Genomic DNA, 51,024 nt, shown 5'->3' with positions numbered 1-51,024 from the left:
CGCCCGCCGGCTCCACACGGAGTCGGCGGGCGCCCGTCTTTTAGCTGCCTTATAGCTTTAGGCGCCACGCCCCGGTGACGATTTCGCCCTCCAACCTTTACCCCGTCAGCGGCCGAAGCGGCGTGAACGGTTCGAGTAGTCGCGCACCGCGCGCAGAAAGTCTGTCTTGCGGAAAGCCGGCCAGTAGGCCTCACAGAAATAGAACTCTGAATAAGCGCTCTGCCACATAAGAAAGCCTGACAGACGCTGTTCGCCCGACGACCGGATGATCAGATCCGGGTCCGGCTGGCCCTTCGTGTACAGGTGCTCTGACAGCTTCTCTTCGGAAACATCGTCGATTGCACAGCTGAGGTCTCGCCCGGATTCGAGTTCCGCCTGAAGATAGGAACGGATCGCATCAATGATCTCAGCCCGCCCTCCGTAGCCGACGGCAATGTTAACCGCGACTCTCGAAGCGGTTTCAGACGCTCCAGCCGACCGTTCCTGAGCCGCCTGCAGTCTGCTGCGCAGAGCACCGGGAAGAAGTTCGAGGTTGCCCACAAGGTTGACGGAGTACCACTCGGTGTCTGCGATTTCGTCGACAAGGTCGCCGATGATTTCGGTCAGCGCCGCAACTTCTTCTTCGGCACGGGCCAGGTTCTCCTTCGACAGGACGTAGAGGGTGACCATTTCGACGCCGATTTCATCGCACCAGCCCAAGAAGTCGATGATCTTCTGAGCTCCGGCCCGGTGGCCCTGCTCGGTGGTTGCGCCGAATTCGCGCGCCCAGCGGCGGTTGCCGTCGGTAATGACGCCGATGTGTCGGGGAATCGCGGTGTCCGGCTGCAGGGATTTGACCATGAGCCGGTTGTACAGCCAGTGCAGCAGGCCCGTGGATGAACCAGCACGCGGTGTTTTCGGTGCTTTCATCTTTCGGCCTTTCTCCCGTGCGGACGTTTCACTCGTGCAGGCATTCAGCCCATCACATCCCGCATCCACCGTGTGTTTGTGGGTGCGTACCTAATCTAATGGATAGCAGGGACCGCCCTGTGGAATGCCCACGCTTCTGTCAGACCCACAACATAGACTTCACATATGGAGCACCAAACCACCGCCTCGGCCCTTGTTCCGGACGATCGTCCACGTGAAGAAACCGCTGCCCCCGGCCGCAGGGTCTCTGTGTCGCGCAGCCGCATGTCACGCCGCAGGCGAGCCTTTCTTCGCACTGAGCTGGGCCGCATGGCCGGGCAGAAGAAAACGTCGTGGCGCGGGTGGATTCACGTCGGAGCGTTCCCTCTTGCCGTCATCGGCGGCTTGGCTGCCGTCATCCTCGGTCCGACCGTCGGGGTGCGCCTGGGTGCTGCTGTTTTTTCCCTGACCGGCATGCTGCTGTTCGGTACGTCGGCCGTGTATCACCGTGGGCCGTGGCGCATGCGCATTCGTCTGTTGCTGCGCAGGTTCGACCACGCCAATATCTTCCTCATCATCGCCGGCACCTACACTCCCCTGGCACTGCTCTTGCTGCCGCCTGGCGAGGCGCTCATCCTCCTGACCGTCATGTGGGTTGGGGCGGCTGCCGGTGTCGCGTTCCGGCTCATCTGGACGTCAGCCCCGCGAGCGCTGTTCGTCCCGGTCTACATCGGCATCGGAGTGGCCGGGGTCGGCTATGTGCCGCACATGTGGATGGCAAACCTCGCGGCGGGAATCCTGATTGTGATCGGCGGGGCGTTCTACATTGCCGGAGCTGTCATCTACGGGCTCAAGCGCCCCAATCCGGTGCCGGGAGCCTTCGGCTTCCACGAGATCTTCCACGCCTGCACGGTGGTCGGCTACGGCTGTCATTTGGCGGCTGTGCTCACCGCCTCCGCTATGGCCATATAAAAGCGGGGCGACTGCCCTGTCAGGCAGTCACCCCGATCTTTTAGCATTCCTCTTAAAGGCGCCGATCAGCTTTCAGCTGTCTGTGCGGGTGTCTTCGGGTCCGGTTTGTCCGCTGTCGCCGTCCTGCCTCTCTTCCGGTCCCTGCCAGTCGGGGCGGGCTGACTGCTGTCCTTCGAGGTCGCCGTCTTTGCGCAGCGGAATGGTGTATTCGACCCGTGCGCCGTCGCGTGCGCGAATGCGGCGGATGCGGCGTACGGCGTCGCGGATGAGGAAGATCGTTGCAACCACAACAAGCGCTGTGGCGACGAACCCGATTGTGCCGGGGGTGACCAGCACGGGGTCCGGCATTTTCGGCGGCTGTTGCTGTGCCACGGCGAAGACGATGGTGTCGAGCATCATTCTCCTTGGAGTTTCTGGGCGGGTTCGACGATCTCGATTCCGGCTGTGCGCATGGCGGCTTTCAGGTCTCCCGGCGCTACGACGGTGCCGTCTTCGAGTGTGATTCCCTCAAACAGGTCATGTTCGGAGAACTCGCCGAAATCGCCGTCCCTGCCGGTGTTGTCGACGGCGAGTTCGAACTCTTCTGTGGGCCAGTACTGTTCAGCCATCATCTGCACTTCCGAGAAGAACCCGCTGCTGGGGTCGATCTGGGTTGCGTGAGCGCGCAGCGCTTCTGCCGCGGTTTCCAAGAAGGCCCCCGCGGGGATTGATGCGGTCAGCTTGTAGTCGCGTTTGTTCGCCGAGGTGCGGATGCGCTCCTGGCGTTCAGCACTCAGGGGCGATTCAGCACCCAGTTTCGCCATGATGCCGTGAATGTGCATCCACTTAGCCGGCGTGAGGTCCATGTTGTAGTAGACCTTCGGTACCTGCCAGGCCTCGCCCAGTTCGGGGTTGCAGTCAGCATCAGCTGCCATCTGGACTGCGAGCATCGTGGCTTCGTGAGCGCGGATGTGGTCCGGGTGGGGGTACCCGCCGAGTTCGTCATAGGTCGTCACCACGTGCGGGCGCAGTTGGCGGATGAGGTGGACCAGGGGCCGTGCCGCGACTTCTGTCGGAGCGGTCCAGAACGTTCCGTGATCAATATCGTCGAAGCCGCCTTCGGGCAGGCCCGAATCAACGAAGCCGATCCACTTGTGCTGAGCACCAAGACGCTGTGCGGCACGCGCCATTTCGTCCCGGCGCAGACCCGCGATGTCGCGAATGGCCGCGGGGCTTCCCTCGAGAGCAGGGTTGAGAATCGAGCCCGCTTCCCCACCGGTCATCGTGGCGATCGTGACCTGCGCTCCGAGTGTCGTGTAGAGCGCCGTCGTCGCACCTCCCTTAGACGATTCGTCGTCAGGGTGAGCATGCACTGCAAGCATGCGCAGCTGCGAATACGGCGCGGTTGGCTTCACGTGGACCTCCATGAGGGCGCGGGGTCGCTCCCGGCGGAAATGACTACTCTAGACTAGTACGTCGAAGGTAGACGCTTGACAGAAAGGTCGGCTGTGAGCGAAAGATACGGGGGTCGTGCACCCGGCTATCAGGGCACGAAGCTGAATAAGCGCCCTCTGCTCATCGTCGCCGGCATCGTCACCGTACTCATTGCAATCGGGGCTGCTTTCTTCGCGTTCCGCCCGGCCGGCGCACCGACCACAGCGTCCAATGTTTCGTTTGAGGCCATCGACTCCAACCGCGCGGTCGTGACATTCAACATCCGCCCGGATCGCGAACGGGACTCCGTGTGCTCAGTTGTTGCCAAGAACGATTTCGAAGCCGTGGTGGGCTACCGCGAAGTGACGATCCCAGCGTCACCCGACACCGCCTCGTCAGATCTGTTCCATCAGGAAGTCGAGGTCAACACGACCCAGCGGGCCGTACAGGGACACTTAGAATCCTGCTGGTTCGTCAGCTAAGATAGCCGAATCACCATCCCGGGTCCCCTGCGGACCCGGGATTTCACGTAGACAAGCGCTGCACGGTGCAGCGCCTGAGGAGGAAACAGCATGGCTGAGGAAAACGTCGGCGACAAGACGTGGCTGACCAAAGAGGCCCACGAGCGCCTGACGAAGGAACTCGAGCACCTCCAGGGCCCGGGCCGCGCAGAAATCGCCGAGCGCATTGACGCGGCACGCGAAGAGGGCGACCTCAAAGAAAACGGCGGCTACCACGCTGCCCGCGACGAACAGGGCCAGATGGAAGCTCGTATCCGCCAGCTCGAAGAGCTGCTGCGCAACGCAGAAGTCGGCGAAGCCGATGCGGACGACAAAATCGCAGGCCCCGGCAAGCTCATCGTGGTCGAAATGAACGGCCGCAAGATGGAGTTCCTGCTGGGTTCGCGCGAAATCATCTCGGAAGAGGACAAGGTTGAGGTCTTCTCCGAACAGTCGCCGCTTGGCAAAGCGGTCAACGGTGCGAAAGTCGGCGACGACGTCGAATACGAAGCACCCAACGGCCGGAAGATCACCGTCACCGTGAAGTCGGCCAAAGCTTACTGATCACCTGAAACAGCGGAAAGCAGACTTCCCAAAACACTGACGGCGGGAACAGACACACTGTCTGCTCCCGCCGTCTTTGTGTTCAGGCTGAACCCAGTCAGAACCTCACAGACTCAGTCAGAATCAGCGGGCTCAGAATCACTGAGCTCAGTCAGCCGGTTTGCCCTCTTCGAAATCGGAGATGATGACGGTGCGCCGACGATCTTGAGACGACCCCGCCTGGGTCGATGAGTCATCATCCGGCAACTCGGGGCCCTCCCCGGGAGCAATCACGCCTTCACGCCGGGCGTCGGCAAGCATCTGCTGGGAGGACAGTTCGGCAAGATAGCCGATGGCGGCGGATACAGAAGCGACTACCGGCACGGCGAACAGGGCGCCGACAATGCCGAACTGGTAGGAGCCGACGGCCACTGCGAGAACAACGGCCAGCGGGTGAACAGAAACCGCCTTGCCCATGAGGAACGGCTGGAGCACGTTGCTTTCGACCTGCTGTACAAAAAGAACGATGGCAAGCATGACGATCGCATGGACAAATCCCTTGGCCACCAGTGCCAGCAGAACCGCGATGATGCCCGTTGCAACCGCACCGACAATCGGGATGAAGGATGCCAGGAAGATCAGCACCGTCAGCGGAATGACGAGCGGCACACCCAGAATGAGCGCGCCGATGCCGATGCCCAGAGCATCCACCGCTGCGACGATCACCTGAATTCGGGCGTACTGGCCCAGTGCCACCCACCCGCGAGTGGCAGCTCCGAGCGCAGGTTCGCGCGCCGGCACCGGCAGCAGACGGGTGATCCAGCGGGCGATGGTGGATCCTTCGAGAAGGAAGAAGAAGGTGGCGAACAGCGAAATCAGCATGCCTGCGAAGAAGCTGCCGACACTCGTCGCAGCACCCACAACACCCGTTGCGATTTTGCCCTTCTGCTCGCTGAGGAAGGTGTTGACCTGCTGTGTTCCGTCAGCAACAGCCTGTGCGATCACGCTTGAATCCAGGCCCAGCGGGTTTGACTGAAGCCACGTGGCAATGGCGTCAACACCCTTCATGGTGGTTGACGTCAGATCGATGATGCCGGTGACAAGCTGCTGGCCGACGAGCGCAAGCAGGCCAACCACCACAAGGATGAAGCTCAGCAGCACCGTCGCGGCAGCAGCTGCACGCGGCCACTTGTGACGCACCAAGAAATTCACCAGCGGAGTCAGCAGTGCCGAAATGAGCAGGGCGACAAGCAGCGGAATGAGAACGTACGTGACCTTCCCCAGGAGCCACAGAAGAACCGCAACCGCTGCCAAAACAACAAGCGAGCGCCAGCTCCACGCTGCGGCCAAGCGCAGTCCGCGCGATACAAAGGGAACATAGCTTCGCGACTGCAGACGGTACGCGTCAGCCATAGCGGGATCCGTCAGCGGCTTGACCGCTGTTCCCGGCTGTTCTTTGGAGCTCTTCTTCGTCATGAGACCAGGCTATATCCTGCACGCCGTTTCAGCGCTCCCGGCTGGCCGAACGCGAGGTGTGTCCTGTGCGTACGCCGCCGTCTTCGGGACGGTTAGAGTGGAATTGTGAAGAACAGCTGGAAAGCGATACTCGCAGCCGGAACGACAGCCGGTGCTGCAGTGGGAGCCGGATCGGGAATTCTGCGCGCACAGTCGAAGCGTGTTCGCCGCGCGTTCCGCGCCGATGCGCAGCGGCGAAAATATCCCCATGCCGCCGTCGTGAGCGAAGACGGCTCACGCGGCCCGCTGAGCGCTGAGGACAGCGGCCTGCCCGCCGTTGCCGTCATCGGGGATTCGTGGCTGTCCGGCATCGGCCTTGAAAAAGCCGCCGATCACCCGGCTGTGCGCATTGCCCGGGGCTTTGCCGCTCTGGCACAGTCACCCGTGCGCCTGCGCAGCCTTGCTGTTCCCGCCGTCGGAGCTTCCGCTGTTGCCTCCCAGGTTTCGGAGCTGCTGGCCGATGCGACCATGGAGCGCACACCCGGCGGATCGCAGCTTCGCCTGGCCGTTATCTCAATGGGCACAGCCGATGTGGTCCATCCGGTCAAAGGCACAATCGGCCTGCCGATCCTCACCAACGCCATCAACCGACTGCAGGTTGAAGGCCACTACAGGGTCCTTGTTCTCACCACTCCGAACCTCGGCGGGCTGCCGGGTCTGCGCAATCCCGTGCGCACAGTCCTGCGCCGCTCATCGCGTGTTCTTGCCGGATCGCAGACTGTCGCCGCCCTGTCGACCAATGCGGTCCCCATCAGCCTCACCAACCTGCTTTCCGGCACCTCGCGAGTGAGCCTGCTGGCACCCGAAGGCCGCTACCCATCCCGCTTCGGAAGCGCTCAGATCGCCTCGGGTGTCATCACAACAGCCGCCCGCGTCATGGAGTTCCCCACCGCGATCGCCCATCCTTCCCAGCCCTCGTCAACTCCCCCTGCACCCACACAGGCCTTGGAAAGGCAGGCCGCCCGGGCACCTCGGAACCGTGCGGCAGAAGAAGCCGCGGGGGAAGAACAGGAGAGCACAGTATGACCGCAGTGATCCTCGCATCCGGGTCTCCCTCCCGCCTGTCGATCCTGCGGGCAGCCGGCGTCGAACCGACAGTCATCGTGTCCGGCGTTGACGAAGACGCGGCCCTTGCCCGGGCAGAACAGGAGCGCGGCCGCGAACTCACCACCGCTGAGCAGACCGCCGTCCTGGCCACCGCTAAGGGCCGTGCGGTCATCAGCGAACTGACCGCTGACAGTCTGCCGGGCCGCACCGGTGAACCGGTTGTGCTCATTGCATCGGATTCCATGCTGGAACTTGACGGGCGGGCCGTCGGCAAACCGCACACACCGGAAAGGGCGCGCGCACTGTGGCGGGGCATGGGCGGACGCACCGCTCATCTGCACAGCGGCATCTTCATGGCGCGTTTGAGCCGCGTAAGCGACGGCGGTGCACCTTCTGTTGAGGACTCCGCGGAGGCCGTGGGCTCCACGCTGATCACCACCGCTGAACTCACAGATGCTGAGATCGATGCCTATGTGGGAACCGAGGAGCCTCTCGAGGTGGCAGGAGGGCTCACGATCGACGGCTACGGGGCCGCTTTTGTCACCAGGATCGAGGGTGATCACACCAACGTCCTGGGCATGTCGGTTCCACTGCTGCGCGATATGTGCCGACAGCTGGGCATCGAATGGCACTCCCTTTGGAACAGGGCGTCCGGTGCCAGCGTGTGAGCGCTGACGCTGTCGGTGCCGTGTGAGCGGTCACGTGGATGGCCCCCAGCACGCACCGGGCTGACAGGTAGGCCAACCCACAGAAGACACGCGCGCACAATGCTTGCGACAAAAGCTTTTCCCCTGCTTTTGTCTTCAACACACAAACTATTAGTGCCTATCACTAGATTTGCTGTGTCTATCCCCGATCCCCACAGGAGAGCGAATGTCGTCGACCTTTTCCGCAACGGTGAACACAAAGCCGTTCACGCGGGTGCTCATCGCCAATCGCGGTGAAATCGCCCTCCGGGTTGTCCGGGCATGCCACGATCTCGGCCTGACCGCGATCGCCGCATACACGACACCCGACTCCGACGCCGACTTCGTCCGCTACGCCGACGACGCCTGGCTCATGCCCGGCAACGGCGCGGCTGAAACCTACCTCGACATCGACTCCATCCTCACAATCGCGGAACGCTCCGGCGCCGAAGCCGTTCACCCCGGCTACGGGTACCTGGCAGAAAGCCCCGAATTCGCGCAGGCGGTCATCGATGCGGGGCTCGTGTGGGTCGGACCTCCCCCGGCGGCCATCGCCGGTCTTGCAGACAAAGCCAACGCCCGCGCCGTGGCCCGCGAAGTCGGCGCTCCCACCACGCGCGGCTCCAACGGCCCTGTCGAGAACGTCGGCGACGCTCTGGCCGTGGCCGACGAAATCGGCTACCCCGTCGTCATCAAAGCAGTCCACGGCGGCGGCGGACGCGGCTTCCGCACGGCAGCAAGCCGCGCCGAACTGCCGCATGCCTACGAATCCGCCGGCCGCGAAGCCAAAGCCGCTTTCGGCCGCGACGACGTGCTGGTTGAACAGCAGATCCTCCGCCCCCGCCACATCGAGGTTCAGGCAATTGCCGATGCCGCCGGACGGATCCTCATCGGCTCGACCCGCGACTGCACACTGCAGCGCCGCAACCAGAAGATCATCGAAGAGGCGCCGGCACCGTTCCTCAGCGACGAACAGGTCGCCACGCTGACAGAGGCGACTGAAAACATTCTGCGCGCCGTCGGCTACGTGGGTGCGGCCACGTGTGAGTTCCTCATGGGCGACAACGGCACGCTGTCGTTCATGGAAACCAATGCCCGCATCCAGGTGGAGCACACCATCACGGAGGAAGTTGCCGGCATCGACCTGGTCGCATGGCAGCTGAAGATCGCCCAGGGTGAATCGCTGCCCGAATCCTTCCCCGCTCCCCGCGGTCACGCCATCCAGTTCCGCATCAACGCCGAAGACCCCGCCCAGAACTTCTTCCCGGCAACCGGCAAGATCACGGCTCTGCGCGAACCCGCAGGCCCGGGTGTGCGCATGGACTCCGGTGTGGAGGTCGGTCGTTTCGTCACCTCTGACTTCGACCCCATGCTCGCTAAGCTCATCGTGACCGGCGAAGACCGCCAGCAGGCTCTCGCGCGTGCACGCCGCGCCCTGGACGAATACGTCCTGGAAGGCGTGGCCACACTTCTGCCGCTGCACCGCGCACTGGTGAACGAACCGGCTTTTGCCGACGACTTCTCGGTGTCAACCGAATGGCTGCAGACGGAATACGTCCCGAACTTCGACATTCCCGCCTCAACACCGGGTGAGACCGGTCCCGAAACCAGTTCGGTCGATGTTGTCGTCGAGGTTGACGGACACCGCCTGACGGTCAAGGTTCCCAAGGAGCTTGCCGCTGCCGGCAACGGCAGCGCGGTCCCCGCTGAGCGTCCCGCCCGTCGTCTGCGCCGCAAGGGATCGCGCCGTTCGAACGAATCGGCTGAACTGGCAGCTCCCATGCAGGGCACCATCGTGTCCGTCGAGGTGGCAGCCGGCGATTCGGTATCTGAAGGTCAGACGCTGGCCGTCATTGAGGCCATGAAGATGGAACAGCCGCTCAAGGCCACCCGCGAGGGTGTCGTGAGCGACGTGTTGGTCGAGGCAGGCGCCTCCGTAAAATCAGGAACGACGCTCATCACCTTCGCCTCCTAAGGCCTGCCTGCCGAGCGTACGGGCCAGCTTTCGGCGCACCCGTTAGACGGAATCCACGCCTTAGCCACACAAAAACACCCAATAGCCGGGATCCGTGCCTTAGCAACCACTGCTAAAGCGTGGATCCGTTGCTAAAGCGTGGGCGGGTGCTGAAGGCCGAGGTGCCGGGTGAGTGCTGAATGCCGAGGTGCCGGGTGAGTGCTGAAGGCCGAGGTGCCGGGCGGGTGCTGAAGACGAGGAGCCGGGCGGGTGCTGAAGACGAGGAGCCGGGGCCGCACGACCAACAGACAGCAGAAGAGCCGCACTGCTCAGTGCGGCTCCTTTGCTGTGCGGCTCTTCTCCTGTCTGCGGCTAGGTTTTCCGCGGTTCAGAAGTCGAGACCTGCCGACTGGTGCAGACGGCGGGCGGCCTCAGTAATAGAACCAGACAGCGACGGATAAACGGCAAAGGATGCTGAGAGCTGATCGACGGTCAGGCGGTTTTCGACTGCAACCGTAATCGGCATGATGAGCTCAGATGCTTTCGGACCGACGACAACACCGCCGAGCACGGAACCTGATCCGCGGCGAGCGTAGATCTTGACGAAGCCGTCCTTGATGCCCTGCATTTTTGCGCGCGCGTTGGTGGGCAGCGGCTGCAGCAGCTCTTCGACGTCATGACCGGCTTCAGCCATGTCCGCCTGCGAAAAGCCTACGGTTGCGATTTCCGGTGCCGTGAAGACGTTGGATGCGACATTGCGCAGCTTCAACGGCATAACCGCGTCGCCGAAGGCGTGCCACATGGCGATGCGGCCCTGCATGGCGGCAACTGAAGCCAGCGGCAGCACGGGTGTGCAGTCACCGGCGGCGTAGATGCCGGGAACGGTGGTGCGCGAAACACGGTCGACGACAATGTGGCCGGATTCTTCCACTGCGATTCCGACGTCCTCCAGACCGAGGTCGTCGGTGTTCGGGATCGAGCCGACCGCCATAAGGCAGTGGGAGCACTTGACCTTGCGGCCGTCAGCCAGTTCGACAGTCACGCTGTCGCCGTCGCGGGTGACAGAGGCTGCGCGCGAACGGCTGAGAACGTTCATGCCGCGACCGCGCAGAGCATTCTCAAGCACTTCGGCGGCGTCTTCGTCCTTGCCGGGCAGCACCTGGTCTCGCGACGACACCAGGGTCACTTCGCAGCCGAGTGCCTGGTAGGCCGAGGCGAACTCGGCACCCGTCACACCCGAACCGACAACCACGAGGTGTTCGGGCAGTTCGTCAAGGTCGTACAGCTGCTTCCATGTGAGGATTCGCTCGCCGTCCGGCTTGGCGGTATCGAGTTCGCGCGGATGCGCACCGACGGCGACGAGAATGGTGTCGGCCTTGAGCTGGTATTCCGTGCCGTCAGGCTCGGTGACATCGACAAGATCCGGGCCGGCCAGACGGCCGCGGCCCTTGATGACTTTGACGCCGGCTTCGTGCAGACCCTGCTTGATGTCGGACGCCTGGGCATCAGCAAGCCGCTTGATGCGCGCGTTGATCTGAGCCAGATCAGCGTCGAGGCCGTAGTCGTCGGAATCTCCGGAGGTGACGAGCCCCAGGTGGGAGGCCGATTCCATTTCGACCATGAGCTCGGCCGTTGCGATCAGGGACTTCGAAGGCACAACGTCGGTCAACACTGCCGAACCGCCGGTGCGATTGGCTTCGACGAGCATGACTTCACCGCCCATCTGAGCGGCGACGAGAGCGGCTTCGTATCCGCCGGGACCACCGCCGATGATGACTACACGGTTCTGCGAGGGATCAAGCACATTCTTCACACGGGCATTATCGCAAACTCCCGCGGCGACCGAACTGGCCGGTCCGGGTGCGCCCATCCAACAGCACCGGCCATCACCCTGCGGCCAACCAGAGTTGTCATGGAGTTCACACAACAAACCCCTTGTGTACGCGTGCCCGGTGTGTGACCCTTAATACAGGCTGTAAACACAGGCCATTCGAAGCATCGCCGCTCCCTCCATCCACACCCCTGGATCAGGCATGCTTTGGTGCCCTCACCAGCCGCCTGCCTAACGGCAACCGTACGAAAGGACATCATGGACTGGCGCCACCGCGCAGCGTGCCTCAATGAGGACCCCGAGCTCTTCTTCCCCATCGGAAACACGGGGCCGGCCCTGCTTCAAATCGAAGAGGCCAAAAGTGTCTGCCGTCGTTGCGAGGTTGCTGAAACCTGCCTGCAGTGGGCTCTTGACTCCGGTCAGGACGCCGGTGTGTGGGGCGGTATGAGCGAAGACGAACGCCGCGCCCTCAAACGTCGGGCTGCACGCGCACGCCGAGCACGCTGACATCAAGCAAAGCGCAAGCGGGGACTGAGTGACTCAGTCCCCGCTTCTGCGTGTGTACGGGAATTCCCCGGCTGCCCCGGGCTTCAGCTATTCGCCTTCGCGCAGCGGAACATCAATAACAGCTTCCGTGCCGCCACCGGGGCGCGGCCGCCATTCGATGTTGCCCTCGAGGTTGGTGGTGATGAGCGTGCGCACAATCTGGGTGCCCAGGCCGGAACCCGGACCGCGCTCACCGGAAATGCCCACCCCGGTGTCTGCGACGATCACTTCGAGGCGATCGTCATAGCGGCGAGGGGTCACGGTCACCGACCCCTCAACTTCTTCGTCTTCGTCGAAGCCTCCGAAGCCGTGTTCCACAGCGTTGGTGACCAGTTCCGTCAGCGCAAGAGCCAGAGCGGTCGAATCAGCCGAGCTGATCGGCCCGAAGCTGCCGCGCCTGCTCACCTCCACCCGAATGTTCGGTGAAGCCAGCTCCGGTGTCAGGCGCAGGCCCTTGTCGACGATCTCATCGAAGTTGACTTCCGTTTCGATGCCCTGCGACAGCACGTCGTGGACAATCGAAATCATCTCGACCCGGCGCATTGCCTCCGAAAGCGACTCCTTGGCGTGCGGTGATTCCGTTCGCCTCTGCTGCAGGCGCAGAAGCGCCGACACCGTCTGCAGGTTGTTCTTCACCCGGTGATGCACTTCGCGGATCATGGCGTCACGGCTGAGCAGATCGCGCTCACGCCGGCGGATCTCCGAAACGTCGCGCAGCAGAACAAGCGCCCCCGTGCGCACACCACCGCGCGAAAGCGGTACCGAGCGCAGCGAAACGGCAACCCGGCCCGCCTCGACCTCGGTGCGCCATGCGGCCCGCCCCGTGAGCACCAGCGGCAGAGCTTCATCGACCGGCCGCTGCTGTTTGATCAGCCCGGACACGATCTCAGCCAGGTAGAGGCCCTCAATGTCGCCTTCGTGACCCAGTCTGTGCAGAACCGAAATCCCGTTCGGCGACACGTACCGCACCCGGCCCTCGCGAGCCAGCACAACCAAGCCGTCCCCCACCCGAGGTTCACCTCGGCGGGCAGCAGACGGCGCCTCGGTGCCGGGGAAAGAGCCTTCGGAGATCATCGCCAGAAGAGTCGACCCGCACAGCCGGTAGTTCCGCTCCAGCCTGCTGACACCGCCGCGGCGGACACCCTGCGTGTGGCGGGTCAGCAGCGCAATCGTGCGACCATCGCGCTTAACCGGCACCGCTTCGACCTCGGCCAGGTCACATTCGTCCTCGTGAGTGGCGACAATCCGCCCCTCCGCGTAGGCGCGCGCCAGAAGATCGTGCACCAAGGGCTCAGCACGCTCCCCCACCTGGTCGCGGTGGAACACCGTCGCCCCCGTGGTGGGCCGGCAGTGGGCGATGATGCGGAAGCTCTCCTCACCATCGACTTCCTCTGGAACCCACAGCACGAGGTCGGCAAAGGACAGGTCGGCAATGAGCTGCCAGTCCCCTACCAGCAGGTGGATCCACTCGGCGTCTTCTTCCCCGCGGATCGACGGCGCCGACTGCAGCTGGTCCGTGAACGTCATCGAACCTCAGACTGGAACTCGGTGGAGCGGACAACCGAACGCAGCATGCGCAGCAGAACCGAAATCGGGGCCTGACCGGGATCATCGATCCGGCTGATCTCGTCAATGAGCTCCACCACCTGCTCCATGGTCGTGCGGTTGGTGTACTCCCACTGCTCCATGCGCTCAGCCGCACGGTCTTCCAGCGTCGGCGCTGTTGTGTGCGAAACATCGAAAACAGACACGACGATTCCGTGCATGGCCTGGTAGAACTCGTCGCGCGTTGCCGCACGCGCCAGAGCCTTCCAGCGGCTGCTGCGGTCGAGCCTGCCGATCATCTTCAGCAGCGACGCCGCCTGGAAGCGAGCCGACATTCCGTAGTAGACGGCGGCCACGTCGAGTGCTGGACGGTCCACGCGGCTGGCGATCTGCACAATGTCCAGCAGCGAGAACTCATCGAGCAGCCCGGCTGCGCGAGCGGCGACGTCTTCCGGGACGCCCTCGTCGATGTACGCCTGCTTGTTCGCTTCGTAGTCCGACAGGTCCTTGCCCTGCAGAACTGAGGGCATGAGATCGCGCAGCTGAGCGACAGTGGCCTGGTAGTACTCGAGTGCGCTGAGCACGTCGAATTCACCCGGCGCCTGCTGGATAAGCCAGCGCGATGCGCGGTCAAGCAGGCGTACTGCGTTGTACTGCAGGCGCTTCTGCACATCGACTGACACCCGGTTGTCGAGCGTGCGGATGTCATCCAGGTGCGCCTCAAGGCTGAACAGCTCGTTGACGACCGTGTAGACGCGGGCAGCGTGGGCGACACTCGTGCCGGTCTCTTCCAGCAGACGGTAGAGATAGCTGATGCCGCCGAAGTCCACAATCCGGTTGACGAGGTTCGAAACCGCGATTTCGCGGGCCAGCGGGTGGGAGGCCAGGACCTCGGAGAACTGCTCGGCAAGTGATGCCGGGAAGTAGCTCTCGAGGTACCGGCGCATAAACGCTTCATCCGGCACCGCCGAGTTGTAGATCTGGCTGCCGGCGTCCATCTTGACGTAGGCCAGGAGCACCGCAGTTTCCGGCGTTGTGATGCCGCCGCCGGCTTCGTGGCGCTCCGTCAGCTCTGCGTCGGTGGGCAGCGCTTCGACTTCGCGGTCGAGCCCCGCGTGCTCTTCGAGGTACCCCATGAGGCGCACGTGGGTCTGCGTCATAGCGCGGGCATTCCACGCGGCGTCGCCCAGGGCTGCATTCTGCGCGTAGTTGTGCTCAAGCACCGACTGTGCGACGTCATCCTGCAGTGAGCGCAGCAGGCCGCTGCGGTCTTCGCGGGCCAGGGCGCCTGCGGCGATGGCCTGTTCGAGCAGCAGTTTGATGTTGACTTCGTGGTCAGATGCGTCAACGCCGCCGGAATTGTCGATTGCGTCGGTGTTGATGCGCACCCCGCTGCGGGCGGCTTCCACGCGTCCGCGCTGGGTGCAGGCGAGGTTGCCGCCCTCCACTACGACGCGGGCGCGCACGTCTTCGCCGTTGATGCGGATCGCGTCGTTGGCCTTGTCGCCGACGTCGAGGTCAGATTCTTCCGTGGCCTTGAGGTAGGTGCCGATCCCGCCGAAGTACAGAAGGTCGACGGGGGCGCGCAGGACTGCGCGGATCAGGTCATCGGGCGAGGTGGAGCCCGGTTCGATTCCGAGGGCCTCGGCTGCCTCTTCACTCACCGTGATGGCTTTGGCGCTGCGGGAGAACACGCCGCCGCCTGAGGAGATGAGCTCCTTCGAGTAGTCCTGCCAGGACGAGCCGGGAAGGTCGTACAGGCGCTTGCGCTCCTGGAACGATGCGGCCGCATCCGGGTTGGGGTCGATGAAGATGTCGCGGTGGTCAAACGCTGCGACCAGGCGGGTGTGGGGTGTGCGCAGCATGCCGTTGCCGAACACATCTCCGCTCATGTCGCCCACGCCGACGACGGTGAAGTCGTCTTCGTCCGTGTTGACCCCAAGCTCACGGAAGTGGCGCTCCGTGGACTTCCAGGCACCTCGGGAGGTGATGCCCATTTCCTTGTGGTCGTAGCCGTTCGACCCACCGGAGGCGAAGGCGTCACCCAGCCAGAAGCCGCGGGCGGTCGAGATTGCGTTGGCCACGTCGGAGAAGCGCGCCGTGCCCTTGTCTGCGGCGACCACGAGGTAGGCGTCTTCGCTGTCGTATATGACGGTGCGCTCAGGGCTGACAGCCGTGCCGTCGGCATCGAGGTTGTCGGTGATGTCCAGCAGCGCGCCGATGAACTCTTCATAGGCAGCCTGGCCCAACTGGGCGCGAGTTTCGGGGTCGCCGACCGGTAGGCCCTTCGGGTAGAAGCCGCCCTTCGCGCCCGCCGGCACGATGAGGGCGTTCTTGACCATCTGGGTCTTCGCCAAGCCGAGGGCTTCCGTGCGGAAGTCATCGCGGCGATCCGACCAGCGCAGGCCGCCGCGGGCGACCGCACCGAAGCGCAGGTGCACGCCCTCAACGCGCGGGGAATAGACCCAGGTTTCGATCTGCGGGCGCGGCAGCGGCAGGAAGCTCAGCTCGTCCGGCAGCAGTTTGAACGCGAGCGCCGTCGGCAGGGTGCCGTCGGTCGGATGGTAGAAGTTGGTGCGCACAACAGCCTTGATGAAGGCCAGCATGGAGCGCACGATGCGGTCCTCATCGAGGGTTGACAGGCCGCGCAGGCCTTCTTCGACACGCTCTTCGAGTTCGCTGACCGCGGCTTCGCGGTCACCGGCGAAGTCCGGGTCGAACTTAGCGGCGAACAGATCGACCAGGCCGCGGGCAAGGTCTGTGTTGGCCGCGAGCACACGCGCAATGTAGCTGTCGGAGTAGGCCACCGAGGCCTGGCGCAGGTAGCGGACGATTGCGCGCAGAATCTCGACTTCACGCCAGTTCAGGCCCGCCAGCAGCAGGCGGTCGAGGTTACCGTACTCGCGTTCTTCCATCCACCCGGCCAGGTAGGCGCCTTCCAGACGGCCGAAATCAGCCTGCGTGATGGGTGTGGGGAACTCGATGCCGAAGTCGTACAGGTAGCGCTGTGTGCCATCGCCGAGCGACAGGCGGAACGGGCGTTCGTCGATGATGTCGCCGCCCATGGACGACAGCAGCGGCAGCATGGTCGACAGCGACGCGGGCTTGCGCTTGTAGAACAGCATGCGCACGCGGGTGAGTTCTGCGTCGTCCGGCAGGGTGTCAGGATCGATGCCTGCCTCGCGCAGATATTCGGAGTCCGGTTCAAAGCGCATGAGTGCGCTGCCCAGACGTTCGCACTCTTCAAAGCGCGCAATATCGGTCAGTGCCTCGTGCGGCGTGTAGGACTCTTCGTAGGCGCCGGGGAAGGCGTTGCCCCACTGGGCCACGCGGGCCTGATCGCTGTGGGATACACGAGTACCCGAAGGTGCGAGGAATTCCTGCACGTCTTCGCTCCAGGACCGCACGGCGGCCCGAATCCTGTCGGCCACTTCTGCGGAGTCGACCGCGGGAAGCGGTTCGCTGCGGGCCACCCGGGCGGTGAAGTGCAGGCGGGCGAGCGCGGACGAGCTCAGCTGGACGTCGAAGTCCACGCTTTCAGCCCGGTAGCGCTGACGCAGGACGCGCTCAACGCGCTTGCGCGAAGCTGTGTCGTAGAGGTCGCGGGGCACGTACACGAGCACGGACACGAAGCGTTCGTATTCGTCACGGCGGATGAAGACGCTGGCTTCGCGCTTCTCCTGCAGGTTGACCACCGGCAGGACGACCTTTTCGATGTCTTCGATGGTCGACTGGAGGATTTCGTCGCGCGGGTAGCTTTCGAGCACCGACAGGAGTTCGTCACCGGAGTGCGATTCGCGGGACATTCCGGAGCGTTCGATGATCGCGCGGACCTTGCCGCGGATGACCGGGATGTCGAGGACTGACGAGGTGTACATGGACGTTGTGTACAGCCCGACGAAGCGCTTTTCGCCGACGATCTGCCCGTTTTCGTCAAAGGTTTTGACACCCAGGTAGTCCATGTAGTCAGGGCGGATGATGTGGGAGCGCGAATTGGCCTTCGTCAGGACCAGCACGTGGCGGTCCAAGGCATGCGCGGCAACGGCTTCTGATAGCGGTGAGGTGGTGGCGCTGCGCATAGCGGAAATGCCCAGCGCGGTGGCCTCAATCGGTTCGAGGACAGACTGGCCGTCGACTTCTTTCAGCCGGTATTCGCGGTACCCCATGAAAGCGAAGCGCCCATCGAGCCATTCGAGCAGCGCGGCGGCTTCGCTGGCTTCGTCTGCGAGGTCTTCCGCCGGCGGGTTTGCGCGCAGGCCTTCCGCGATTTCCCGGGCGCGGTCGCGCATGGCCGGGTAGTCGCGGCTGGCCGCACCGAGCATGCTGACAACGCTTGCGAGGGTTTCCTGCAGTTGGCCGAACTCTTCTTCCGGGATCCGGTCGATTTCGATGTGGATCCATGATTCGGGGTTCGACTGTCCGCCTTCGCTGAGCTCAGCCGAGATGATCGGCAGGGCCGAGGTGTCGGTCGTGGTCTGTCGCAGCTGTGCGGGGTCGATCACTTCGAGGGTGCCGCCGGTGCGCACGGTGCGCAGGATGGGGTGGTGCACGGCCCGGATGGCGTAGCCGAGGCTGGAGATCTTGTTGACGATCGAGGACAGGAGGAACCGCTTGTCACCGACGACGATGTCGATGATGGTGCGGTTGCCGGTGTAGTCCGGGGCCTCTGCGTCGGGGTTGTGAATGTCAATCTGCGGCGCTTCGCCGTCGAAGCGCTGGGCAACACCGAAGTGGTAGTCGAGGGTGGCCGCGAGCACTTCTGGGCCGTACACCTCGAAATCGCTTTCGGTGACATTCGGGTAATACGCGCTGACAAGGGCAGCTGATCCGGGATTGCCTGACAGCTGCTGCCAACGCTGTGCGATTTCGGCTGTGTACGCCTGCGTCACGCTCATCACCTCATGAATGGTCTAAAGCTTTCGGTACCACTCTAGGACGTGAATGGCGATCGGTATATTTGCCGAATGAAGAAAATTCGCGTGAGTGAACGACTGAGGGTGGAAACCGACTCGATCCGCTCGATTCTGGCTTCCCCGGACAGCTGGCAGACGGCTGAAGGGTCCACTGCCACAGCCGAAGCGACTGGCTCCGGAACCGTCGTACACGCCCGGGCCTCGCTGGCCTCTTTTGACATTCCCGATGCCGCTGCCGCGTTCGTGAGCAAAGCCGCGCACCTCGAACAGACGATCACGGTGCCGAACGCATTCCCGGATCAACCGGCCGCCTACAGCGCAGAGATTCCGGGCGTACCGCTTGGCATCACCGCCGACATCACCGCTGAGGGGCTGGGTGACGGTCATTCGCTCATCACGGTCGACGCCGAGGCGGAATCCTCCATCCCGCTGCTGGGCGGCATGATCGAAGAAGCCGCGGCAGCCGCGGTCGAACGTGTCTTCCGCGAACGGTTGGCCACCATCGCCGGCTCTGAGTGAGGCGGAGCTGAGCGAGGGGCGCGCGGCTCTGAGTGAACCTCGCGCGGCTCAGCCGCGGAAGTCCCCCAGCAGGTGATCAATTTCAGAAGGCGCGTACCACAGAAGGTCCTGCTGGATGAGATCGTCTTCCGTGCTTTCGTGCCGCAGATGCTCATCCACGTGGAAGCTCACAACCGACGCCGCGGGAACGCTCGCCGAACCCACCGCTATCTGGTCATCCACTGTCGAGGCGCCGCTCACCTCAACATCGGAAGCCGCCACGATCCTGGCAGTTCCGCTGGAAGCCGCAGAAGCGGCTGCCGCTGTCGCCGCGGCCGTCATCGCACGCCACTCGGCATAATCAAGGTCGTCCCCGCGCAGGGCTGCCGCTGAATCTGTCAGGAAGAACACCGTCCGCTCCCCCAGGTTCGGCCAGGCGGCTGCGAATTCTTCCAAATCACAAGCTGTGTAGACGCGCTTCTTCATACGCCTATTGTCCAATGCCTGCGCGCCCGCCGGTGCGAGCCCCGCTGTCGCGCGGTGAACTCTTCAGCAGCTTCGCAAAACCGCGCCTGCGAGGCCTCCGTGCTCTCCTGCGCCCGGCCGGGGCGAGCCCGAGTTGCCTTGCGAAATCCCACAGGGCAATGCTCAGGGGATTCTTCGGAGCGGATTCAATGATCGTGGTGCCGGCAAGAACTGCCCTGTCGAGAGCATCGCGCGCGTCCGGCAGCAGAACCGGTGATTCGCACGCGACAAAGCGCTGAAGTGTCTGCTGGATGCGCTGCTCGGGATCGGCTCCCACAGCACCTTCGCGCACCCGGTTGACGACGACGTGTGTCTTCTCCGCATGCCGAAAACGCTCGCTGCTGAGGACATTCATAAGCCTCACGAGCGCCGGCGGTTCCGCCGCACCGACCACGATGACCTCATCAGCGGCATCCAGAGCCGCCCTGGTTGCCGCATGCCGGTCATAGAAGGGATCTGCAAGCGGGTCATCGGGGTCAACGCGGGCGGAAACATCGACGATGACAACCGGATAGCGCTTGGCCAGTTCCTCAAGAACGGCGGTCAGTGCACCGGCCCGCACCTCCGGCCACCGATCCGCGCGGCTGAGCCCAGTCACCACATCCAAGCCATCGCGGATGCGGGCAATACAGCGAGAAATCACAGTGTCGTCAAGAGATTCTGCGCTGCGACACAAAGCGGCGATCTTCGATGCGTCGTCCAACAGGCCCAACATGACAGCCTGCCCGGCGTGGACCGTGTCAGCATCGACGAGAACCGTACTCGCCGCCCGCGAGCTGATGTCGGCAAGCGCTGCCGCAATCGTTGAGCGGCCGGGAGCACCGTCAGCGCCCCACACGGCGACAATCCGCCCCGGGCTTCCAGCTTCGACCGGTGCGACTGCGGGCGCTTCAGAAACCTCCGCTGGTTCAGCCTGAGCACAGGCGCGCACAGCCTCACACAGGGCTTCCGCCGAACAGCCGGCCTCCACCTCGACAGCCACACCCCAGTCCGCCACCAGCCCCGCGCCATAGCCCAGAATGCGCACACCCAGCCGGCGCGCGCGATCCCGAAACTCAGCATCGACTCCGGGGAAATAGCGGCTCAGCACATAGACTTCTGCGGCACCGGCCGACATCGCGGCAGCAAGTTCAACCCCATCGGCGGGCCGAGAGCGAACCGCTATATCGCCGGCAGCCGAAAGTGCAGCTGCGGCGGCGCTTTCGAACTCAACATCGACCGCGAGCACAACCGAAATCATGGACGGTCCTTCGGAATCGACACGACCGACAGATGGTCTTCAGCCGCAACGGCCTGCAGAACCTTCTGCAGACTGTCATTGGGCACGAACACCTCAACGCTCACACCCGAACTGACCGTGAACCCACCACCATCGCGATTCACGGCAAGAACCGCAGCATTGCGCAGAACAGGCTGCGGTTCTCCCCTGTCCTCACGCATGTCAACCGCCCACACATCGACCCGGGAACCAGCCTTGACATCTGCCGGCAGAGACCGCTGCAGCGGAAGCGAAACTCGTCGACCGCCCAAGCTGTCACCCGAACCGACCTGCGATGCCGGTACAAGGTCGCCGGCCGCAATGGGGCTGAGAACCGTCTGGCCGATGAGGTCGTCATCGGACGCCCGCTTGTATCCGCCGCTGTCCTCCGGCAGTCGCACTTCGACCGGTCGGACGTTCTCGCGCGTGATGACAGTGCCCGGCGCCAAAGGCTCCGCTGCTGCCCACACCGTCGTCGTCTTCGCAACGCTCGTGACCACCAGCCAAGTGGCGACAACGGAGGCGACAAGTATGAGAACAGCTATGAGAACGCGCGGATCACGCAGCTTGGGAGTGCGGAAACGGGGTGCAGTGTGCATCAGATCTCCATTGATCGATTTATCTGCCGTTAGGTGTACTTTGCTATCATTTGATGCAGTTTGCGGAATATTCTTCTTTGAATATACACGGATACGCCACCCTCGCCCACCCCTTTGCGGTTGGCCACCAGACCAAGGAGCTCGCAATGGTCGTCGAAACACGCTTCCTCCCCCTGACCGATGTCGCCGAAATGCTCAGCATCTCGACCGCAGGGGCTCGCGCACTCGTCCGCTCCGGCGAACTGCGAGCCATCAAAGTCGGCGGCCGCGGGCAGTGGCGCGTCGAAAAAGCTGAAATCGAAAACTACATTCAGCGCATGTACGCCCAAACCCAGCAGGAAATCGAAGCCGGCTCTGACGTGTGAGCACGTCCGCACAGCGGCACTATTGCAGCACCCGGACCACAGAAATCCTGCGCAAAGGCACCAGCTCAAAGGCACCTCGTCTGCGCACCTGCAGATAGTCACGCGCAACAGCGTGCAGCGCCCCCTCCAGTGCCGTCCCTGCAGTTTCAACCCGCACCTGCTTACGCTCAGCACACCACTGCCCCAGAATTGAACGCGCAGACCTCCAGCGCTCCTGCACCGCGTGCTCACGAGGCTTCAATGCCACACCTTCGACAGCTGCAAGCATCACAAGAACTCCGCCGTCAATACAGCAGCACCCTTCGCCCACCGAGGTCAGCACGCCGGAAACAGCTCCAGACACAGTGCGCAGATCGACGCGCTCACCGACTGCGCCGGCCAAGCGCTCCACAAAGGTGACCTCATAGAAGCTCTCGGCAACAAGGTCACCGAACTCGCCCTCGCGTTCGCGCGCTCTCTCGGCCGCAGCCTGGCCCTCTAAATCAGCAAAAAGCTCATCAAAACGATCCATACCCACATTGTGCCTGCAGTCACACGGCCAAACCATGGCTTGAAGATTTTATTCGCAGTTATTCGAACATTCTTGTGTTTTGCGTTTGATCATGTACTTTGGTTGCAAATGATCACAAAGGAGTGAACATGAAGCCAACAGAAATCCATGTGGGAGCATCCGCTCTGCACCTGCTGATATGCGCCGCGCTGCTCACAGCGGGTCCCTCTTTCGCAGACCGAGCGCTCAACGCAGACATCGGTGCCGCGGTAGTCGTAACAGCACTCTGCGCGGCAGCCCTCGCCGGTCTTCGCCTGCAGCTGTCGCTCGTACTCATCGCGGCGGCTCGCGTCTTTGACCTCATCGGCGTGCCGGGCGCAGTCGCACTTGCCACGTGGGCGCGCAGGATCGCCCCCGCCGCACTGAAAGCATCAGCCGCATCCATGACAGCGGTCGTTCTCGCCGCCGGAACAGCCCACGCGGCACCGGCGCAGAATTCGCCCTCACAAGCAGAGGCCGCACACGGTGAGTCCACAGCACCCCAGACCGAGGGCACGCAAACACCCCCGCCGCACTGGCCGACGTCCCCGCCGGGCGACACCCCCTACCCCGAACCGAGCACGGCCCCACCGGCCGATCCCAGCTGGCCAACACAGAAGCCCGAACCGAAACCGCCTCGGACGCAGACCAAGGAACCGAAGGAACAAGAACCTCAACCCGAGCAGCGCAAACAGGACGCGCACGGCAAAGAAGCCGAACGCAAAGCACCGAAACCCGAATCGCCTCAGCGCGTAACAGTCAAAAAGGGCGACAGCATCTGGAAGATCGCCATCGCCCACCCGAAACCCGGCCAGACAACAGCTGAACGCGTAAGCGCCATCAGCAAAGCCAATGCCGACACCCTGGGCGGCAACCCCGACCTCATCTACCCCGACACCGAACTGGAGCTGCCATGACCGCCGAACCACTCACCCTGACCCGACCCGCGACACCTCGTACCCGCATGTTCAACAAACGCCCGACGACTCCCGAAGAGCAGACAGCTGCCGAAAAACAGCGCGAAGCAGCAGCCGCAGCCGCCTTTGTGCGCTCAATCGTCACCGCTTTGACCGAAGTCGAATACGGTGTGCGGACCCTGCAGTCCATTGAACGCTGGCTCGACCCGGAAGTCCGCAGCTCCGTGGTCTCCGCACTGCGGATGCGCCGCGCACTGCGATCCGAACAGCAGGTTGACTACATCCGCGGCATCGGCCGGCCGCGCTTGAGTTCACCTGCGCCGAACGTCATAGAAGCCGCTGTGTCGATCGCTCTGCGGCCCCGCACAAAAGCCTGCGCGCTGCGTTTGGAGAAGAATCGCGACCGGTGGATCGTCCGCGAATATCTGACTGCCTGAACCGACAGCAGGCACCCCTGCGGAACGAACACGGCCACAAACAGCGAGCCCCCGCACTGCAATAGCAGCACGGGGGCTCGTCAGTGCTCAGACCGGGGCCTCAGCGACGCTTCTTCTTGCGGCGTTCAGCGCGGTTGCCCGAACCGCCGTCGTCGTCCGCCGCAGTGTCCGTGCGCGCTTCACTTTCCCCAGATTCGCTGGGGCCGGCCAGCGTCAGCTTGGGCAGCTTGGTGCGGAAGACATCGGACTCAACTTCGACCTCGTCGCTCTTGACGGTCTTGACCTGCACCTGCAGCTTGTTGACAAGGCGCGTGGCGTCTTCCTTGATGCCGTCCTGCATTCGGGTGAACATCTCAAAGCCCTCGCGCTGATACTCCACGAGCGGATCGCGCTGCGCCATAGCGCGCAGGCCGATGCCGTTCTTCAGGTAGTCCATTTCGTACAGGTGCTCACGCCAGCGCTTGTCGATACTGGTCAGCAGAACGCGACGCTCAAGCTGGCGCAGCGCTTCTGAACCGAGTTCTTCTTCGCGCTTTTCGTAGGCGAGGTCGGCATCCGCCTGGACTTCTTCGAGGATCTTTTCGCGGCTGAGGCTGTTCTTGCCTCCCGCGTCCTCGTAGAGGTCTTCCGGCGTAATCGAGGTGGCATAGAGGTCCTGCAGCGCAACGAACAGCTTGTCCATTTCCCAGTCTTCGGGATCGCCGACCGTCGCGCCTTCGACGTAGGCGCGCAGGACATCGTCGCGGAAGTCGTGAATCTGGTCTTCAAAATCGTCGCCTTCGAGAACGCGCTGGCGTTCGTCGTAGATGACGGTGCGCTGGCGGTTGAGAACATCGTCGTACTTCAGGACGTTCTTGCGCTGCTCCGCGTTGCGCTGCTCGATCTGGTTCTGCGCCGACAGGATTGCGCGGCTGACCATCTTCGATTCGAGCGGTTCGTCTTCCGGGGTGTTCGCCAGGGCGAGTGCACGCTCTGCGGCACCAGCGCCGAACAGGCGCATGAGGTTGTCACGCATCGACAGGTAGAAGCGCGATTCACCGGGGTCACCCTGACGGCCGGAACGTCCGCGCAGCTGGTTGTCGATACGACGGGATTCGTGGCGCTCAGTGCCCAGAACGTAGAGGCCGCCGAGTTCGCGGATTTCCTCCGCGGCTTCCTCGACCTGCTTTTCAGCCCCTTCGAGAACGGCTGGCCACTGGGCTTCGTATTCTTCGGAGTCATCGGCCGGGTCCAGGCCGCGCTTCTCCATTTCTGCCACCGCAATGTGCTCAGCATTGCCGCCGAGCATGATGTCGGTACCGCGGCCGGCCATGTTGGTGGCGACCGTAACCGCGCCCTTGACGCCGGCCATTGCGACGATCGCGGCTTCGCGCGCGTGGTTCTTGGCGTTGAGGACCTCGTGGCGGATGCCCCGCTTGGCCAGGAGACCCGACAGGTATTCGGACTTTTCCACGCTGGTGGTGCCCACAAGAACCGGCTGGCCCTCTTCGTGGCGCTCGGCGATGTCTTCGACAACCGCGTCGAACTTCACCTTTTCATTGCGGTAGACGAGGTCGGGCTTGTCTTCGCGCAGCAGCGGCTTGTTCGTGGGAATCGGCACGACGCCGAGCTTGTAGGTCGAGTTGAACTCGGCAGCTTCGGTTTCGGCGGTACCGGTCATGCCCGACAGTTTGTCGTACAGGCGGAAGTAGTTCTGCAGTGTGATCGTGGCGTGAGTCTGGTTCTCGGCCTGAACTTCGACGTTCTCCTTGGCTTCCAGCGCCTGGTGCAGACCCTCCGAGTAGCGACGGCCGGGCAGAATACGTCCGGTGTGTTCGTCGACGATCATGACTTCGCCGTCGAGGACGACGTAGTCCTTGTCGCGTTTGAACAGCTCTTTGGCCTTGATCGAGTTGTTGAGGAAGCTGATGAGCGACGTGTGGTCTTCGTCGTAGAGGTTGCCGATGCCGAGGTAGTTCTCAACCCGCTCAATACCGGGCTCGAGAATGCCGACGGTGCGGTTCTTTTCGTCGACTTCGTAGTCGCGGTCCAGTTTGAGGCGCTTGACGATCGTGGCGAATTCGCCGAACCAGCGGTTGGCGTCGCCTTCAGCAGCACCCGAAATGATGAGCGGGGTGCGCGCTTCATCAATGAGGATCGAGTCGACTTCGTCGACGATTGCGAAGTTGTGGCCGCGCTGGACCATGTCGGCTACTTCCAGCGCCATGTTGTCGCGCAGGTAGTCGAAGCCGAATTCGTTGTTGGTGCCGTAGGTGATGTCAGCGGCGTACTGTTTGCGACGCTGGGAGGGCGCCATGTTCGACATAATGCAGCCGGTTTCCATTCCGAGGAACCGGAACACACGCCCCATGAGTTCTGACTGGTAGCTGGCCAGGTAGTCGTTGACCGTCACGACGTGCACGCCCTTGCCGGTCAGTGCGTTGAGGTACGACGGCGCTGTGGCGACCAGCGTCTTGCCTTCACCGGTCTTCATTTCGGCAATATTGCCCATGTGCAGTGCGGCGCCGCCCATGAGCTGCACGTCGAAGTGGCGCAGTCCGACCGTGCGCGTGGAGGCTTCGCGGACAGCTGCGAAAGCTTCCGGAAGAAGCTTGTCAAGGCTTTCGCCGTCGGCAACACGGGCCTTGTAGCGGTCGGTTTCTTCACGCAGCTGCGCGTCAGTCATGTCGCTGTATTCGTCGGACAGGTTGTTGATCGCCGTGGCGTAGTTCCGGAGCCTCTTCAGGGTGCGTCCTTCGCCGAACCGAAGCAGCTTCTCAAGGATGTTGGCCACGTTTCTCCTCTGTCCGTCTCAGCGCAGCGAATCTCGACATGCGCCCGACAAGTCTAACGCGCAGTTGCGCGCATGTCGCGCGGACAGCCTGCGGGCCGAACGAGCCAGCAGGCGATATCGCCCATCGGATTGTCAGTGCTGCCCCACTCCGACTCCAGAAAACAGAACGCGGCGGATGCCGTGAAGCATCCGCCGCGCTGTTTCAGCAGGGCTGACAGGTCAGCTGTTCTTGGAGTCGTCCAGTGCGATCACACCGTAGCTCCAGCCGCGCCTGCGGTAGACGACCGACGGCTGCGAGGTTTCTTCGTCAATGAAGAGGTAGAAGTCGTGGCCGACCATCTCCATGCGGTTGAGAGCTTCTTCGATGCCGATCGGCTCGGCCGGGAAGGTCTTTTCGCGCAGCAGAACCGGAGAATCGCCTTCAGCCTGAATGCGGCCGTTGGTGGGGTCTGCTTCCTCGGCGTCGCCGTCTTCTTCGACTGCCGGTTCGCCGTCTTCGGCGGCTGCGGGGGCTGCCGGGGCGTCGACAACGGGCATTTCGGCGAATGCTTCACCGGTCGACTGGCGACGGTGGCCGCCCTTGCGGGAGATCTTGCGGCGATCACGTGCCCGGCGCAGACGCTCAAGGAGCTTCGCCCAAGCGAGGTCAAGTGCCGCGTACTTGTCTGAAGCGTGCGCTTCGGCGCGCAGAACCGCTCCCTTGCTGAACACGGTGATTTCCACGCGGAAGGCCTCGTCTGGACGACGCACGCTGTCTTCGTGGGTGATGTTGACTTCAACGGCCTGGGCATCAGGGCTGAGCTTTTCGGCCTTGGAGATCTTGTCCTCAATGTGGGTGCGGAAGCTGTCCGAGATGGCGAGGCCGCGTCCCTTGACGACGATGTCCATTGTGCTCTCCTTTGACGTCGGGAAACCATCAACAACGATGGTCACCTTCATTAAACCGCATCGAGCTCAGGCTGACGAGAACTCCCCCGCGCGATTCCGATAACCGCCAGTCCATCCGGTGTGCACCTGGCATTCATGAGTGCGCGTGTCGATTCCGCACCCGTTGCCCCCGTGGTGGAAATGTCGTCGACGACGACGACCTTCGCCCGCCTGCCCCACTGTCGTACCAGGTGAGTGTGTTCGCGGGCGATGGCGTGTGTGCCTTCGACATTTGCCTTCCGGGCCGCACTGCCGAAGCCCACCTGGTCGCGGTGGCGGCTGACGGTGAGAACATCGGCGCACCCAGCCCGCAGCCCGTCAGAGCGCAGCATCTGGGCTGCTGACTCAGCGAATGCGGCAACGTGGTTGCCTCCTCGCCTGCGCACAGCGGACGATGACGAGGGCACCGGAACGAGGATCACCGGCTTGCCGTCAACCTGGCTGTTCTGAAGGGAATCGACGACGGCACGGGCCAGGAGAAGACCCAAAACGGCCACGATGTCACGTCTGCCGTTTTCCTTATAGGCCACGAGCACATTCCTCAGCACACCGTCGTACACGCCCGCCCCGCTGACCGGCAGGTGGCCGAAGCGCGGTTGGCTGCGCACAACGGGTCCATCGAGAGCTTCGATGCAGTCGCCGCACAGCGACACGGTTTCGATCCCGCACCCTGCACACACGCGCGGCAGGAGCAGATCGGCGATGTCAGACAGCAGCTTCACGGTCAGCCCGGGTACGTGGGGTTCCAGGCCTTTGCGCCGACGATTCGCTGCCACGTCCCGGACGTGTAGGTGTAGACATCACCGCTCTCAGCCCCAACCCGCATGCTGCCGAGGTCGCCGGCAGCCGAGATCGTCTGGCCGCCGGAAATTGACCCCAGTCCCACGGACGGTCCGCCGACCCACACGCGGTAAGCACCAGCCGAAGCATCATCCGCGGACAGCACGGCCAGGTAAGATCCGCCGGCCCAGCTGAAGTCCGCAACCTGATCGAATTTCTGGCCGACCGCCAGCGGCGCCCCCGCGGTCAGATGGTTGGGCTTTCCGCCTCGGGAGCGGACGATTCCCACCACGTCGATGCGGGTGCCGTCCGCAGCGGAAGTCAGGACGGCCAGCCGGCTGCCTTCGCGGGAGACCGCGATTCGCTTGATGGTGCGGTCTTTGGCGAACGGCACCGCCATCTTCACGAGTTCACCGTTTTTGCCCACGGCGCGGATCTCCGCCGACTTGGCTTCGGCCGTGTACACCCATTCGAAACGGTCAGCGCTCACACCCACAAAGTCTTTTCCGGTGATGAGGGTTTCGACGTCTTTTTCTGCGCTGAAGCGCTCGACCTGCTTGCGGTTCTCATTCGTGTAGTAGTAGGTGTTCCCGTCATAGGACTGGGCCGGAAGGACCTTGTCCGACACTTTCGGCGAATTAGGAACCGGTTCGAAGGAGTTGCCCCGAACTTCCGCGATCTTCCCTTCCGAAACCACAACGGCGGGCGCATCGACCGGCAGGTCAGCTGACACATCGGAGCCCGAGGTGATGTTCGACTGGGGTGTCTGCACGCGCACATCAGAGATCGAGGTGTTGGCCCGCAGGGTTTGGGATATCTGGGAGTACAGGCGCTTGCTTGTCCCTTTGTCGAGGTCACCGGCTTCCTGGGACAGGCCCACGTCGACTGTGCCGCCTTCGACTGTGACGACGAACGGTTCGAGCGTCGTGCCTTCCGGAACGGCCGAGATGACAGCTCCGCGCAGATTGTCCGCGGGTCCCCGAAGCAGCTGGCGGGCCACTTCCGTCAGCGTGCTGTTGCTGCGGACAAACCACCGCACGTCGGGAACAAGATATGAATAGTCCTGCGTGAAGAAGTACAGCGGATATGCCTGGAAGAGCCGATTGAAGTTCGCTTCTGACAGCACGATGCCGTCGGGAGCATCCGAGATCCGCCATTCGCCGTTGACCTGGCGAAGGCTGAACTTCAGCTTCGTCTCTGTACCCGAGGGGCTGTCGCGGTAGACGTGTGCGGAATCGAGGGATGCCTGCACGGGAACCGTAAACGACACACTGCGCGAATCGGTTGTCACAGAAGCTGTGAGGCTCTCCAGCGACAGACCCGATTCGACGATCGAGACGCTTTTGAGCGGGCTCCATTCGCCGGCGAAATCGTCAGTCAAGAAAGAGCGGGCCACTGCAAAGCTGCTGGCAGGGCTCGAACCGGCCGCCAGGAAGCCGCGCACGATCGAGGCGGGGCTGGCACCGGGTGCCGGGCCGTCCGGGTCGGTGCGGGACTGGACATCGTTGTCGGAGTCCTCCACGGCGACCGTTCCGATCTGCCCGCTGTGGGGAATCGTGGCGCAGCCGGCCGCACTGAACGTCAGAAGGCAGGCCGTCACAGCCGCCGCGAGTTTCCGGAGCCTGCTGGTCATGGCTGTCCTCCGTCCTCGTCCGCCGCATCAGACGGTGATGCGGTTTCAACGACAATCGGTATCGAGCCGGTCTGCACGCGCACCGCGCCGTCCGAGGTTGCGGGCCCGGCGATGAGCGCAGGTCCGCTGCTCGGGGCGTCTGCCGGCGGCAGCGGCAGCGGTGAGGATGTCAGCTCGGTTCCCTGTTTGCGCGGAAGCGTCAGCCGGAAGCACGCTCCATCGCCCGGACTGCCCCACGCCTGCAGCCACCCGCCGTGCAGGTGGGCGTCTTCCAGTGCGATCGCCAGGCCCAGGCCGGTGCCGCCGAGCGTACGACGCCGCGATGGATCACCGCGCCAGAATCGGTCGAACACGTGCTCGACCTGATCTGCGGTCAACCCGACACCGTGATCGCGGATGCTGACCGCACACGACTCTGCGGTCGCCGCAACATACACGTCGATGTTCTTCTTGTCGCCGTGTTCGATCGCGTTGACGATGAGGTTGCGCAGGATCCTGCCGATGCGGATCTGCTCGACTTCCGCGGTTACGGGGGTAGACGGGGTGTGCATGACGATCTGACTGCCGGACTGCTCAGCCACGAAGGTCAGCCCGTCGACCACATTGGACACGATTTCTGTGATGTCCTGTTCAGTGGTTTCCAGCTTGACGAAACCAGCGTCATGCCGCGAAACCTCAAGCAGGTCCGACAGGAGCAGCTCAAAGCGCTCCACTTGGGACTTCAGCAGCTCTAGGGAGCGCTGCCCCGTTTCGTCGAGCTCGTCCTTTTCGGCATACAGCATTTCGGTGGCCGCACCGATCGTGGCCAGCGGTGTGCGCAGTTCGTGAGAAACATCCGACACGAACTGGCGCTGCTGCACGGTGAGCTCTTTCATCCGCACAATCTGGTCCTGCAGAGTGTCCGCCATGTCGTTGAAGCTTCGGCCCAATGCGCCGAGTTCGTCGTGGCTGGTGACGGTGACGCGTTCATCGAGGTCGCCGTCGGCCAAGCGAAGTGCAGCCCGCGCCGTTGAGCGGATGGGTGTCACCACAAGCCCTGTCACAAGCCAGGCCACAGCCACGACGAGGACGACCATGACGATGCCGGCAACTGTGAGCGCACGCTGGATGAAGCTCAGCGTGTTCTGCTCTTCCTGCAGGTCAGCAACAACGAACAGGTCGAATTTGCCGCTGCCGGGCAGCGAGACTGTCTGTGCGACCACGATTCCGGGAGAGTGCTGCGCGCCCGGCAGGGTGATCGACTGGTACGTCTGGGTGCCAGCCGGGGTTTCCTGTGCCCGGCTGAGAAATTCCTCGTCGAGCTCTGAGGGCCGAACCGGCTCCTGGCCGTACGGCAGGGCGATGATCGGGGCGACCGAGCGTCCGCGATCCCGCGGTTCCAGGGCGATGCTGCGCAGCGGGGTCGACGACCGGGCCATCATGCCGCGCAGCTGTGTGTTCACGGTTTCGCTCAGCTGTGCGATGCCCTCCGACGTTGCGGTGGCTTCGAGCTCTGATGCGTAGCCGGCAGTCTGCGAGGTGATCGACTGCAGTTTGGCCTCATACAGGCCGCGGGCAATTTCCCGCGATACGTATGAACCGACCAGAAGGACCGCCGCCATCGACAGAATGAGCGTCAGCGCAACGACGCGCACCTGCAGCGAACGGCGGAACAGCCGAACCGTGAACAGGTACGCCCGCAGCGCCAGCCGCCGGACGGTCTTCCAGAGTCTCACGCAGCGTGACCGGCCCGATAGCCCACGCCGCGGACGGTGACGACGATTTCAGGATTCTCAGGGTCGCGCTCGATCTTCGAGCGCAGACGCTGCACGTGCACATTGACCAGGCGCGTATCAGCCGAGTGCTGGTAGCCCCACACTTCTTCCAGCAGCTGTTCGCGCGAAAACACCTGCCACGGCTTGCGGGCCAGTGCAGTCAGCAGGTCGAATTCCAGGGGCGTAAGCGAAATCGGCTCTCCGCCGCGGGTCACGTTGTGACCGGACACGTCAATGGTGACGTCCCCGACGGTCAGGTGCTCCGGCGCTGTGGGTTCGGTGATGCGCAGTCGGGCGCGCACCCGGGCGACGAGCTCCTTGGGCTTGAACGGCTTGGGGACATAGTCATCGGCCCCGGCTTCGAGACCGGCAACAACGTCGACCGTGTCGGATTTGGCCGTGAGCATGATGATCGGGACATCGGATTCCCGGCGGATTTCACGGCAGACTTCCATGCCGTCTTTGCCAGGAAGCATGAGGTCAAGAAGCACGAGGTCGGGCTTGGATTCGCGGAATGCTCCGAGGGCGCCATCGCCGGTGGCGCAGAAATCGGGGTCAAATCCTTCTGACTTCAGCACAATGCCGATCATTTCGGCCAGCGCCGTGTCGTCGTCTACCACAAGAATCCGTGCGTTCATAGTTTTTATTGTTCCCTACCCACCAAAGGTTTTCACTTCGGCCCGCCGATTTTCGCGCAGCATGATCACGGGAAGCTGTGGAATGATGGGCTGGTCAAATACTCATCTCGCAGGAGTGAAGTGTTCACACAGAACAGCCCTGATTGGGGTCTGGCCGTCGACTGGTCGACGGGTCAGCGGGTTCCCGCCAAGGCTCGCCGCCGGCCCCAATGGTCTCCCCCGCCTGTCCCGGGGATTCTGCCCAAGCGCCCCTTGGGCTTCTTCGAGGTGCTCGACGGCGGATTCCGCCTGATGCGCCGCTTCCCCGGCTTGACCTACGGCAGCGCAGGACTCGGTGCAGGGCTGACCGCCGGCCTCTTTGCCCTTGCGGGAGCCGTCACGTGGTACTTCGGGCACAGCTTCTTCACCAAGCTCCTCAATTCATCCGAGGAAGCTCTGAGCGGTCTGAGCTTTGTGGTGCAGATCGGCGCGGGAATCGTCGAATACCTCACCCTAGCCATCCTCATTGTGTTCAGCGGAATGACGAGCGTCGGCGCCCGCGAAGCGTTCTTCGGCCGCACAATGACGCTGCGCCAGGGCTGGCAGAGCCTCCGGGGATGCCGCCGAAAGCTGTTCAGTGCGGCACTGCTTATGGGCACGGCCCACCTTGTTGTCCTCGCAGTGTTCCTTGCCGCAGCGATTCTCGCCGGCGCCGTCGGCGGGACTGTCATCGGCCTGACTCTCGGCACAGCGCTCGTCCTCGTCTGGTGGGCGGCGACGATTTTCTTCGGCATTCGCCTGAGTCTGACTGGATGCATCATCGCCCAGGAGCGAGCGGGGATCTTCTCCGCCATCGCCCGGTCCTGGAAGATGACCGGCCGCGGCTTCCTGCAGGTGGCAGGGCAGACCGTGTTCGGGTTCTGGCTGGCCAATCAGGTCATCGGCATCATCGCCACACCCGCTTTCATCTACTTGGGAGGCGTCATCGGCGTGCTCTCGATTCTGATGCTCGGCGGCGGCGAGCTCGAGGGGCCTGCTGTCGCCGCTGTTCTCGGCACCATCTTCACGGGGCTGTTTCTGGCCATCGGCGTTCTGCTCTACGCTTACCGGGCGGCCCTTCTGGCAACTGTCTACTTCAACCTGCGGATGCGCTCAGAAGGCTATGACCTCGTCCTCCTGGCAGAAGCGGAGGAAGTATGAGCGGACTGCAGCAGCCCACCCCAGAACAGGGTCGTGAATGGGCCGAACGCGAACTGTCTGATCCTCGCTACAGCGAAGTCGACATTTCGTTCTTCGGCAAGATCAAGCGCATGCTCGACCTGTTCTTCCAGAAGCTCGCGGAAGGGGTCGACAACGCCCAGTCCCCGTGGTTCATCATCGGCGTCATCCTGTTCACAGCAGCCGTTGTGGGCTTTGTGATCTGGCGGGTTCGCCGCGGCACCGACGACGACTTCTCGAAGCAGCTGTTCGAAATGGACTCCGAGTTCACCGGTGTCGAACCCCGTGTGTTCCGCAAGCTCGCACACGAAGCTGCAGAGAGCGGCGATTGGGCAGATGCCACTGCCAACCAGATTCGCGCAGTCTTCGCAGAGCTGAACAAGAAGCGGATCATCGACGTCGAGGCCGCCTCGACTGCAGCGGAGCTTGCAGCCGCGGCTTCCGCGGCACTGCCGGCTATGAGCGACAAGTTGAACAAGGCCGCCTCTCTGTTCGACCGGATCGTCTTCGGCAGCCATCCAGCCGACGAAGCCGACTACCGCTTCGCCGAACAGCTCGACTCCGCAACTCAAGCGCTGCGCGCGCCCGGTCAGGAAACAGCTGACTCGGCTGAGGCTGCAGACTCCCGCGGTTCTGAGCAGGTGAGGGCATGAGCGCCGCACTCGACGTCGCGGTCCGCGGCACACGCTCAGCGGGTGCCGGACGCAGCCTGAAGTCCCTTGGTCGATCAGCCGGTCTGTGGCTCGTTTTGGTGGCTGTTCTCCTCATGGCCAGTGCGGCGATCACGCTGACCTCCGCGGAGCGTGACGAAACACGCTCCGGGCACTACGACAGCTTTGCCGCAGACGGAACTCACGCCTACGCCAAACTTCTTGAAGATCACGGCGCCCGGCTTAAGAAGACCGACAACTTCGACACAGCCGTAGAAGCCGCTGCCAAACCTGGCACAACGGTCGTTGTCATCAACCCGGACGACATTTCCGTCGACAGCAGGCAGAAGATGACCGCCGCAGCTCAAAAAGGCGGCCACGTGATCCTTTCAGCCCCGTACGACATGGGCGGCTGGGGAAACACAATCCATCCCACAGAGGAATTCGCCGCCCCCGACGATTTTGAAGCATCCCGCGAACCCGCCTGTGACTACCCCACCGCCCGGAAGGCAGGCCCGGTCAGCGCGCCCTTCAATCACTACTACTCGACCCACAAAGACTCGGTGAAGTGCTATTACCGCCCCGACATGGGCAAGCAGGCCTCCGGCCTCGTCCAAGCTCCGGTCGGCAAGGGCACTATGACGGTGATGGGCAACAGCAGTTGGATCGGCAACGACGAGATCGCCCTGCACGGCAATGCCTCACTGGCTATGGGTCTCGTCGCGGACGCAGATTCCGTCGTCCTGTTCTGGCCGAATCCCGATGACTTCATCGACTCCGATATCCAGGAGACCCAGGATTTCGTTCCCCAGTGGGTGTACTTCGCAGTCCTGTGGATCGGCGTGCTCACTCTGGTGGCTCTGCTGTGGCGCGGACGCCGCTTCGGCCCATTGGCCGCCGAGCACCTGCCGGTGACTGTTCCGGCAAAGGAAACCGTGACCGGACACGCGGGTCTTCTGCAGCGAGCCGGGGCCCGACCAGAAACCCTGCGCCCCATTCAGCAGGCCGCGATCATCTCGCTGGCCCGCAAGCTCAGCGTGCCCACGTCAGCTCCGGCAGAAGACGTCTGCCGCGCGGTCGCGGCCAAACTGGGCGAGAGCCCACAGCGCATCGAGCACCTTCTGCTGCACGCAGAACCGACATCAGACGCAGAACTTGTCAGCCTGGCTCAGGCCATCAGCGAACTCGAAAGGCGACTATGACAAACCAGCACGACCCCAGCGCTCCCATCCCGGACATGCCGGAGAACGAGCCCGGCGCGCACCAGCCCGGCGCACAGCCGTCCGGTTCGGTGCCTGCCGCCGCAGGCTCCACCTCGGCAGCGGCTCCCGCCCAGCCGAACCCCCAGGCGAGCGCTCAGCAGCCCGGCGCGCAGCCCGCGTCGTCGCTTGTTGACCGCCTGGCCCAGGACCACCAGCTGACGGACGTCGACCACGAACTCCGGGCTCACTTCGGCGCCGTCAGCACCGCCACTGCCAACGCGGTCGTCGGTCAGGGCCACGCCACGCACGCTCTGCTCATTGCGCTTCTCACGGGTGGCCACGTGCTGCTGGAAGGTGTTCCCGGTGTCGCCAAAACGCTGCTGGTGCGTGCTCTGTCGCACGCTGTTGAGCTCGATCACGCGCGCATCCAGTTCACCCCGGACCTCATGCCCAGCGATGTGACCGGTTCGACCATCTACGACGCCAAGACCGGCGACTTCGAGTTCCGTCCCGGCCCGGTGTTCACCAACATCCTCATCGCCGACGAAATCAACCGCACCCCGCCGAAAACCCAGTCGGCCCTACTCGAGGCGATGGAAGAAAAGCAGGTCTCGGTCGACGGCAACACGTACTCCCTGCCCCAGCCGTTCCTCGTTGCCGCAACCCAGAACCCCATCGAGTACGACGGCACCTACCCGTTGCCGGAAGCCCAGCTGGACCGCTTCCTATTCAAGGTCCAGATGAACCTGCCGCAGCGCGATGCTGAGCTTGACATCTTGCAGCGCCACGCCGGCGGTTTTGCCGCAGACAAACTGGCCGATGCCGGGGTGACCCCGCAGATCGACGCCGAGGGGATCCTCGCTGCCCGCGAGCGCGTGGCAGCAGTCTACTGCGCCCCGGAAGTGCTCGGGTACATCGTCGACCTCGTGCAGGCCACGCGCCAGGCCCCGTCACTGGAACTGGGTGTGTCTCCCCGAGGCGCCACTCGCCTTCTGTCTGCCGCGCGGGCTCACGCGTGGCTGTACGGGCGGGCGTTCATCACCCCGGACGACATCAAGTTCCTCGTGCCGATTTCCTTCCGCCACCGTGTGCGCCTCAACCCTGAAGCACACATGGACGGTCTCGACGTCGACGATGTTCTCGAATCGATCGTGTCGACGGTTGCGGTTCCGCGCTGATGGTTCTCACGTGGCGCACCATGGTCTTCGCCGGGATCATCGGCGTAGGCGTTGTTGCCCTGCAGACGACCGCGGCCGCGCTCATCGGGATCACGGTGCTGCTGGTCGGCGTTGTCGTCGACCTGCTCATCACGCCGTCCCCGCGCAGGATTGAGGCGGCGCGCACTCCCGGCGGCAAGGTTCGTCTGGGCCAGGAAACGTGGGCCGACCTCACCCTGCACAATCCCACCAAGCGCACGTACAGGCTGCACCTGCGCGATGCGTGGTCGCCCAGTGCCGGTGCTGAGAACAACCGGGACCGCTGTCGTCTTGCCGCGGGCGAATCGCACGTGCGCCGGCAGACGCTCACTCCCACGCGCCGCGGCTGGCTGTCAGCGGACAAGGTCACACTGCGCAGCTTTTCGGTCTTGGGGATTGCCGGCCGTCAGGTGTCATTTGATGTTCCGGCCCAGGTTGCGATCACTCCCCCGTTCCTGTCGAGGCGCCACCTGCCTTCGCGTCTGCACCGCCTGCGGGAACTGGAGGGCCGCACGGCACTCATGGTGCGCGGTATGGGAACCGAGTTCGATTCGCTGCGCGAATACGTGCCGGGTGACGATGTGCGCTCAATTGACTGGCGCGCCACGGCGCGCGCCCAGGAGGTCATGGTCAAGACGTGGCGGCCCGAACGCGACCGTCGCGTGGTGATCGTCATCGACTCCGGCCGGCTGGCGGCGAAGCGCTCGGCTGAGGGCACGCAGTTCGACACGTTCGTCGAAGCGGCGATGCTGCTGACGGCTTTAGCCGGTTCGGCTGGCGACCGTGTTGATGTGATCGTGGCCGACGCCAGGATCCGCACCGCGTTCGGCCCCCTGGCCCGGGAAAAGGCGATCCCCCGCTTTGATGAGGAGATCGCGGACATCTTCCCCAGCCTGTACGAATCCGACTGGCAGGTCATGGCCTCGGAAGTCCTCAAGCGCTGCTCAACACAGGCGCTCGTCGTGTTCCTCACTCCCCTGGATGCCATCACCATCCAGGAGGATGTTCTGCCGTCGCTGCCGTTGCTCAAGCGCGGCCACCAGATCGCGTTCGCCTCGGTTTCTGATCCACAGCTGCAGGATATGGCCGACGAGGTCTATTCACCCGCTCAGGTGTACCGGGCCGGTGCGGCACAGCGCGAAATGCTCAATCAGCGTGCGCTGAGCCGCGCAATGTCGGCAAGCGGCGTCTATTCACTCACCGAACCCGAAGAGAAGCTCCCGCCGGCGCTTGCGGACCTCTACATCCGGCTCAAGGCGCAGGGGAAGCTCTGACGAGCGGCACCTCGTGAATTGACGTACGAGGTGCCTGCCCCGTGGTCTGCTGACCACGGCTTTCTCTGTGGTCGGGTTTACTGGACGGTGACGGTGCGGTAGCCGGCGCGCTCCTCGTCGAGGTCCCCGTCGAGACCCGCAAGGTAGGCGGGACGGCCCAGTGCAATCGTGTAGGCGACGATGCCGATGGTGAGTGCAGCACCGAAGATCATCTTGATTCCGAAAGGCATGTAGGACGGCGTGATGAAGCCTTCGATGAGGCCGGACAGGAACAGGAAGATCACGAGTCCCATGGCAACCGTGATGAGCGAACGGCCCTCTTTGGCCACAGCCTGACGTCGCGTCATATTGCGCGGAATGATCCAGGACGTGAAGATCTTCAGACCTGCGGCAGCGGCAATGAGGATGCACGTGATCTCCGGGACACCGTGGGGCAGGATGAACTTCCAGAAGTCCTCCGCGTAGCCGGCCTCATACATAACAGCGGCCATGATCCCCGTGTTCGCCGCGTTCATGATGATGCCGTTGATGACGTAGATCCCGGTGATGCCGAGCACCACCCACTGCACGGCAATCCAAGCGTTGTTGACCCACACGCCCAGGGCGAAGACCGAACTGGGGTTTTCGCGGTAGTAGGCGACAAAGCCGCGTTCGGCGATCTCCCGCTGTGCTTCCGGCGGCAGCATGTAGTCAAGCAGACCGGGGGTCGTGGCCGCCCAGATGTGGGTGCCCACGGCAACACCCGTGAACAGCACAAAGACGCCGACAAAATACCAGCGCAGCGAATACAGTGCCGCCGGCAGCGACTGCCCGAAGAAGCGCATGGCCGTCGACTTCGCAGAACCGGGAACAGAGCCGAAGTGGACCCTCGCCTGCAGAACAACCCGGCTCAAGTAGACCGCGGCGTCTGATTCCGGGGCGACCGTCTGCAGATGCGACAGGTCTTTGTTCGCCCTGCGGTACAGGCGGTTGAACTCTGCCACTTCGGCCCCGGACAGGCGCGACTTCTTCGAAAGGCGCTGCAGCTCTTTCCAATCCGGCGAATTCAAAGCGGCCAGCAGAATGGGATCCATAAAGACCAGATTAAGGCATCTTGACCCGGCGGCGAATATGCGAGGATGTACGGGTGAGCAAACTCGTCACCGGTGAGGCCATCAGCCTCAGCATCCGCCCCGCATCCCTCATGGCGCGGGCGGCATCATGCGCTATTGACTTCGCGATCTACACGGTCGTGTCCATCGCCTACTTCATCGGGCTGGCATACCTTCTGAGCAATGTCGACACCTACAGCGGCGAATTGCTTGCAATCACAATCGCCACGCTCGCGTCGATCTTCATTCTTGTAGGCGTGCCCTGCATCGTCGAATTTCTGACGCGCGGCCGTTCTGTCGGCAAGCTCATTGTGGGACTGCGGATCGTCCGCGACGACGGGGGTGCCCTGGCTTTTCGCCACAGCCTCATCCGCGCCCTCCTGTGGCCTTTTGAGATTCTGGGCTCCGGAGGCGGTGTCGCGGCTCTCGTGGGTTTGTTCTCCGCTGACACGAAGCGGCTGGGCGATCACCTGGCGGGCACCATCGCCATCAGCGAACGGGCAAAGCTGCCGGTGACGCGCACCAATCCCGTCAAGCCCGAATTGGCGGCCTGGGCGCGCAGCGCTGACATTTCCCCGATCCCCGCACCCCTGCAGCACCGCGCGGCACAGTTCCTCGCAACGGCTCACATGCACACGAAGGAATCCCGGTGGGCGCGCGCGGTGGAAATCGCCGATGAGCTCAACAACTACGCAGCACCGGCTCCCCCAATGGGCACACTGCCCGAAGAGTTCATTGCCACGATCGTGGAGTTCCAGCGCTGGGACGGCTACCGGCGAGCGCAGAACGCGCAGAAGGCCAAAGACGTCTTTGCCAGCCGCATGGACAGGCTGCCCCACGGCATGCGCCTGCAGTAAGCGCGGCAGGCGGCCTTCTGCGCAGGCTGAGTGGGCTTACCGAGCGGGCCTATGCGCGGATGATGGCCAGTGCCGCTTCGACAAGTTCGTCAACCCGCTCTTGGCTGCCGGCTTCCACGTTGAGCCTGACAAGCGGTTCCGTATTGGATGTGCGCACATTGATCCAAAAGCCATCACCGTCGAGCGTGATTCCGTCCAGGCGATCAATTGTCACGGGTCCGAAGTCACCGCGCTGGCCGGCCTCAGCCACGGCCTCCAGCACCGCCTGCTGATCTTCGACGCGTGAATTGATTTCGCCGCTCATGGGCCCGGGCGCGTAGTCGGCTGCCAGTTCGCTCAGCTGTTTGCCCGAAGCGTGCACGGCGGCGAGCACGTGTCCTGCTGCGAGCAGACCGGAGTCTGCCCCGAAGAAATCGCGGAAGTAGTAGTGGGCGGAGTGTTCGAAGGCAAAGACAGCGTTGTTGGCGCGCATGGCCTGTTTGATGCCGGAATGCCCCACCGCGGTGCGCACGGGCGTTCCACCGGCCTTTTCCACCCACTGCACTGAAGAACGCGATGTGAGCAGGTTGTGCAGCACAACGGGCTGTTCTTCCGCGCGGACGCGGCGGATTTCGTTGACGGCGGTCATCGCACCGATCGCGGATGCTGACACGGTGTCGCCGTTTTCATCCACAAAGAAGCAGCGGTCGGCATCGCCGTCGAAGGCCAGGCCTATGACAGGTTCGGCTGTTTCGGCACGCGCTGCGATGACAGCTTCCTGCAGGTCGACGAGGTTGGCGGGATCCAGCGGGTTGGCCGGGTGGTACGGGAAAGTGCCGTCGGGCTCCATGTACATGCCGCGCACCGTGATGTTCAGCGCCTCCAGCCCCGCCGCACTTCCGAACACCTGCGGAACCGTCAGCCCGGCCATGCCGCTTCCGGCGTCGACGACAATCGTGAGGTCCTGGACCCGGTCCAGGCCGGTGAGACTGCGGATGCGCTCGGCGAAGCCGCGGGCCGTGCGCTGCGCCAGCGCTTCATCGACGCCAAGCTGCGTATCAGCGGCTGCCGCAGATTCGGCGGAGCTGAGGCCGTAGGAACATTCGGGGGCGGAGTCCAGCAGTTCGAGTGCTGTGCCCAGAAGGTCTTTCCGGGACACACCGGATGCTCCGGGTCCGCACACTTTGATTCCGTTGTATTCGGGCGGGTTGTGGCTGGCGGTCACCATGAGACCGGGCAGACCGTATTCGCCGGAAGCGAAGTACAGCTGATCGGTCGAGGCCATGCCGATGTTCTTCGGCTGCAGTCCCGCCTGCCGACCGCCTGCCGCCAGCAGGCGCGAAAAACGCGGCGAGGTTTCCCGCATGTCGTGGGCGATGAGGATCTCTTCGCTGCCCCACTCGGCCTGTGCCGCATGGGCAACAGCCCAGCCGAAGGCGAAGATGAAGTCGTCGGTGAGCTCTTCGCCGACGAGCCCGCGTACGTCATAGGCGCCGACGGTTCGGCGTTCACGCGCATAGCGAGTCATGTGTCCTCGATGATGGTCAGGTGTCCGTGTTTGCGGCCTTCGGGCGCTTCGGGTTCGGCTTCGCGGACGGCATCTGCAATCGCCAGCAGATCATCGCGGGTTCGCTCGATGGGCGGGCCGTCGGTTTCCAAGCGGATGATCTGCCATTCCTGTGGCGGGGTGATCCGATCGGAGTGGGTTTCGCACAGGTCGTGTGCTCCCGGTTCGGGCTGTTGGGAAAGAGGGCCGATGACAATGCACGCTTCGGAATGCACATAGGTGAGCGTGCGATTGGCCGGTTCAGAGCAGCCGATTTTGGAACAGGTGCGAAACACACAGGCAGTGTAGTACAGGCCGCTGCGCGTTTGAGCGGATATGCTGGCCCGGAAGGGAGGCCCCGTGTCCAGGCATCGTGATTTTCGCGGTTCGGCTCTGCCGCCGCACGCTCCGGCATCACTGACCCGCTGGGATCAGCTGGACAGGGCCGGGTCGGAGCTGCTGGCTGAGCTGCTCACTGCCCGAGGTGCCAATCCAGAAGACTACGAACTGCGGCTGCGCTGGGTGCCGCCGGCTGGCCAGCAGGGGCTGACCACGTCGATGGGCCTTGCGGCTCTCGCCTATGAGCGCACGGATACGAGCCCCGGTATCATCGAGGTCAACTACCTGCCGCTGCGCGCTTTGGCGCGCACTGCCCAGGAGAGGGGCCAGATCCTCGATGCGGAGCTGACGGAGCTGCTGGACCTCATGTTCGGCTGATGCCCACCCGAGGCAGCGGCCCGGAAACGGAAAAGGGGCGACGGCTGGCGCCTCGCCCCTTTTTCAGTCCGTGGAGTTCACACGACCTGCTTCTTCACACGACGTCGTTCGCGTTCTGACAGTCCGCCCCAAATTCCGAAACGCTCGTCGTTGGACAGCGCGTATTCGAGACATTCGGCGCGAACCTCGCAGGAAGCACACACCCTCTTAGCTTCGCGGGTGGAGCCGCCCTTTTCGGGGAAGAAAGCCTCGGGGTCCGTCTGGGCGCACAGCGCCTGGTCCTGCCAATCGAGACCGCCGTCGCCTTCTCCCAGGAGGAGAGCCAGCGGATTGATGCTGGAAATGCCGGCATCGGGTCCGCCGGAAATCGGCTTGAGCTCGGTAGGATCGACAGAGAGCGGATCCGGGACGAAAGACGGGGAGGAGTGCGCAGGGTCGACGAACCAGTCCTGAGCTGCACGCTCGGTGACACTGGGTGCCGGACGTTGCGGAGAACTCTTGTATTTGCGCGCTTCTGACACGTGCTTCCCCTTTCTACGACGGTCCTTGCGGGACGCGTCGTAGTTAAATTACACGTGTGTCATTCCCCTTTAGTCAAGTGGGGTCATGCTATTCAGCCCTCCCAGAACCCGACAATAGAACACGCGTTCCCACCCCACTGGCCACATGAACACAACATGTGGCCACCGACTAACCCGCACACCACAACCTGTGGGAATCGGGCCGATTTCTCATGATTTTTCCCATCCACTGCACCCTTTCCCCTCCCGCCGGACAGCCTCGTGCTGAACAGATCGGGCCGGCGTCTCTTGACAGAAAGAACACTGTGCACCGATTCGGCGCACACGAACATCGGATGACATGATGAGCCCATGAAGATCACCGTTCTGCCCGTCACCGACGGACTCACCCACGTGCTCGCCGACGTCCGCCAGGCGGGGCTGCAGCATGCCGATACGGACTTGACGGTGATTGCCTCCACGCTCACCGACGTCACCGTCCACGGGCTGCGCTTCTGCCCCGACATCGATGCCTGCCTCATCCCGCCGGCATCGCCGGTTCCCGGTGGCGCAGCAGCCGAACTGGCCGCTTTTCGGGTAGACGCCGAGTGGTTCCGCATGAACGACCTCCAGCTGGCCGCGGCGGTCCTGCGCAGCCGGCTTATGGGGCTGGGCTACGGGCTGGCCGCGGTCACACAGGCCATGAGCAAGCGCTACGCACCGGATTTCACTCTGCTGCCGCTGACCGACACCGCTGTCGAAACGATGGTGGTCGTCCCGGGAGCTCAGTCTGAGGAAGCGTGGCCGGCACGTCGCTACATCGCAGAGGGCCGCACGGACGCCACGCGCATTGCCCGCCCTGTATTCGACAGTGCCAAAGCCGCGCCTGGCGTACTCAAAGCAATCCGCGAAGCCGACGTCGTCATCTTCGCCGTCGACGAACGTCCCGAGTTCACGGCCGAACCAGCACTCCGCCTGCCGGGCATGAGGGATGCTCTCACCGGCACCCGCGCCCAAGTTCTTACGGTCGGCGCCGACCGACTGGATGCGGAAACCCGCACCGGGCTCGGCGGCGAAAGAGCCGATGAGCGGCTTGCTGAACTCCTCGCAGAGGCCGCCTCGGCACGCCCGGACGACGGGCCGACCACGGTGTGGGGATGATGGCGCGAACATCGCTGGCCACGGCGTTTGGAATCGCCGCGGGCTTCCCGCAGAACCCCCTCGACACTGACCGCACGGCAGCTCTGATCGCCGCCGACATCGACAGGGCCCGAGTGGAAATCCGGGATGACGACATCATCGCCGTGCGCGCAGACTTCGTGTCAGCCTGCCAAGGACGCCTGCTGCCGGCCGACAGCCCTGACCTCGAAACAAGCGTTGCCGAAGCCACCCGCGCGCTCATAGCCTCGCGGACGTTCAACGGCACCCCCGTGCGCCTGACCTTCACCTCCAACGGCACCGTCGAATTCAACGGTGGGCACCGCGCATCGGGCCAGACAGTTATCGCCCCGGTGCACCACCCGCACCGGTGGGCAGCTGGGGCCGGCGCATGGCTGCGCTCCTATTTCTCGGCCGATATCGGAGTCGTCATCTTCCAGGACCTCCCCCACCCCTTCCGGCGGGGACAGCGAGCGGGAAGCCTCGCCTCGTACGGGGTTGTCGACCAGAGAACAGCTGACCACGCAGCCGCGACTGCGGCGCTCACTGCAGAAGACTCGACGCTTGCGATCATCCGCGCCCACAGCAGCAGCCCTGTCGTACCGGACGCGCCAGCCGAACATCCCGCGGAAACCTTGGACGAAACAGGCGGGCTGGCCCCGTGGTTCCGCCTGGGCTGGGCAGAAGCGTGCCAGAGTGCGCTCGGTGCCCACCCGGAGGGCCTCCGGCCGATCTCCGGCACCCGTCACGACGACATCCTCGCCCACGTCAGCCGCGCAATAGCGACAGTGCGCTCAGGTCCCGCCCGCGTGCCCGGCGAAGACGGCTGGCGCTTTGTGCCCATGGGCTCCGGCGCTCGCGTGCTCATCGAACCGGCAACGAACGCCGGGGCGGAAGACCCTCGCGCAACCATCGGCTTGGGCGCTCTTGTCGAACGCTTCAGTTCGGCGCTGTGGATTGAGGGCCTGCGCGCCGACACTCATGTGCGCACCGACGGCAGCGGCGCCGACGTGCGGATCATCGTGCCCTGACCCGCCTTCCAGACCAACCGAGGAGAACCGTGTTCGCATCGTTCATCGCCCAGCTTGCTGCCCGTTCCGAACCGGCCGTGCGCTGGTCCGGGCCTTCCGGAGACCTTGAGCTCACGGGCGCTGTGTTCGCCAACTGGATCTACAAGTCCACCGCTCTGTGGGAGGACTATGGGGCCTCGGGACTAGCCGTCATCACCGACGGCCACCTGCACTGGCGGGCAGCCGCCGGCATGCTCGCCGCGGCGGGCCTCGGTCTGCCGGTTTCGGTCCTCGAGGCCGATTCGCCAGCCCCCGATGGCGCTCACATGGCTCTTGTTCCCGCCGGCATGGAGCAGGCGAGCGCGGCTTTCGATGCCGATGAGGTCTTCGTCTACGCGACCGAACCGCTGGCACTGACCACCGACGTCCCTGAGGACTTCCTCGACTTCATCACCGAGGTCCGCACCCTGCCGGACGTGCTTCCTCTCGCCTACACGCAGCAGCTGCGGCTGGACGTGAAGGGCAGGACGCTGAGTGTCCCGATTCCCGAAGAGCCGGGATCGGACGCTGTTCTGCCCGCCTTCCCCACTGACGAGGTGGAGCTCACCAACGCTCTGCGGGCTCTTCTGGGCGGGATTCTCACCTTGGGCTGAAAACCCTGCAAAGCCAATGGGGTCGCGTGATAAGTTCGCACCATGGACAAAGAAGTTTCATCGCCCGCTGAAGCGGTTGCAGACATTTTTGACGGCGCCCGCATTGCCGTAGGCGGCTTTGGGGTCGTCGGAATTCCCGAATACCTCATCCGCGCTCTGCGTGATCAGGGTGCAAAGAATCTCACCTGCGTTTCCAACAACGCGGGAACTGATGGCCGAGGCCTTGGCCTTCTGCTCGAAAGCAAGCAGATCAGCCGCATGATCGCCTCGTACGTCGGCGAAAACAAAGAGTTCGCCCGCCAGTACCTGTCCGGAGAGCTCACCGTGGAGCTCACCCCGCAGGGCACTCTGGCAGAAAAGCTGCGCGCTGCCGGTGCTGGGATTCCCGCGTTCTACACCATTACGGGTGCCGGCACCCAGGTGGCCGAAGGCGGCATGCCGTGGCGCTATGACGCCGATGGCAACGTGGTCGAGTCTTCCCCCGCCAAGGAAGAACGGCAGTTCGACACCTTCGGCGAAGAGCAGACCTATGTTCTTGAAGAGTCTCTGCCGTGCGATTTCGCGCTCGTCCGTGCGGCCAAGGGCGACCGCCACGGCAATCTCGTGTTCAACAAGTCAGCACAGAACTTCAACCCGCCGGCTGCGCAGGCCGGACGCATCACGATCGCAGAAGTCGAAGAGCTCGTCGAACCGGGCGAAATCGACCCGGCGGATGTTCACGTGCCCGGTGTGTACGTGCACCGGGTTGTGAAGCTCAGCCCAGAAGAAGCTGCTGACAAGCCCATCGAAAAGCTCACGGTGCAGGAGGACTGACATGGCACTTTCACGCAACCAGATGGCTGCCCGCGCCGCGCAGGAACTCGAAGACGGCAGCTACGTCAACCTCGGCATCGGCATGCCCACCCTCGTCCCGAACTATGTTTCCGACGACGTCCAGCTGGTGCTCCAGTCCGAAAACGGCCTCCTGGGCGTGGGCCCCTACCCCACCCGCGAAACGGTCGATCCGGACCTCATCAACGCCGGCAAGGAAACCGTCACCATGCGCCCGGGTGCAGCGTATTTCGACTCTGCGCAGAGCTTCGGCATGATTCGCGGCGGCAAGATCGATGCGGCCATTCTCGGTGCTATGCAGGTCGATGAGAAGGGCGACATCGCCAACTGGATGATCCCCGGAAAAATGGTCAAGGGCATGGGCGGAGCCATGGACTTGGTGCACGGCGCGAAATCCGTTTTCGTCATCATGGACCACGTGGCTCGCGACGGTTCGCCCAAGCTTCTTGAGAAGTGCGAACTTCCGCTGACCGGCAAGGGCGTTGTGCAGCGCATCATCACCGACCTCGCCGTCATCGACGTCACCCCGGAGGGCTTCACGCTCGTTGAACGCGCCCCCGGTGTCACTGTCGAGGAAATCGTCGACAAGACGCAGGCGAAGCTGATCGTAGACGGAGATGTTCCCGAAATGCAGGTTGCCGACGTCTGATCCTGCCGGGATACCCATCAACCACAAAAACACCCGTCAGCCTTGCTGCTGACGGGTGTTTTGTTGCTGGTGGGTGTATGCAGGACAAGTGAGAGGGACGGTCATCTGACCGTCCCTCTCAGTGTCTGCGCCTGCTGGCTGAAGCAGCCAGCCGGTGTGTCAGCGTCCCAGGCCGGCGGCGAACAGGGCTCCCTGGCCGTTGAACGTGGGAGGGGCTTCGTCAGCGCCGATGAAGTAGGCGTCACCCGGGTTCAGCTGCTGGGTGCCGTGGTCGGTGCTCACCTGGAACTCACCCGAGGTGCACAGGGCGATCGTGGGAGCGTCCTCGCCGAGCTGGAGGTCGTCAGCACAGCTGATGACCTGCATTCCGAAGTCGCGGCATCCGGTGTCGAGCAGGCCGCTGTCATCGGGGTGCTGGATGTGGGGCTTCTGCACTTCGAAGCGCACCAGGCGCTGCAGTTCGGGAATATCGATGTGCTTGCTGGTCAGGCCACCGCGAACGACGTTGTCAGACGAGGCCATGATTTCAACGCCCAGACCGCGCAGGTAGGCGTGCGGAATGCCGGCCTTCATGGCAAGAGCCTGGCCCGGGAGCATGCGGACCATGTTGAGCATGAGCGCAACGAGAGCGCCCGCGTCGTTCGGGAAGTCACCGTTGGTCATCCGCAGGATGTGGATCGGATCGATATCGCATCCGATGCGCGAATCGCAGTCTGGTGCAGCCTCAGGGATATCGGCGGCGGCCAGACGGTCGGCAACCGCACCGAAGTTGGGAGTATCCAGCAGGAGGTTCATGGAGTCCTGCAGCGGGTTGTCCCCCGCCAGGACCTCACGCCACGTGAGCAGTGCCGCGTGGGTGCCCGGCACCTCGGCAGCCAGCAGACGGTCAACGGTGGCCGCAATCGCGTGAGGCTCGCGGAAACCCGTGAGTGCATCAAACGGCGACAGGGCGTAGATGAGTTCGGGCTTGTGCCACGCGTCGCGGTAGTTGCGGTGCGGTGCATCGATGGGAATGCCGGCGGCGTTTTCGCGGGCAAAGCCTTCACGGGCCTGTTCGAGGTCCGGGTGCACCTGAATCGACAGCGCCTTGTCCGCTGCGAGAAGTTTCACGAGGAAGGGCAGACGCGGGCCGAAGGTTTCAACCGTTTCTTCGCCAAGAACAGCGGCGGGGCTTTCGGCAACAACGTCAGACAGGGTGCGCGGAAGAACTGCAATTCCGTAGGCCTGTTCCGATGCGGGGGCGGACCAGACGACCTTTGAGGGCCTGGCTTCGTGCGCTCCGAACCACATTTCGGCAATGGGTTCGCCAGTGGGAGCCTGTTCGAGAAGGGCGGGAATGGCGGTGGTCGAACCCCAGGCGTAGTTAGCCGGCGAGCCTTGTAGCTTCAACATCGTCTCCTTGCAACCTTAGCGTCCGGCTACCGTAGGAGTCCACTGTGAACGCTATGGCCGCAGAAGGCGACATCAAGGTGAAGAGAAGGTTACATTCACCGAAATCACTTGGGAACCGAGCAGATGGAGCTCGCCTTGGGCTTCTTTTCGGCCGCGTGTGCCGGGGCCGGCGCGAACAGCCCCGCTGATGCCTGCTTGTCCTCTTGTTTGGACTTCTCGATTCCCTCTTGGACCAGCTTCTTGGTCACTGTGAAGTCCGGGTGGGAAGGTGTGACCTGCGGCGGGGTGAGCTCAACCGAGAGCATCTTCTGCGATTTCGCCTTCATGCCCAGGTTGATGAAGTCGTCGGCCTGCCGCTGCGGAACGTCGGTTGAAATGACGTCCGGTGCGGCCGCGGCGAGTTTCGTAAAGCGCGTCATGAGAGTCGCCGGATCCATCTGCCGCAGCATGGCTTCCTGCACGCAGCGCTGGCGGACCATGCGCTCGTAGTCAGAGGAGAATTCGCGGGAACGGCCGTACCACAGGGCTGTGCGACCATCCATTTTGATGTTCTGCCCCGGTTCAATCCATTCCTTCGGCGGATAGTGCTTGCCGGTGGCCGGGTTGATGGGCCTCGAGATGGGCACGCGCACTTCCGAATTCAGCCGAATGCCGCCCATGGCGTCAATGAGCTGTTCGAAGCCCTTGAGGTCGATCATCGCGTAGAACTGGATGTCGAGGCCAGTCACGCCTTCGAGGGCTTCAACCGTGCCCTGCACTCCAGCGGGAACATCGCCCTCGTATTCGTCGGCGTGTTTTTCCGCTTCCTGATAGACGGCGTTGATGAGGCAGTCATTGCCGCAGTTGTAGCCCTGCGGGAAGTGCTTGTGCATGGGCGAAGACTTGGGGAACGGCACGTTCTGGGTGTTGCGGGGAATGCCGATGACAACCGATTTTCCGGTTTTGGCGTCCATCGACACAACCGTGAGGCTGTCGGGGCGGATGCCCTCGCGCCCCTTGCCCGCGTCAGAGCCGAGCAGAGCCACGTTGTACCGGCCCTCGACCGGCTTCTTGAGCTTGCCGGAAGCGAACAGCTGAGACATGAGCGAACGCTGCGCGTTGACCGTCACGCCGCCCCACGCGGTGCCCAGGCCCACGATGAGGGCGGCAGCCAGACCTACAGCCAAGAACTTCGGCCGGGTCTTCTTGCTGAGGCTGACGACCTTCACGCGCCGCATGGTGTCCAGCAGACACACAACCCAGTTGATGCCGGCGGCAAGCACCACGAGCAGAACGACGATCAACAGAAAGGGATCGGTGCCGACGGTCAACAGGAAGCTGCGTTTGATAAGCGCAATGATGACGGCCGCCAGCACCAGCACCCAGGTGCCGAGTGTGATGCCCAGCGCCGCCCGGGTGAACTTCCGCGGGGCGCCGAGCACACTCTGCACGGAACCCGGCATGAGCGCAGAGCACAGCAGCAGCCACCACCCGCGGCGATCCCGGACATACTGTGGGCTTCGCTTGGGGTTGCGGATGGGGTCTGCGTACTGCAGCTGCCTGCGCTGGCTCATGCGGGTGTCGTCTTTCAGCCGAGCAGCTTACGTCCCATGACCAGACGCTGGATCTGGTTGGTGCCTTCGTAGATCTGGGTGATCTTTGCATCGCGCATCATGCGCTCGACCGGGTGGTCGACAACGTAGCCGGCACCGCCGAGCAGCTGCACCGCATCGGTGGTGATCTCCATGGCGACATCGGAAGCGAAGGCCTTGGCGGCTGCGCCGAAGAAGCCGAGGTCGTCGTCATCGCGCTCCGACTTCGCGGCTGCCGCGTAGGTCAGCTGGCGGGCGGCTTCAAGCTTCATGCCCATGTCCGCGACCATGAACTGCACAGCCTGGAAGTCGGACACGGACTTGCCGAACTGCTTGCGGTCCTTGACGTAGTCGATCGCGTAGTCGAGCGCGCCCTGGGCAACACCGACGGCCTGCGCGGCAATCGTCACACGGGTGTGGTCGAGGGTGCGCAGGGCGATCTTGAGGCCTTCGCCTTCATTGCCGATGATGCGGTCGCCGGGGATGCGGCAGTCTTCGAAGAACAGTTCGCGGGTGGGGCTGCCCTTGATGCCGAGCTTGCGCTCCTTTTCGCCGAAGGTGAAGCCCTCTTCGTCTTTTTCCACCACGAATGCGGTGATGTTGCGGCCGCGGGGGCCTTCGGGGTCGGTGACGGCCATAACGGTGTAGAAGTCAGAAACACCTGCATTGGTGATCCAGGTCTTGACGCCGTTGAGCACCCAGTCGTCGCCGTCGCGCTTAGCGCGGGTCTTCATGCTGGCGGTATCGGAGCCTGCTTCGCGTTCGGACAGGCCGTAGGAGAATCCGCGGCCCTGTGCCAGCTGCGACAGGTACTTCTGCTTGATCTCTTCGCCGCCGCCGAGGATGACCGGCATGGAGCCGAGCTTGTTGACGGCGGGGATGAGGGACGACGACATGCAGCCGCGGGCCACCTCTTCGATCACGATGCAGGTTGCCAGGGCGTCTGCACCCACACCGCCGTATTCTTCGGCCACGTGCGGGGCGAAGAAGTCGGTGGCCACGAGAGCACCGTGTGCTTCCTGGGGGTAGCGCGCCTCAGCGTCGACTTCGGCTGCGGCGGGGACGATTTTGTCTTCGACGATCGAGCGCACCGCGGCGCGGATCTCTTCGTGCTCTTCGGTCAGCTTGTAGACATCGAACATTGGTTTCCCTTTCAGCTGTGCTCTTCGAGCCGGCGCTTGAGCGCTCGGCCCTTCTCTTCAGCGGCACGCCCCAGTTCGAGGCGGTAGTCGTCAAGGCGACTGCGCAGAGCCGCCGACTCGTCGTCCCGTCCGGCGCCGATGATCCTGGCGGCCAGCAGGCCCGCGTTCTTCGCTCCGCCGATCGACACGGTCGCCACCGGCACACCGGCGGGCATCTGGACGATCGACAGGAGTGAGTCCATGCCGTCGAGGTGCTTCAGCGGCACCGGAACGCCGATCACCGGCAGGGACGTGACCGAGGCGATCATCCCGGGAAGGTGGGCGGCACCTCCGGCACCGGCGATGATGACGGAATACCCCGCCTCGTCAGCACGGGCACCCCATTCGATCATGTCGTGGGGCATGCGGTGGGCGGAAACGACT

Annotated in this window: 48 protein-coding genes (1 of these 48 cut by a window edge); 23 read left to right on the top strand and 25 right to left on the bottom strand. The window is 63.5% G+C overall.

Annotation, left to right across the window (positions count from 1 at the left end):
• Positions 1–105: 105 nt before the first annotated feature.
• Complete coding sequence (gene uppS / locus HMPREF3172_RS03315) at positions 106–909, bottom strand: polyprenyl diphosphate synthase (RefSeq protein ID WP_070515401.1); 804 nt, start codon at positions 907–909, stop codon at positions 106–108.
• Between the two features lie 165 nt (positions 910–1,074).
• Here uppS and HMPREF3172_RS03310 point away from each other — a divergent pair, with 165 nt between their 5' ends.
• Positions 1,075–1,860, top strand: coding sequence for a PAQR family membrane homeostasis protein TrhA (locus HMPREF3172_RS03310; protein WP_070515399.1), 786 nt, complete (start codon positions 1,075–1,077; stop codon positions 1,858–1,860).
• 72 nt (positions 1,861–1,932) lie between these two features.
• On the opposite strand, the gene HMPREF3172_RS03305 is transcribed toward HMPREF3172_RS03310, so the two are convergent.
• The gene (locus HMPREF3172_RS03305; protein ID WP_019175601.1) at positions 1,933–2,256 is read right to left on the bottom strand and encodes a hypothetical protein; all 324 of its coding nucleotides are present in this window, start codon (positions 2,254–2,256) and stop codon (positions 1,933–1,935) included.
• Positions 2,256–3,254: a mycothiol conjugate amidase Mca gene (mca, locus tag HMPREF3172_RS03300; RefSeq protein ID WP_083272141.1), complete on the bottom strand. Its 999-nt coding sequence runs from the start codon at positions 3,252–3,254 to the stop codon at positions 2,256–2,258. The genes HMPREF3172_RS03305 and mca overlap by 1 nt, the downstream gene beginning before the upstream one ends.
• A gap of 93 nt (positions 3,255–3,347) precedes the next feature.
• Between mca and HMPREF3172_RS03295 the strand changes: the two genes are divergently transcribed.
• On the top strand, positions 3,348–3,755 hold the full coding sequence (locus tag HMPREF3172_RS03295) for a DUF4307 domain-containing protein (RefSeq protein ID WP_070515397.1): 408 nt from the start codon (positions 3,348–3,350) through the stop codon (positions 3,753–3,755).
• A gap of 90 nt (positions 3,756–3,845) precedes the next feature.
• A complete protein-coding gene (gene greA, locus HMPREF3172_RS03290) occupies positions 3,846–4,337 on the top strand; it encodes a transcription elongation factor GreA (protein WP_062019779.1) in 492 nt (163 codons plus the stop codon).
• 147 nt (positions 4,338–4,484) lie between these two features.
• Here the strand turns inward: greA and HMPREF3172_RS03285 are convergent, their stop codons facing one another.
• Positions 4,485–5,792, bottom strand: coding sequence for an AI-2E family transporter (locus HMPREF3172_RS03285; protein WP_070515395.1), 1,308 nt, complete (start codon positions 5,790–5,792; stop codon positions 4,485–4,487).
• Between the two features lie 105 nt (positions 5,793–5,897).
• On the opposite strand from HMPREF3172_RS03285, the gene HMPREF3172_RS03280 reads away from it, so the two are divergent.
• The 3 genes from HMPREF3172_RS03280 (at position 5,898) to HMPREF3172_RS03270 (ending at position 9,539) form a co-directional block, all read left to right on the top strand.
• Positions 5,898–6,857 (top strand): SGNH/GDSL hydrolase family protein, encoded by a 960-nt coding sequence (locus HMPREF3172_RS03280; protein ID WP_070515393.1) that lies wholly within the window; start codon positions 5,898–5,900, stop codon positions 6,855–6,857.
• Entirely contained in the window at positions 6,854–7,546 is a 693-nt protein-coding gene (locus HMPREF3172_RS03275; RefSeq protein ID WP_070515392.1) for a Maf family protein, read from the top strand. The genes HMPREF3172_RS03280 and HMPREF3172_RS03275 overlap by 4 nt, the downstream gene beginning before the upstream one ends.
• Before the next feature lie 205 nt (positions 7,547–7,751).
• Positions 7,752–9,539, top strand: coding sequence for an acetyl/propionyl/methylcrotonyl-CoA carboxylase subunit alpha (locus HMPREF3172_RS03270; protein WP_070515390.1), 1,788 nt, complete (start codon positions 7,752–7,754; stop codon positions 9,537–9,539).
• A 367-nt stretch (positions 9,540–9,906) separates the two neighbouring features.
• On the opposite strand, the gene HMPREF3172_RS03265 is transcribed toward HMPREF3172_RS03270, so the two are convergent.
• Positions 9,907–11,331, bottom strand: a complete 1,425-nt coding sequence (locus tag HMPREF3172_RS03265) for an NAD(P)H-quinone dehydrogenase (RefSeq protein WP_070428967.1) — start codon at positions 11,329–11,331, stop codon at positions 9,907–9,909.
• Positions 11,332–11,607: 276 nt separating this feature from the next.
• On the opposite strand from HMPREF3172_RS03265, the gene HMPREF3172_RS03260 reads away from it, so the two are divergent.
• On the top strand, positions 11,608–11,856 hold the full coding sequence (locus tag HMPREF3172_RS03260; protein WP_019175610.1) for a WhiB family transcriptional regulator: 249 nt from the start codon (positions 11,608–11,610) through the stop codon (positions 11,854–11,856).
• 87 nt (positions 11,857–11,943) lie between these two features.
• Here HMPREF3172_RS03260 and HMPREF3172_RS03255 read toward each other — a convergent pair whose 3' ends face one another.
• Both HMPREF3172_RS03255 and HMPREF3172_RS03250 read right to left on the bottom strand, forming a co-directional pair.
• Positions 11,944–13,422, bottom strand: a complete 1,479-nt coding sequence (locus tag HMPREF3172_RS03255) for a sensor histidine kinase (RefSeq protein ID WP_070515388.1) — start codon at positions 13,420–13,422, stop codon at positions 11,944–11,946.
• Entirely contained in the window at positions 13,419–18,335 is a 4,917-nt protein-coding gene (locus HMPREF3172_RS03250; protein ID WP_070515386.1) for an NAD-glutamate dehydrogenase, read from the bottom strand. The genes HMPREF3172_RS03255 and HMPREF3172_RS03250 overlap by 4 nt, the downstream gene beginning before the upstream one ends.
• A 69-nt stretch (positions 18,336–18,404) precedes the next feature.
• On the opposite strand from HMPREF3172_RS03250, the gene HMPREF3172_RS03245 reads away from it, so the two are divergent.
• Complete coding sequence (locus tag HMPREF3172_RS03245; RefSeq protein ID WP_083281389.1) at positions 18,405–18,872, top strand: DUF2505 family protein; 468 nt, start codon at positions 18,405–18,407, stop codon at positions 18,870–18,872.
• A gap of 48 nt (positions 18,873–18,920) precedes the next feature.
• On the opposite strand, the gene HMPREF3172_RS03240 is transcribed toward HMPREF3172_RS03245, so the two are convergent.
• From HMPREF3172_RS03240 to HMPREF3172_RS03230, 3 genes are read right to left on the bottom strand one after another with little or no spacing between them, the layout of a single operon-like run.
• Positions 18,921–19,337, bottom strand: a complete 417-nt coding sequence (locus HMPREF3172_RS03240; RefSeq protein ID WP_070515383.1) for a DUF6912 family protein — start codon at positions 19,335–19,337, stop codon at positions 18,921–18,923.
• 4 nt (positions 19,338–19,341) lie between these two features.
• Positions 19,342–20,616: a CpaE/TadZ family protein gene (locus tag HMPREF3172_RS03235; protein ID WP_070515381.1), complete on the bottom strand. Its 1,275-nt coding sequence runs from the start codon at positions 20,614–20,616 to the stop codon at positions 19,342–19,344.
• Positions 20,613–21,233 carry an SAF domain-containing protein gene (locus HMPREF3172_RS03230; protein ID WP_070515379.1) on the bottom strand — a complete coding sequence of 207 codons (621 nt, stop codon included), beginning with the start codon at positions 21,231–21,233 and terminating at the stop codon, positions 20,613–20,615. Before HMPREF3172_RS03230 ends, HMPREF3172_RS03235 begins: the two co-directional genes overlap by 4 nt.
• Positions 21,234–21,379: 146 nt before the next feature.
• Here HMPREF3172_RS03230 and HMPREF3172_RS03225 point away from each other — a divergent pair, with 146 nt between their 5' ends.
• Positions 21,380–21,598, top strand: coding sequence for a helix-turn-helix domain-containing protein (locus HMPREF3172_RS03225; protein WP_070515377.1), 219 nt, complete (start codon positions 21,380–21,382; stop codon positions 21,596–21,598).
• Between the two features lie 19 nt (positions 21,599–21,617).
• Here HMPREF3172_RS03225 and HMPREF3172_RS03220 read toward each other — a convergent pair whose 3' ends face one another.
• Entirely contained in the window at positions 21,618–22,109 is a 492-nt protein-coding gene (locus tag HMPREF3172_RS03220) for a hypothetical protein (RefSeq protein WP_070515376.1), read from the bottom strand.
• Between the two features lie 128 nt (positions 22,110–22,237).
• On the opposite strand from HMPREF3172_RS03220, the gene HMPREF3172_RS03215 reads away from it, so the two are divergent.
• Together HMPREF3172_RS03215 and HMPREF3172_RS03210 are read left to right on the top strand one after the other, a co-directional pair.
• Positions 22,238–23,044: a LysM peptidoglycan-binding domain-containing protein gene (locus HMPREF3172_RS03215; RefSeq protein WP_070515374.1), complete on the top strand. Its 807-nt coding sequence runs from the start codon at positions 22,238–22,240 to the stop codon at positions 23,042–23,044.
• A complete protein-coding gene (locus tag HMPREF3172_RS03210) occupies positions 23,041–23,481 on the top strand; it encodes an Rv3235 family protein (protein WP_070515373.1) in 441 nt (146 codons plus the stop codon). Before HMPREF3172_RS03215 ends, HMPREF3172_RS03210 begins: the two co-directional genes overlap by 4 nt.
• Before the next feature lie 100 nt (positions 23,482–23,581).
• Here HMPREF3172_RS03210 and secA read toward each other — a convergent pair whose 3' ends face one another.
• From secA to mtrA, 6 genes are all read right to left on the bottom strand, one after another.
• Positions 23,582–26,254, bottom strand: a complete 2,673-nt coding sequence (secA, locus tag HMPREF3172_RS03205) for a preprotein translocase subunit SecA (protein WP_070515371.1) — start codon at positions 26,252–26,254, stop codon at positions 23,582–23,584.
• Between the two features lie 219 nt (positions 26,255–26,473).
• A complete protein-coding gene (gene hpf / locus HMPREF3172_RS03200) occupies positions 26,474–27,142 on the bottom strand; it encodes a ribosome hibernation-promoting factor, HPF/YfiA family (RefSeq protein ID WP_062019753.1) in 669 nt (222 codons plus the stop codon).
• A 50-nt stretch (positions 27,143–27,192) separates the two neighbouring features.
• Positions 27,193–27,957 (bottom strand): ComF family protein, encoded by a 765-nt coding sequence (locus HMPREF3172_RS03195; RefSeq protein ID WP_141741562.1) that lies wholly within the window; start codon positions 27,955–27,957, stop codon positions 27,193–27,195.
• On the bottom strand, positions 27,906–29,594 hold the full coding sequence (locus HMPREF3172_RS03190; protein ID WP_070515367.1) for an LpqB family beta-propeller domain-containing protein: 1,689 nt from the start codon (positions 29,592–29,594) through the stop codon (positions 27,906–27,908). The genes HMPREF3172_RS03195 and HMPREF3172_RS03190 overlap by 52 nt, the downstream gene beginning before the upstream one ends.
• Positions 29,591–31,309 (bottom strand): MtrAB system histidine kinase MtrB, encoded by a 1,719-nt coding sequence (gene mtrB / locus HMPREF3172_RS03185; protein ID WP_070515365.1) that lies wholly within the window; start codon positions 31,307–31,309, stop codon positions 29,591–29,593. Before mtrB ends, HMPREF3172_RS03190 begins: the two co-directional genes overlap by 4 nt.
• The gene (mtrA, locus tag HMPREF3172_RS03180) at positions 31,306–31,986 is read right to left on the bottom strand and encodes an MtrAB system response regulator MtrA (protein ID WP_061944026.1); all 681 of its coding nucleotides are present in this window, start codon (positions 31,984–31,986) and stop codon (positions 31,306–31,308) included. The genes mtrB and mtrA overlap by 4 nt, the downstream gene beginning before the upstream one ends.
• 120 nt (positions 31,987–32,106) lie before the next feature.
• Here mtrA and HMPREF3172_RS03175 point away from each other — a divergent pair, with 120 nt between their 5' ends.
• From HMPREF3172_RS03175 to HMPREF3172_RS03155, 5 genes are read left to right on the top strand one after another with little or no spacing between them, the layout of a single operon-like run.
• Positions 32,107–33,165: a hypothetical protein gene (locus tag HMPREF3172_RS03175; protein WP_070515363.1), complete on the top strand. Its 1,059-nt coding sequence runs from the start codon at positions 32,107–32,109 to the stop codon at positions 33,163–33,165.
• Complete coding sequence (locus tag HMPREF3172_RS03170; protein ID WP_070515361.1) at positions 33,162–33,836, top strand: DUF4129 domain-containing protein; 675 nt, start codon at positions 33,162–33,164, stop codon at positions 33,834–33,836. The genes HMPREF3172_RS03175 and HMPREF3172_RS03170 overlap by 4 nt, the downstream gene beginning before the upstream one ends.
• On the top strand, positions 33,833–35,035 hold the full coding sequence (locus HMPREF3172_RS03165; protein ID WP_070515359.1) for a DUF4350 domain-containing protein: 1,203 nt from the start codon (positions 33,833–33,835) through the stop codon (positions 35,033–35,035). The genes HMPREF3172_RS03170 and HMPREF3172_RS03165 overlap by 4 nt, the downstream gene beginning before the upstream one ends.
• Positions 35,032–36,213 (top strand): AAA family ATPase, encoded by a 1,182-nt coding sequence (locus HMPREF3172_RS03160; RefSeq protein ID WP_070515357.1) that lies wholly within the window; start codon positions 35,032–35,034, stop codon positions 36,211–36,213. Before HMPREF3172_RS03165 ends, HMPREF3172_RS03160 begins: the two co-directional genes overlap by 4 nt.
• A complete protein-coding gene (locus HMPREF3172_RS03155) occupies positions 36,213–37,505 on the top strand; it encodes a DUF58 domain-containing protein (RefSeq protein ID WP_070515355.1) in 1,293 nt (430 codons plus the stop codon). Before HMPREF3172_RS03160 ends, HMPREF3172_RS03155 begins: the two co-directional genes overlap by 1 nt.
• A 77-nt stretch (positions 37,506–37,582) precedes the next feature.
• Here the strand turns inward: HMPREF3172_RS03155 and HMPREF3172_RS03150 are convergent, their stop codons facing one another.
• The gene (locus HMPREF3172_RS03150; RefSeq protein ID WP_070515353.1) at positions 37,583–38,578 is read right to left on the bottom strand and encodes a stage II sporulation protein M; all 996 of its coding nucleotides are present in this window, start codon (positions 38,576–38,578) and stop codon (positions 37,583–37,585) included.
• A gap of 53 nt (positions 38,579–38,631) precedes the next feature.
• Here HMPREF3172_RS03150 and HMPREF3172_RS03145 point away from each other — a divergent pair, with 53 nt between their 5' ends.
• Positions 38,632–39,453 carry an RDD family protein gene (locus HMPREF3172_RS03145; RefSeq protein ID WP_070515351.1) on the top strand — a complete coding sequence of 274 codons (822 nt, stop codon included), beginning with the start codon at positions 38,632–38,634 and terminating at the stop codon, positions 39,451–39,453.
• 49 nt (positions 39,454–39,502) lie between these two features.
• Here the strand turns inward: HMPREF3172_RS03145 and manB are convergent, their stop codons facing one another.
• Together manB and HMPREF3172_RS03135 are read right to left on the bottom strand one after the other, a co-directional pair.
• Entirely contained in the window at positions 39,503–40,960 is a 1,458-nt protein-coding gene (gene manB, locus HMPREF3172_RS03140) for a phosphohexomutase domain-containing protein (protein WP_070515349.1), read from the bottom strand.
• The gene (locus tag HMPREF3172_RS03135; protein ID WP_019175635.1) at positions 40,957–41,274 is read right to left on the bottom strand and encodes a DUF3499 family protein; all 318 of its coding nucleotides are present in this window, start codon (positions 41,272–41,274) and stop codon (positions 40,957–40,959) included. Before HMPREF3172_RS03135 ends, manB begins: the two co-directional genes overlap by 4 nt.
• A 64-nt stretch (positions 41,275–41,338) precedes the next feature.
• Between HMPREF3172_RS03135 and HMPREF3172_RS03130 the strand changes: the two genes are divergently transcribed.
• Positions 41,339–41,695, top strand: a complete 357-nt coding sequence (locus HMPREF3172_RS03130; RefSeq protein ID WP_141741561.1) for a hypothetical protein — start codon at positions 41,339–41,341, stop codon at positions 41,693–41,695.
• 77 nt (positions 41,696–41,772) lie between these two features.
• Here the strand turns inward: HMPREF3172_RS03130 and HMPREF3172_RS10740 are convergent, their stop codons facing one another.
• The gene (locus HMPREF3172_RS10740) at positions 41,773–42,216 is read right to left on the bottom strand and encodes a WhiB family transcriptional regulator (RefSeq protein ID WP_280512867.1); all 444 of its coding nucleotides are present in this window, start codon (positions 42,214–42,216) and stop codon (positions 41,773–41,775) included.
• Positions 42,217–42,567: 351 nt separating this feature from the next.
• Between HMPREF3172_RS10740 and HMPREF3172_RS03120 the strand changes: the two genes are divergently transcribed.
• Genes HMPREF3172_RS03120 through HMPREF3172_RS03100 form a run of 5 tightly spaced genes read left to right on the top strand, consistent with a single transcriptional unit; the run spans position 42,568 to position 46,496 of the window.
• Positions 42,568–43,356 carry a 2-phospho-L-lactate transferase CofD family protein gene (locus HMPREF3172_RS03120; protein WP_070515346.1) on the top strand — a complete coding sequence of 263 codons (789 nt, stop codon included), beginning with the start codon at positions 42,568–42,570 and terminating at the stop codon, positions 43,354–43,356.
• Positions 43,356–44,384, top strand: a complete 1,029-nt coding sequence (locus tag HMPREF3172_RS03115; protein WP_070515344.1) for a coenzyme F420-0:L-glutamate ligase — start codon at positions 43,356–43,358, stop codon at positions 44,382–44,384. Before HMPREF3172_RS03120 ends, HMPREF3172_RS03115 begins: the two co-directional genes overlap by 1 nt.
• 29 nt (positions 44,385–44,413) lie before the next feature.
• Positions 44,414–45,016, top strand: a complete 603-nt coding sequence (locus HMPREF3172_RS03110; RefSeq protein WP_070515342.1) for a hypothetical protein — start codon at positions 44,414–44,416, stop codon at positions 45,014–45,016.
• 42 nt (positions 45,017–45,058) lie between these two features.
• On the top strand, positions 45,059–45,829 hold the full coding sequence (locus tag HMPREF3172_RS03105) for a CoA transferase subunit A (protein ID WP_070515340.1): 771 nt from the start codon (positions 45,059–45,061) through the stop codon (positions 45,827–45,829).
• A gap of 1 nt (position 45,830) precedes the next feature.
• Positions 45,831–46,496 carry a CoA transferase subunit B gene (locus HMPREF3172_RS03100; RefSeq protein WP_062019719.1) on the top strand — a complete coding sequence of 222 codons (666 nt, stop codon included), beginning with the start codon at positions 45,831–45,833 and terminating at the stop codon, positions 46,494–46,496.
• A 159-nt stretch (positions 46,497–46,655) separates the two neighbouring features.
• On the opposite strand, the gene manA is transcribed toward HMPREF3172_RS03100, so the two are convergent.
• The 4 genes from manA to purE all read right to left on the bottom strand — a co-directional run.
• Positions 46,656–47,888 (bottom strand): mannose-6-phosphate isomerase, class I, encoded by a 1,233-nt coding sequence (gene manA, locus HMPREF3172_RS03095; RefSeq protein ID WP_070515338.1) that lies wholly within the window; start codon positions 47,886–47,888, stop codon positions 46,656–46,658.
• A 104-nt stretch (positions 47,889–47,992) separates the two neighbouring features.
• Complete coding sequence (locus tag HMPREF3172_RS03090; RefSeq protein WP_070515336.1) at positions 47,993–49,441, bottom strand: LCP family protein; 1,449 nt, start codon at positions 49,439–49,441, stop codon at positions 47,993–47,995.
• Between the two features lie 14 nt (positions 49,442–49,455).
• Positions 49,456–50,601 (bottom strand): acyl-CoA dehydrogenase family protein, encoded by a 1,146-nt coding sequence (locus HMPREF3172_RS03085; RefSeq protein WP_070515335.1) that lies wholly within the window; start codon positions 50,599–50,601, stop codon positions 49,456–49,458.
• A gap of 11 nt (positions 50,602–50,612) precedes the next feature.
• Positions 50,613–51,024: the 3' portion of a 5-(carboxyamino)imidazole ribonucleotide mutase gene (gene purE, locus HMPREF3172_RS03080; RefSeq protein WP_061943977.1), read on the bottom strand. It continues 110 nt past the right edge of the window; 412 of the gene's 522 nt are visible here — the last part of the coding sequence; the start codon falls outside the window, past its right edge; its stop codon occupies positions 50,613–50,615.

The organism is Brevibacterium sp. HMSC08F02 (genome assembly GCF_001807555.1).
In the GTDB taxonomy this organism is placed as follows: Bacteria; Actinomycetota; Actinomycetes; order Actinomycetales; family Brevibacteriaceae; genus Brevibacterium; species Brevibacterium ravenspurgense.
This window is presented reverse-complemented; position numbering and strand designations above follow the sequence as displayed.

Coding starts and splice junctions, on each gene's coding strand:
- HMPREF3172_RS03090 (WP_070515336.1), bottom strand. CDS start 49,441: ATGAGCCAGCGCAGGCAGCTGCAGTACGCAGACCCCATCCGCAACCCC.
- hpf (WP_062019753.1), bottom strand. CDS start 27,142: ATGGACATCGTCGTCAAGGGACGCGGCCTCGCCATCTCGGACAGCTTC.
- manA (WP_070515338.1), bottom strand. CDS start 47,888: ATGTTGAAGCTACAAGGCTCGCCGGCTAACTACGCCTGGGGTTCGACC.
- HMPREF3172_RS03245 (WP_083281389.1), top strand. CDS start 18,405: ATGAAGAAAATTCGCGTGAGTGAACGACTGAGGGTGGAAACCGACTCG.
- HMPREF3172_RS03100 (WP_062019719.1), top strand. CDS start 45,831: ATGGCACTTTCACGCAACCAGATGGCTGCCCGCGCCGCGCAGGAACTC.
- HMPREF3172_RS03085 (WP_070515335.1), bottom strand. CDS start 50,601: ATGTTCGATGTCTACAAGCTGACCGAAGAGCACGAAGAGATCCGCGCC.
- greA (WP_062019779.1), top strand. CDS start 3,846: ATGGCTGAGGAAAACGTCGGCGACAAGACGTGGCTGACCAAAGAGGCC.
- HMPREF3172_RS03225 (WP_070515377.1), top strand. CDS start 21,380: ATGGTCGTCGAAACACGCTTCCTCCCCCTGACCGATGTCGCCGAAATG.
- HMPREF3172_RS03310 (WP_070515399.1), top strand. CDS start 1,075: ATGGAGCACCAAACCACCGCCTCGGCCCTTGTTCCGGACGATCGTCCA.
- HMPREF3172_RS03260 (WP_019175610.1), top strand. CDS start 11,608: ATGGACTGGCGCCACCGCGCAGCGTGCCTCAATGAGGACCCCGAGCTC.
- HMPREF3172_RS03170 (WP_070515361.1), top strand. CDS start 33,162: ATGAGCGGACTGCAGCAGCCCACCCCAGAACAGGGTCGTGAATGGGCC.
- HMPREF3172_RS03230 (WP_070515379.1), bottom strand. CDS start 21,233: ATGCACACTGCACCCCGTTTCCGCACTCCCAAGCTGCGTGATCCGCGC.
- HMPREF3172_RS03160 (WP_070515357.1), top strand. CDS start 35,032: ATGACAAACCAGCACGACCCCAGCGCTCCCATCCCGGACATGCCGGAG.
- HMPREF3172_RS03250 (WP_070515386.1), bottom strand. CDS start 18,335: ATGAGCGTGACGCAGGCGTACACAGCCGAAATCGCACAGCGTTGGCAG.
- HMPREF3172_RS03235 (WP_070515381.1), bottom strand. CDS start 20,616: ATGATTTCGGTTGTGCTCGCGGTCGATGTTGAGTTCGAAAGCGCCGCC.
- HMPREF3172_RS03165 (WP_070515359.1), top strand. CDS start 33,833: ATGAGCGCCGCACTCGACGTCGCGGTCCGCGGCACACGCTCAGCGGGT.
- HMPREF3172_RS03255 (WP_070515388.1), bottom strand. CDS start 13,422: ATGACGTTCACGGACCAGCTGCAGTCGGCGCCGTCGATCCGCGGGGAA.
- manB (WP_070515349.1), bottom strand. CDS start 40,960: ATGACTCGCTATGCGCGTGAACGCCGAACCGTCGGCGCCTATGACGTA.
- HMPREF3172_RS03305 (WP_019175601.1), bottom strand. CDS start 2,256: ATGCTCGACACCATCGTCTTCGCCGTGGCACAGCAACAGCCGCCGAAA.
- HMPREF3172_RS03115 (WP_070515344.1), top strand. CDS start 43,356: ATGGCGCGAACATCGCTGGCCACGGCGTTTGGAATCGCCGCGGGCTTC.
- uppS (WP_070515401.1), bottom strand. CDS start 909: ATGAAAGCACCGAAAACACCGCGTGCTGGTTCATCCACGGGCCTGCTG.
- HMPREF3172_RS03215 (WP_070515374.1), top strand. CDS start 22,238: ATGAAGCCAACAGAAATCCATGTGGGAGCATCCGCTCTGCACCTGCTG.
- HMPREF3172_RS03240 (WP_070515383.1), bottom strand. CDS start 19,337: ATGAAGAAGCGCGTCTACACAGCTTGTGATTTGGAAGAATTCGCAGCC.
- HMPREF3172_RS03155 (WP_070515355.1), top strand. CDS start 36,213: ATGGTTCTCACGTGGCGCACCATGGTCTTCGCCGGGATCATCGGCGTA.
- HMPREF3172_RS03210 (WP_070515373.1), top strand. CDS start 23,041: ATGACCGCCGAACCACTCACCCTGACCCGACCCGCGACACCTCGTACC.
- HMPREF3172_RS03105 (WP_070515340.1), top strand. CDS start 45,059: ATGGACAAAGAAGTTTCATCGCCCGCTGAAGCGGTTGCAGACATTTTT.
- HMPREF3172_RS03270 (WP_070515390.1), top strand. CDS start 7,752: ATGTCGTCGACCTTTTCCGCAACGGTGAACACAAAGCCGTTCACGCGG.
- HMPREF3172_RS03150 (WP_070515353.1), bottom strand. CDS start 38,578: ATGGATCCCATTCTGCTGGCCGCTTTGAATTCGCCGGATTGGAAAGAG.
- HMPREF3172_RS03120 (WP_070515346.1), top strand. CDS start 42,568: ATGAAGATCACCGTTCTGCCCGTCACCGACGGACTCACCCACGTGCTC.
- HMPREF3172_RS03275 (WP_070515392.1), top strand. CDS start 6,854: ATGACCGCAGTGATCCTCGCATCCGGGTCTCCCTCCCGCCTGTCGATC.
- mtrA (WP_061944026.1), bottom strand. CDS start 31,986: ATGAACGCACGGATTCTTGTGGTAGACGACGACACGGCGCTGGCCGAA.
- HMPREF3172_RS03190 (WP_070515367.1), bottom strand. CDS start 29,594: ATGACCAGCAGGCTCCGGAAACTCGCGGCGGCTGTGACGGCCTGCCTT.
- HMPREF3172_RS03220 (WP_070515376.1), bottom strand. CDS start 22,109: ATGGATCGTTTTGATGAGCTTTTTGCTGATTTAGAGGGCCAGGCTGCG.
- HMPREF3172_RS03285 (WP_070515395.1), bottom strand. CDS start 5,792: ATGACGAAGAAGAGCTCCAAAGAACAGCCGGGAACAGCGGTCAAGCCG.